This window comes from Xylanibacter ruminicola, assembly GCF_900142525.1.
Classification (GTDB): domain Bacteria; phylum Bacteroidota; class Bacteroidia; order Bacteroidales; family Bacteroidaceae; genus Prevotella; species Prevotella ruminicola_A.
In genome coordinates this window covers 1-57,671 of sequence record NZ_FRBD01000001.1, presented here as the reverse complement: position 1 = coordinate 57,671, position 57,671 = coordinate 1, and the positions used below count along the sequence as shown (strand labels likewise).

Genomic DNA, 57,671 nt, shown 5'->3' with positions numbered 1-57,671 from the left:
ACGATACATATACGATGCTCATGTTGACACAGAGGATAAGTTTATTCAAGACGATGATATTCCTGTTGTAGATTATCATGATGAGGTGAAAGTACATTACAAGAGAATAAACAGCACAAATGATGGTCTTATAAAACAGAAAGAAACGGAAACTTTCAAAATAGACTCCTATTTACTTCCTTCAAGTGTTCAGAAAAGAAATGAGATAAAATTGACGAGCAAAGATGAAACCGTAGATGCTGAAAATGTTGATTTCTCTTTTGTTAGCAGGGCAAAGATAGAAGAAGGCAAGAACATGCTGTGCCTAATATCGAGTGACTTTCTTACAAATCAGGATACAGATTTAAGGGGGAAACTTACACTATATACTAAAAGCCAGTTTCTTAAAGAGAAGAATCTGTTCACACTAGATGAAAGCCATATTTTCATCGATGATGTACAAGAGGAGGTAACTGAGAAAATAACCACCCACTATCCTGCAATTAATAAAATCAAAGAGGAGAGTGAAGAAGATATAGACCAGGTGGTGGAGGATTTCTCCTTGGACAAAGACGTGATAGCTGCTATAGGGGTGAAAACGGGAGAGAAGGTGTCTGATTTTCTTGAAAGATACTATCACTCAGACGCTGACTTTCAGAAGGACAACACTCAAAGATTAAAAGCCGTCTTCGATTCATTAAGGACATTGGACCCGTCAGGAGCCAATTTCAACAGGAAATTTAATGCAAAGGTAAAAGAGATTAATTCTCTTATACCAGTAAAAAACAAATCCAGCCTTTCAAGATATATTGCCAGCCGTAAGTCGGCAATGAACATGCTACGACTAATCTTAAGTAAGAATCTGGAATGCCAGCTTGAAAAGAAAAAAAGGAAAAGTAATGAGAAATTGATTCATGACCTACTTTTCAAACAAGGGACGATTGATACCCTGGAGAGCAACCTTTGGATGTTAAATGAAGACTTTATTCATTTTAAAGGTTTCTCTAATTTTGAACTCCGGAAGCTAAATGATGACGGGGTGGGTGTTTTGCGTAAGCTTGACGATAAAGAAAAAGAACAGCTCACAGCATATAATAAGGACATGTTGGGATATAAACCTGACATTTTGCTATTCCCAGAAGAGCATAAATGCATAATAATTGAACTAAAGAGCGATACGGCAGATCCTACTCATTATCTTGGCCAGGCAATTAATTATGCAGGACTATTACGCGAATTCGCCAAGGACGAGTATGTGATAGATAATTTCTACGTATATCTAATTGCTGAAAGCTTCGATTTTACAAGCGTAGTTAGAACCGACCCTCGTTTCCAACTATCGCAATACATGGACTACGTATTTATGCCTAATGCCAATGTATATGGAGGCGCAAGAGGTTACGGAGCCCTTTATATGGAAGTTCTAAAGTATTCTACATTACTTAAGAGAGCTGAGATGAGGAACAGTATATTCTCGGATAAGATATTTGGGGATGATTTTGATAAAGAGGGAGAAAAAGAGGACTGAAAGGATGACAGCTGCGTTCGAGTAGGGCGTGGCTGTTTGTCGCTAAGTCCAGTAGATGGAATTACGAATCTACAGAGATACGGAGTCACGGAAATAAAACGAAGGTATGACAAATGGTGATTTGAGAGAGACGCGGAAGCAGTTTTTTAGCGAAATGGAGCAGAAGCTGTAGGAAAGGTATCCAAAGGAGGAAGATAGGATGTTTTACTATCATTCCTCTGAGGATCGAATTGTGCTGTCGCATGCTATGTTTTGGACGATGACTCAGCTTCAGTTCTTCAAGAGTAAGATAAGAAAGGAGAAATTTTTCCTGCTGCTTCGACAGTGCGAAGAAGAGATGCTTGATGCCTTTCTACTGGATGAAGATTATTTTCCAGAACTTCTGCACTATTGCAATATACTTTATGAGATGCTGTCCATCATTCTGGGTGCTTCGCATTTAAGAACGAATAAGGATGCTCATAAACTTGCAGCCATCGCCCTCGTCGCCGCTGGATATGGTGGTGACATGGATGAAGAGTTGGCTAATGAATTAACTTCGTTGACTTCTGTCGCGACTCGACAAATTCTGAGTTAACTCACTTTGTGCTCACTGCTCCAAAAGTTGTTTGGACGATATCGACTACCATTTCAATAAGGTGAAGTGTCGGAAGATCGAGGGGCTGATGCCGAGGCTGATGAAGATGGTGGAGAAGGAATCGCTGTAGCGATGGAATTACGGAACCACGGAGTAACGGAACTACGGAAGCAAGCAGCATGGCTGCGGATAAACGGATTCACGAATCAACGGAACTAAGGATCTACGACAATAACTATGGCAGACTATAAGGGTACATATAAGCCTAAGAAGAATACTTTTCCGAAAAAGGACTCACGGAAGGACGGAGAAACGGAACAACGAACTTTTGAGGGGACGTTGAAGCCGTTGATGACGGAGGAGGAAAAGAAGGAGGCACAGATTTTGGAACTGAGCTACGATTTTTCTTGTAGGATTATACGGCTTTACAAGTTCCTGAATGAGGGGAAACTGAGTAAGGCAGATAGGGATATTACTGATGCGTTGGGGAGACAACTGCTGAGGTCTGCTACGAGCATCAATGCTAATATGAATGAGGCGCAGCATCCTCAAAGCGATGCAGACTTTCTGTCGAAAGCGAGCATTGCTTTGAAGGAAGCACGAGAGAGCGAAAACTGGTTGTCGCTTCTCAGGGACAATGGCTATTTGGAAACACGGGCTTCGGAATCCTTGCTTCTTGACTGTGGACGTATCAATAAAATATTAATTACGATAACGTCCAAGGTCAAAAAGCGGATTAACGGAGGCAAGGATTGACGGACGCTAAAGAATTACATTATATGGATTTAATGAAGGATTTAGGAGTAGAAGTATATAAGGATGCAGCGAGACCGGCTGTATCTGAAGTTGGGGCTGTTGCAGGAAGGACAGTAAAAGCATTACTGGCTCCTATACGAGGATTCCTGTGGTGCTGGGAGAAGATAGAGGACTACGTTGAGAAAGAGGTACAAAAGCGATTGGAGAAAGTACCAGAGGAGCGACTGAAGAGTCCAGATCCTGAAATAGCTGTACCTTTATTACAGTCTTTGACCTATACTGCTCAGAATGAGACGTTAAGGGAAATGTACATTGCCTTGCTTGCTAACTCGATGGACAAGGGGAAGGAAAACATTGTGCATCCATCTTATGTGGAAATCATCAAGAAGATGAATAGGCTTGATGCTCTACTGTTTGAGAAACTGTCAGAAGAATCGGGTTATAGAATGATTGTTAATCCGAGAATATCCATTTCTGGTACCAACAAGTTTATAGCCGGTGTTTTACCAGAATGGTATTTAGGATGGACAATAGAAGAGTATGACGAGTTTTCAATATCTGCATCATTGGTACGTCTAAGCAAGTTCGGAATTATTGACTTGATGTATGACAGATCTATTAATGGGGCTGATTATCAAGGATTATGGCATACGCCCTTTACTGAAAAGATGCTGGAAGCGCAGAAATTTTTACGCCCTTACGATTCCCTCGAAATTACAGCAACAAACAGCGTGGTATTCGTTAATGATTATGGCAAGCAGTTCAGACAGGCTTGCAGATAGCTAAATAAAGAATATGACGCAGGACGAGAGGTGGGTGGTAAAATGGAGAGAAGTCATGGACTTCATGACGGTCAATAAAAGACGACCATCTAAGTTTGTGGATGAAGAACGTGGAATGCGGAACTGGTGGAAGCACCAGCAGAAACTTTTTAATGCTGGGGAGTTGAAGGAGGAGAGGGTTGAGATGTTCAACCAACTCCTTGAACTAGGGGAGAGATATAAGCATATTAATCAGTGGATGTAATAAGTATTACAGAACACAATGTTATAGTTTATGTGATAATAAGTGAGATGAATTTGAAATGATATAGAATAATGGCTCGGAAAGACTTTTTTGACAACATCAATTCTGTTATCAATGATTGGAAGAACACATCTTTTACTTTCTTCCCGAAGACCTATGTGCCTGGACTGGATGATAAGGACCTGACATATGGCAATGGTGAGGAAAAGAAAGGTGTTGAGATTAATACATGTGTTCTCTTCGTGGATATACGGAACTCAGTACAACTGACAAAAGACAAGCAAGTAAGGACAATGGGAAAGGTTTATTCAGTCTTTACTCATTGTGTTTTGCTAGCAGCTCAGTATGATGGTGGCTATGTTCGTAATATCATAGGTGACAGGGTGATGGTGGTGTTTCCTCCTGAAGATTGTTTTAAGAAAGCGGTTTTTTGTGCCATAACGATAAACCATATAGCTTCTCTTATCAATAAGAAGTTCGATAACTTTGAGTTTAAGTGCGGTATCGGGATTGACTATGGAAAGTTGAGCGTGATGAAAGTTGGCATACAAAAGAAAGGTGCTGAGAATGATGATAACAAAGGATTAGTATGGGTTGGTTATCCTGCAAACTTTGCTTCACGGCTGACTGATTGCGCCAATAAGGAATTTACGGATGTGGTTTATAAAGTAGACGGCCAGTTTTACGAATACAACTACTTCAACAATCCTTATTTCGGAAGGCAGAGTGGATGGTATAGAAAGACAAAAGAGTTTACAGCAGAAGAATTCGCTTCTAATATTGCCTATTCTGCTTTTGGGCAATGTCTTTCATTCAAGCTTTGCACGCAGATATACTCTATAGATAGAGAAGAAAAGAAATACACATATAATAACATTCTTCTTTCGGACAAGGTTTATCAAGAGTATACGAAAGCGCTTCCTGATGCTAAAGATATAAAGAATGGTTGGTGGAAGAAACAAACGAGGAAAATTAGGGATATAGACTTTGATGTTTGGGGCGCAGATTTAACATGGTCACTGGATTAGAAATAATAAAGCCACCACGGAGGCGGCTTAAAACTGGGATTACAGATGATTGAAAAGATTGCCCCGAAATATAACCGGTACTTCCGTTTATGCTTGTTGCAGTTCCTCTGCTATCGGTTCACTCTTAACTTATAGGTTGAAATTTGGTACTTCCACGTTTCACATCTGTCATGCTTAACTGTCCCAATCAGCGAGTGCAAAGATACAAAAAATGATTTTGTTAAGGAGAAAAAAAATAAAAAACTTGATTTGTCGGGTAGAAATCTTGATGTTTTCCCGGCAAAAGCGTTTGAAGACAAGACCATTACGTGTATAGACTTGTCGAATAATCATATTAAAGAAATTCCAGCAAATATCGGAGAACTGGCCAAGTTGAAGTATTTACATTTGGAGAATAATGATATTACCCAACTGCATAATGGTATCCTCAAAGTTCAGTTTCTAGAGTGTCTATATTTGAAAGGAAATCCGATGAAAAGCCTTCCTAAGTTTATAAAAGAGAATGCTCATTTTGACATTTCAACTGATAGTGAATACTATCACTACTACCCTGATATTGAAGTAAATGGATGCAATCAATTCTTACAGAAAGAAATAGGGCGTGAAGTTGATGGTATTATTGAGAATAATACTAGTTTTATTTCTTGTACTGAAGTTCCGAATGTCACTGATCAAGAGATAACCTATCCGAGGCATAGTGAACGAAGAGGAAAAACAATAAATACGTGCGTACTTTTTGTAGATATAAGAGATTCTGTGCAGAAGAATAACGACCATAGAGTTTTAACGCTGTCAAGAATGTATTCATCGTTTATATACGGAGTACTGAGAATTGCAAAAGAATACAAAGGGCACGTAAGGAATATCATTGGGGATAGGGTTATGGTGGTTTTTGATGAAAAAGACAGTTGTGACATGGCTGTTAAATGTGCGGGCTCTATCTTGTACTTTTGTAGAAAGAAGATGGGGAAGACCATACCCAACGATAGCTTTAATTGTGGTGTGGGAATACACTACGGTTCAATGAATGTTATTAAGGTTGGCCTTACTGATAGAAGTGATGAGCATGATGACTATCAGAACTTGGTGTGGATTGGCGAACCTGCGAATTTGGCATCTCGTTTAACTGATATGGCAGGGAAATATAATATTCCATCTATTGCTATTTCGAACGATGTCTATAAGAGACTTTCAGATAATCCCTTGAAGAGGAACTTTGAGATGGTTGATAAAAAGAAATTCAAGGATATTGATTTTATTGTTTATGGCTGTAATTTGTTGATTAAGTGAAAAATAGGTATATGAAACTTTTTTGGATTGTTTATTTTGCTTCTTGTATGGTGGTTATAGGAGTTAAACTAAGGAACTATGTAAAGAGCAAAAAGAAAATAAATAGGCAGGAGGCAGAACCTGCGACAGAAGAAAGTACTCCACAGAATTTTAATGAAAGAAAAAAAGAAGACCTTCAGTTCACGTTGGAATCTGTGAATTCGTGGCTAAACAATTGTGATCAAAAGGCTGGCATATTGCTTACGGTTGTTGGCGTGGCAATAACGGTCTTAGTCACTAGCGATTTCCTGAAAAATCTCAGAAATTATATCTTTAAACCATTTATGGACTATTGGGAAGAGAATCAGGTCCTGTCTTTCTCCTGGAGCAGATTTACCGTGTTCGTTATGCTGTGTGTTGCGGTTATATTGTTGTTATTGACGTGCTATTACTTGTTCCGTGCCATTACAGCAAACATCAACTACACAAAGATGTATCAAGAAAACCCTGGATTGGTGAAGACATCGAAAATTTTCTATGGTACTATTAGTGAGATGACTTATGATGATTTTAAGAAGGACGATATGAACTATATTGAAGACTTGAAGTCTCAAATATATGTTAATTCGAAAATTGCGATTATTAAATTCAAGAACTACAATGAGGGATTGTATTGGTTCAAATTTCTTTTATTGGTTTCTGTTTTGCTATTTATCGCAATTATGTTTATGAAGTAGAATTATGGAGGCAACTAACATACAGTATGACTTAGAACGCTCGCTAAAACGTATTGATGATATCCTAAACGAAAGTGACAAATCGTTTGAGGAGAGGAATTCAATTCCAAGTCGTTCAGAACTGACTTTTACTAATGGGTTTTATGTAGATTGTACTGCATTGTTTGTCGATATCATTGATAGTAGTTCTCTGCCTGAGAAACAAAACCGTCCGGTTCTAGCCAAGATTTATCGTAGTTTTATATCAGAGATGGTCGCTCTCATGAACGGACATGATACATGCAGGGAAGTTTGTATCAATGGGGATTGTGTATGGTGTGTTTGCAATACCCCCCAAAAGGCAGATGTAGATGGCGTGTTTGATTTGGCTGCTAAAGCATGTAGCTTAGTTGATATTTTAAATTATAAGTTGTCGAAAAAAGGCTACCAAACCTATAAAGTGGGTGTTGGTATAGATGATGGACGTGCATTAATGGTTAAAGCTGGGCATTCTGGATCTTCAATCAATGATGTTGTTTGGATGGGCGATGTTGTCAATCAAGCTTGCCATTTATGTGCAGAAGCAAATAGCCCCGGAAATAAAAGGGTCTTTCTCTCCAATGTTATTTATAACAATCTGAAAGATGATTATAAGAAACTCTGCACTAAAGATAGTAGAAGAGATATTTATCAAGCAGATGTATTCAATATAGGAATGAATAACTGGTTGAAGGAACAAAAGTAGGCGGGCTGGAAAGGCAGGCGGTGCTGACGCTTGCGGCTGCACGGCTTTTCAAAAGCAAATAGATAACAGAATTGAGATAAGAAGATATATGCTATTGATAAAGGATCAAGAGTGCACGACTTTGCCCATCAGTGTAAAAAGGACTCCAGGAACGGGGGGACGGGTACCTGTTTCACGAATAATAGGAGTCAGCAATAATCAATAGTTGAGAATGCCAAGGCGAGCGAGACAAACATCAGGCACTGGTATATATCATGTGATGATGCGTGGAATCAATCATCAAAATATCTTTGAGGATCAAGAGGATTATTACCAGTTTCTTAATACCTTGGATATGATGGCTCAGTCGTATGAGCCTGATGGCACTCCCTTTGGAAGAAACTATATCCTATATGCTTATTGCCTGATGTCGAACCATATTCATCTGCTCATTCGTGAACGTGAGGATAATATTGGTATGGCAATAAAAAGGATAGCTTCCTCCTATGTATACTATTATAATCACAAGTATTCAAGAGACGGGCATCTATTCCGGGAGCGTTTTAAAAGTGAGCCAGTGAACGATATGGCTTATTTCGTGATACTTTTGAGGTATATTCATCAAAACCCTGTTAAGGCTGGGATTGTGAATAAAGTAAATGATTACGAGTTCAGCAGTTGGCATGAATATGAAGACAAGAATAGTACGCTATTCCCTTTATGTGACACTCGCACTGTTTTGAACCGAATATTCTTTGAGGAGTTGAATGAACTTGTAAATGAGCCTTTGTCTGATGATATTGTTTGCCTTGATATAGAGGATGCTTCGAAAGGACGTCCTTCGGATGATCAGGTTATGATGCTGATCAAAGAAAAGACTGGCGCAACGAATAGCAGCGCTTTTCAACAATTGCCTGCAGATATAAAGAAGTCTCTGTTAATAGAATTGAAGGGTAAAAGAGCATCATTGCGACAATTGGAGAGGTTGACGGGAATCAGTAAAAGCATGATTTATCGCATGTGATGAAACAGGAACCCGTCCCGGTGTTCCATGAAAGGACAATGGAGGGGTTGAATGCTGCTCGTAAACGTGGACGCTTGGGAGGTCGCCCAAAAATTCCAAAAGATGATGTCGAGGCAGCTTTGAAGATGTATGACAGCAAGAGCTTTACACTGGCAGAAATAGAAATGCGTACAGGTGTAAAGCGTCCGACTCTTTATCTGTATTTGAATAGGAGAAAAAATGGAGAACTTTGATGCTTGAAAACTCTCATTTTTGAGGAATGGTATTTACAATAAAAACGCTTATATTACTACGGTAACTCGAAAAAAAAGTGGGTTACCGAAGTAATATAACGCAATTTTGGCCAAATTGGTGAATAAAATAGCGTCAAATGGGTGAATGAAAGTCGTCCAACTGTCGCGTCAAAAAACAGCCAACTGTCGCATCAAAATAAGTCCAACTGTTGTGTCAAAAATCGGCCAACTGTCGCATTAAAATTTGTTTAAAACGACTGATTATGGAAAAATTTTCGTAACTTTGCACCCAAAATAGTGTAAGATTATGAAATACAAGAAAAGAATAGCAGACCAGATACTTGCTGATAAACTAGAATCATCAGGTGCCGTTCTTATAGAAGGGCCTAAGTATTGCGGAAAGACAACACTGGCCAAGCAACAGGCAGGGAGCGTCTTGTCAATGGCAGATCCTGACACTTTAGCTCAGAATCTTGCTCTTGCTCGGACGAACATTTCGAGACTTCTTGTTGGAAAGACACCAAGATTAATAGATGAGTGGCAAATTGCACCTCAGTTTTGGGATGCAATTCGAAATGAGGTGGATAATCGTGATGATGATGGACAATTCATGCTTACAGGTTCTGCTGTCCCTCCGAAACCCAAAAAGGATGAAAATGGAAATCTTATAGAGGAAGAACAAATACACCATACAGGAACTGGTAGAATCTCCCGACTAAAACTTCGTACTATGACATTATGGGAGTCAGAGGATTCGACAGGAATGGTTAGTTTGGGTGAGTTGTTTAAGAATTCAGATTATGTCGATGGGGAGAGTCATATAGATTTGGAACGTTTAGCTTATCTGACATGTCGGGGGGGGTGGCCGAAAGCTGTATTGAGAAAAAGTGAGAAAGCTGCGTTGGCACAAGCATTTGACTATTTCGATTCGGTGGTAAGCACCGATATTAAGAGAGTTGATGACGTGGAAAGAGATGAGGAAATGGCCAAACGTATTATGCGTTCTTATGCCCGTAACCAAGCTAGTCAGGCAACAGCGGGAACCATATTGGCTGATATAAAGAATAACGGTGATGAACTTTTATCTGATAGCACCGTGTATAGCTATATTAAGGCATTGAAGGAGATCTTCGTTATAGAAGACTCCGTTGCATGGAACCCAAATTTGAGGAGTAAGACAGCTATTAGAACCTCAGACACCCGTTATTTCACTGACCCGTCTATTGCCACTGCTGCTTTGGGCTTAGGACCGAATGATTTGATTAATGATTTGAACACTTTTGGACTTATTTTTGAAACTCTTGCTGTGAGGGATTTGCGTGTCTATGCGGAATCGCTTAATGGAAAGGTTTACCACTATAGAGACAAAAACAATCTGGAATGTGATGCAGTCGTTCATCTTAGAAACGGTTCTTATGGGTTGATTGAAATTAAAATTGGAGGATCTGAACTCGTAAATGATGGAGCAGAGAGTCTGAAGACTCTTTCGGACAAAATTGACACTACCAAAATGAAAAAGCCTTCTTTCCTGATGGTTTTGACGGGTATCGGTGAATATGCATACAAACGTCCAGAGGATGGTGTGCTAGTAGTTCCAATCGGATGTCTAAAAGAATGAATAACGATTATTGATAAGGAAATATAATTTAATAATGGCTCGATACCGATAGAAAAGTGTCGAGCCATTGTTGTGTTCAAAGATGATGTACGGCTACAGTTTCTTGTTTTCGGCGAACGAATAGTACTGCTCATCCGCGAGGATGATATGGTCGTGCAAGGTCATCCGTACAGACTCTGCAGCCTGTGTGAGCTTAGCAGCAATTGTGCTGTCGAACTTTGTGGGAGAGGGATTCACACTGACATGGTTATGTACCTTCTGAGTAATTCATGCTTCGGATTGAGGAACAATGCCCAGAACTCTTCCACATCCAGGTCTTCAAGTTGTGGCATCATGTAGTCACCTATGGCCAACGCATTCTTCAGAACAGGTTTCTCTTCTGGAGCAGTCTTCCTAAAACGCTTTCCAAATTCACAGGCAGCGACTATAGCAATGGCCCTGTTCTTACCAATGCCACAGTCGCCCGCCACAATAATCACGGTATCCGTCATGGCATATTGTATGCAGCACTTGTAGACAAGTTGCGTGAAGTCGCCATGGATGTCGCCACTTACCACGATGCTTTTAGCGTTGGGTAAATCAAAAACTATTGGTTTCATAATTATTTTTTTTGTTCGACTTTCTCCCCTTATAGTATGAGAAAAATGGAAATGTTACATGTGTGAAGAAGAAAAAATACATTATTTATAGTTTTTTGCTGCAAAATGACTATCTTTGGCGCAAAATACAGAAGGAAAAAATGAAAGATTATCCAGATAATATGACGGCGGAGCAGGCGAGGGTGTTTGGCGAGGATGTGCTGAACATTGTTAGTCAGATTCCTTGTGGGAAGGTGACGACCTATGGGCATATCGCGGCATTGGCAGGATGGCCTAGTCATTCGCGAATGGTGGGGCGGACATTAAGATACTCACCACAGGCGGTGGATTTGCCTTGCCATCGGGTGGTGAATAATGTAGGTCGCACGGCTCCAGGGTGGAGTAGGCAACGCCAGTTGTTAGAGGCCGAGGGTGTTACCTTTAAGGCTAATGGGCATGTGGATATGCAGCGGCATCTTTGGGCGCCAGATTCATAAAATACTATAAATAATTGGCCAATAGTTTGGAGGTGTCGAATTAATAACTATCTTTGCCAACAGTTATTAATTTAAAAATGAAAGGTTTACAGAAAATTATTTTTAATATGGGACAGTTTGAATTGATGGCGCTACCGTATGCGCCTGAGGCTTTGGAGCCAGTGATTAGTAAGGAGACGATTGCATTCCATCACGGAAAGCATCTGGCGGCTTATGTGAATAATCTGAATGGGCTGTTGGAAGGAAGCCCCTTGGTTGGTCTGCCTTTGGAGGAAATCGTGCTGAAGGCTGAGGGCGGTATCTTGAATAATGCTGGGCAGATACTGAATCATGAGTTGTATTTTGGACAGTTTTGTGCTCCAAAGGCTGATAATAAGCCTGTGGGGAAACTCGCTGAGGCGATCGCTCGCGATTTCGGTTCGTTTGAGGCTTTCAAGGAGGAATTCCAGAAGAAGGGCGCTACGCTCTTTGGCTCAGGCTGGGTGTGGCTGTCGGCTGATAAGGATGGTAAGCTGGTCATCACTCAGGAGGCTAATGCCGCCAATCCGATTCAGAAAGGCCTGAAACCGCTGCTGACCTTTGACGTTTGGGAGCATGCCTATTACCTGGACTATCAGAACCGTCGTCCTGATCATCTGGCTGCCCTGTGGCAGATTATCGACTGGACGGTGATAGAGCAGCGTTACGTATAGTTATTTGATGCTCATCCACTCTTTTTGTCTGCAAAAGTACAGATTTCGTTCGAAAATAAAAAGAAAATGCAGTTTTCTTTTGTATTTTCCTTACTTATTCGTACCTTTGTCCCCATGAAGGAGTATCAGTATCATATTTTTAGTCCGTATCGCGTGTGCCCGCTGGGAGCACATGTGGATCATCAGCATGGACTGGTGACGGGCTTTGCCATCGACAAGGGCGTCGACCTTTGGTTTAACATCAATACCGATGGTCATGTTCACCTGGAGTCTAAGACATTCGAGGGCGTGGTCGATTTCGATATCGAATCGCCTACCCAAGTTAAGGAGCGCCACTGGGGCGACTATGCCCGTGGTGCCAAGTTCGCACTCAAGAAGCGCTTTGAGCTCAAACTAGGCATCAACGGTGTTATTCAGGGCTCGCTACCTGTGGGAGGCTTGAGCTCGAGTGCCGCTGTACTCATCGCTTACGTGATGGCGTTTGCCAAGGCGAATGATATCACCCTGCAACCTTTCGAGGTCGTAAAGATTGCCTCGGAGGCTGAGCGCGAGTATATCGGACTGAACAACGGATTGTTGGATCAGGCTTGTATCGCTTTGGGCAAGAAAGATGGATTGTTGTTCCTAGATTGCGACTCTAACGAGTGGCGCATCATCAAGCGAAATCCAGAGATGCCTGAGTTTAAGATTGGCATCTTCTTTAGCGGCCTGACGCGTAGTTTGGTAAACTCAGATTATAATCTGCGTGTGTACGAGTGCAAGACCGCCGCTTGGAACATGCTGGCCTACACGGAGCAGCCGCTGAAGACATTCGATAAAACCTTCCTACGCGATATACCTAAGACTACGTTCGAGAAGACGCGTATCGCCATGCCAGCCCGTTTTGCGCGTAGGGCAGAGCATTTCTATAGCGAGTATCGCAGAGTGCGCCAGGGTGTGACAGCTTGGGAGACGGGTAATTTGAAACTCTTTGGAAAGCTTTCGTTCGATAGCTGTGAGAGTTCGATTCATAACTATGAGTGTGGCTCGCCCGAACTCATTGCCATTTATGAGATTATGCGCTCGTTGCCAGGAGTTTATGGTGGCAGGTTCTCGGGAGCAGGCTTCAAAGGGGCTTGTATTGCAATGGTTGATCCAGCACATACAGCAGAGGTAGAAAAGGTACTCACAGAGCGCTATCTGGAGCAGTTCCCTGAATACGAAAAGACATTCCAGGTATTCTGGGTATCGCCTGACGATGGAGCGAGATTCGTCGATTGACAATCGACCGAGGGATGTTCTTTTCTCGCTCACTCCGAGAAAATGAACCAAAAGAGGGGTGCCGAGATGTTATTATTTTAAAGATATATAGATGAAGAATATTGTTATTGCTGCTGGGTATGCTACCAGACTTGGGGAACTTACTAAGAATTTCCCCAAGCCGTTGTTGAAGATTGGAGAGAATACCATTTTGGGTCGTATGCTCGATGATATCGACCTGATTTCTGAGATTGATGAACATATCATCATTACGAACCACAAGTTTGCAAACATTTTTGAGGATTGGGCTGCGGAGCAGCATTACGCCAAGCCCATCACCATCGTGGATGATGGCACAGAGACCAACGACACCCGTCTGGGAGCCGTTTGCGACCTGCTGTTCGCGATGGACAAGTTGAGCATCGATGACGACTTGCTGGTGGTGGCGGCAGACAATCTACTGTTCTTTAGCTTTAAGGAGTTTGTGGATTTTGCTAAGCAGAAAGATACTTCTTGCATCATGTGTCATGAACAGCCTTCTATCGAGAAACTCCAGCGCACGGGTGTGGTGGAACTCGACTCTGAGATGAAGGTGCTGGGTATGGAGGAGAAACCTCAGGTGCCTAAGAGCCATTGGGCCGTGCCACCATTCTATATATATCTGAAGAAGGACCTTGATTTGGTTCGTCACTCAGTAGAGAATGGTTGTGGCAAGGATGCTCCCGGTAACCTGGCGCATTATATGGTGGAGCATACTACCATGCATGCCTGGCCCATGTCAGCGGGACGATTTGATATCGGTTCGCTGGATACGTATTATGAGGCTGTTAAGCGCTTCGGATAAGCGTTTCAGGGGAGGATGCTGTTATAAAATATAATTCAAAAATAGATTATGGAGAAAATTGAACTTAGTGGTAAAACGATATTAGTGACTGGTGGGGCGGGGTTTATTGGCTCGAACCTGATTAAGAGACTGTTTGCTGATGTGAAAGAGGCGACGATCATTAATATCGATAACGTCAATGACTATTACGACCCTTCCTTGAAGGATTGGCGACTCCAAGAGTTGGAGAAGGCTGCATCAGCCATCAGCCATCATACATCATACATCTTCATCAAGGGCGATATTGCGGATAAGGGGACCATCGATGGTATCTTTGAGCAGTATAAGCCTCAGGTTGTGGTGAATCTCGCTGCTCAGGCAGGTGTGAGATACTCGATCACCAACCCCGATGCTTACATCATGAGCAATATGATGGGCTTCTATAACATCCTCGAGGCCTGCAGAAACCACCCCGTGGAGCATCTGGTTTACGCTTCAAGTTCGAGCGTGTATGGCGGCAACAAGAAGGTGCCTTTCTCTACCGACGATCGTGTGGACAATCCCGTTTCACTCTATGCAGCTACCAAGAAGAGCAACGAACTCTTTGCCCATTGCTATTCGAAACTCTACAATATCCCCACCACGGGCCTGCGTTTCTTCACGGTCTATGGTCCTGCCGGTCGTCCAGATATGGCCTACTTCGGTTTTACCAACAAACTGCTGAAGGGCGAGACCATCCAGATTTTCAACTATGGCAATTGCCGTCGTGACTTTACCTTTGTCGATGATATCGTGGAGGGAATCGTTCGCGTGATGCAGGGCGCTCCTGAGCGCAAGAATGGCGAGGATGGTCTGCCCATCCCCCCATATGCTGTGTATAATATCGGAGGCGGACAGCCCGAGAACCTGCTCGACTTTGTGCAGATTCTGCAGGAGGAACTGACGCGTGCCGGTGTGCTGCCCGCAGACTTCGATTTCGAGGCTCACAAGAAGCTGGTGCCCATGCAGCCAGGCGATGTGCCCACCACCTATGCCGATGCCACTGCCCTTGAGCGCGACTTCGGTTTCACACCGAAGATCACGCTGAGAGAGGGGCTCAGGAAGTTTGCAGAGTGGTATAAGAGCTATTACAACCCTGCGTGAAAGATTGCCTTTGCTGTATTCATTTGCTTTTTTCTTGGAAGCTTTTGAAGTAATCTAGGCAGGTGGTGCGCCAGAGATTTGCGTTATGGAGTTGATGTTGGAGTCGGGCATCAACTTCTTGCCAGCGCTGGTCATCGATATAGGGCTTTGCCTCGTTCCATATGCGGATAAAGTCTTCAACCTCGTTGACACCTCTGGTATAACGATACTCCATCTCTTCGATAACGGTGCGACCACTCTTTAAGCGATAGGTCCAGGGAACACGATGGAACCACAATAGGTAGCGCTCTGGACAGGTGTTGATGTCATCATAGATGGTGCAGTATGGTTCACGATACTGGGCTGTGGCATTAGAGCCAGTGTGGGTGCGATTGAAACCAATAGAATCGTTGTTAGCCTTGTGATAGTATACTGGGCACCACTCAATGGGGTACTGAGCGATGAAGCCATTGGGCTCGGGTCCATAATGTTCGTCGAAGGCAAAGATATGGTGTAAGCCTATAGGCATCATATAGTCGACGCAGGCCTCGCGTGAACGGAGCATCACGCTTAATAATTGACCATCTGGCTTTTCAAATGTCTGGTCAAGCCATTCTTGGGCGATGGCCTCGCTGGTGAGGGTAGGGTTCCAAGCGAGGCGGCCAAAGGCGTACCAGTTGGCCTGAGAGAAGTGATGACCACACCAGTTGGTGTCGAGCCCGATATTGGCTACACCTGCTATGCCGACGAGCTTCTCTGGAGCTACGAACCCAAAGAACTCTCGCCACATGGGGGCCAGATAAACCAGATGGCGTGACTGACCCAGATATTCCTGAGTAATCTGGAGCTCAGCCATCTGCTTGGTGTGTTTGATGTTATCGAAGATAGGAGCGTATGGCTCGCGTGGCTGGAAGTCGAGTGGACCATTCTTTGACTGCAGGATGACATTGTCGCGGAACTTGCCATCGAGACCTACAAACTCACTGACAGCCTGTTTTACACGGTCCTCACCTTTGTGGGCTGCACCATAAACAAAACTGCGCCACATAATGATGCCACCAAACGGCTTAACGGCATCGGCCAGCATATTGGCACCATCGGCATGAGTGCGATGATAATCGAATGGACCAGGCTGGCCCTCAGAGTTAGCCTTTACCAGGAATCCGCCAAAGTCGGGAATCAGAGCGTAAATCTCCTTGGCCTTAGCCTTCCACCAAGCCTTGACTTGTGGGTTCAGTGGATCGGCAGTTTTTAGCACCTTGCCCTTGTTGAATCCCTTAGCAGGGATTGACATAGGCGATGCAAAGTTGATTGAGAGATATACTTTGATGCCATAAGGACGCAGAATGTCGGCATACTGCTTTACCTTATTAATATATACGGCTGATAGCATCTTGGGTGATGCGTTGACATTGTTGAGCACAGTGCCATTGATGCCGATAGAGGCATTAGCGCGAGCATATTCCTTGATGAGGTTTGCATCGATAGGCTGATCGGGATCCTCAACAAAGATTGTGTGACCACGGAACTTGCGCTCGCCTGGTTTGCCCTTCCAGAAAATAGACAGACCGGCATAACCACGCTCAATAGTGCCATTGAGATTATCCCAGTGGTTCAGGATGCGGAGCTTATAAAAGGGTTTGCTACCGGTGGTCTCACCACGCAACAGTGCATAGGCACCATAAAGCAGACCAATCTCGTTCTTGGCTGTAATCACACCATTGTTGATGCGATAAGCATCTTGCTCCATGGTAGGATCGAGCTTTAGAGTAACGTCGTTTTTGCTATAGGTTCGCAGTTCTTGGGCTGCGATACATTCGGGACCAGTAACCACAGCCTTGTTTACTGGTGCTTGGCGAAGCCACAGTTGGTGACCGTCTTCAGCCTTTGCCATTCCAGCAAAGACAATCGCTAAAATAAGTAATGATAGTTTTTTCATAAATGTTTCTATGATTTTTTTGCAAAAATACGAAATAATTATCAATTTTCAATTGTCATTTATCAATTATTTTGTATCTTTGCGCCAAATATTAAAGTAAAAGATACAAAATGAAAAAAGTTAAACTACTAATTACTCTGATTTTTGCCGTTTTACCGTTGATGATGCATGCTGGCGATTTTACTGTTGGCAACAAAACATTCCTGTTGAATGGCGAACCATTTGTGGTAAAAGCGGCTGAGGTGCACTACCCGCGAATACCTCAGGCTTATTGGGATCATCGTATTAAGATGTGTAAGGCGCTGGGCATGAATACCCTGTGCATCTATGTGTTCTGGAATATTCATGAACAGCGTGAGGGACAGTTTGACTTCAGTGACAACAACGATGTGGCTGAGTTCTGCCGACTGGCACAGAAGAACGGAATGTATGTGATTGTTCGTCCTGGACCATACGTTTGTGCAGAGTGGGAGATGGGTGGACTGCCTTGGTGGTTGCTCAAGAAGAAGGATATACGCCTACGCGAGCAGGATCCTTACTTTATGGAACGCGTAAAAATCTTCGAGAAGAAGGTAGGCGAGCAGCTGGCTCCACTGACCATACAGAATGGCGGTCCCATCATTATGGTGCAAGTGGAGAATGAGTATGGATCGTATGGAGAAGATAAACCCTATATCTCGGAAATTCGCGATTGTCTGCGTAGCATCTATGGCGATAAATTAACGCTCTTCCAATGCGACTGGAGTTCGAACTTCGAGAAAAACGGCCTTGATGATCTGGTGTGGACCATGAACTTTGGTACTGGTGCGAATATCGACCATGAGTTTGCACGACTAAAGAAACTACGTCCCAATGCACCACTGATGTGCTCGGAGTTCTGGAGCGGATGGTTTGACAAGTGGGGGGCTAACCACGAGACTCGTCCTGCCAAAGATATGGTAGACGGTATGGATGAGATGCTGCAGAAAGGCATCAGTTTCTCGCTCTATATGACTCACGGAGGAACCAGCTTTGGCCATTGGGCTGGTGCAAACTCACCTGGTTTCGCACCTGATGTGACTAGCTACGACTACGATGCACCTATCAATGAATATGGTGGCACAACCGATAAGTACTTCCAACTGCGCAAGATGATGCAGAAGTACAGCAAGACCAAGTTACCCGCCATACCCAAGATGCCTGCTCCATTTATACAGATAGCGCCATTTGAGCTGACTGAGCATGCCGACATGCTGATGGGAGCAGATAGTGTGGTGATGGACAGTCCGCTGCGCACGATGGAGGAATTGGATCAGGGTTGGGGATCAATCATCTATGTGACCTGTCTGCCTGCGATTTCAACTCCCAGTGTGCTGACACTGAACGATGGGCATGACTTTGCTCAGGTGTTTATAGACGATCAATACATTGGCAAGATTGACCGTGTAAGGAATGAGAACAGCTTGCAGCTGCCTGCCGTCAAGCAGGGACAAGAACTGAAGATATATGTAGAGGCCATGGGACGAATTAACTTTGGTAGAGCTATCAAGGATTATAAGGGCATTACCAATAGCGTGACCATATCGACAGATGTGGAGGGACATGAGTTGATCTGGAATCTGAAGCGATGGACCATATTGACCGTACCTGATGATTATCAGACAGCCAAGAAAGCTCTTGCAGCAGCCCCAGCACCCATCACCTCGAAAATGGGTTACTATCGTGGCAACTTCAACCTGAAGAAGGTGGGCGATACCTTCCTGAATATGGAGCAATTTGGCAAGGGGCAGGTCTATGTGAACGGGCATGCCATAGGCAGATTCTGGAGCATTGGTCCGCAGCAGACGCTCTACGTACCTGGATGCTGGCTGAAGAAGGGCAAGAACGAGGTGATTGTACTGGATGTGGTAGGTCCGAAGAAACCGGTTATCATGGGACAAACCACACCAGAGCTTGATAAACTGAACGTGGAGAAATCGCGTACTCATAACAATCCTGGCGATAAGCCCGATCTGAATTCGGCTATCCCTGTATCTGAAGGAAAACTTCAGGCTGGTAACGGTTGGCAGATGGTGCGTTTCAATGCACCTCAGAAAGGTCGCTATCTAGTAGTGCAGGCGCTTTCTACTCACGATGGTAAGGATGTAGTTTCTATAGCAGAACTTTATGCTGTCAATGCTAAAGGCGGACGATTGAGTCGTGAACAGTGGACTGTGAAGTATGCTGATAGTGAGGAGACCAAGCGTGGGAATAATACTGCCGAGAAGAGTTTCGACCTTCAGGAGTCAACTTATTGGCGCACAGAGAAAGGTATCGCTCTGCCACATCTGGTGGTTATCGACCTTGGTAGCGAGCAGACCATCACAGGTATCGACTATCTTCCACGTATGGAAGAAGGTGCACCAGGAAGTATAAAGGATTACAAAATCTTTGTTTATTAGAGTGGAAAAGAATTCCCCTCCTCATGGGAGGAGGGGATAGGGTGGAGGAGATAAATACTTTTACCTCTTAATAAATAACCAATCCACCATTAGGCTGGATAGTTACTTTTACCTTTCCTGTCTTATCAGTCTTAAGGGCAGTCTGAACAGGCTGTCCTTTTTTATTGTCGATGAGCACTTTTGACAAATTGCTTTCAAAATCGCTCAGATTGATAGAAAGGTTGATAGGCTCTTTTTGAGCGTTGAGGCCTGCTATGTACCAATGACCATTGGTGGCCTTACGAGCCAGAACAACATACTTGCCAGGATAGCCGTCGATGAAACGAGTCTCGCTCCAAGTGGTGGGCAACTGGCGCAGGTAGTCCATCTCAAACTGAGGCAACTCGTTGAGATTGTTGGGCTGCATAGCTACGCACTGAACTGATGTCTGCATAGTGATGCCTGATGCTAACTCGAAGATATCAGTGGTTTTGCGGGTATGGCGACTCTTGTTGTCGCGGCTCATATACTTATTCATAATGATGCCTCCCCAGTCCATCGAGGCTGTGGCGTTACGACAGAATGGATGCAGTGTGAGGTCGAAACCCTCTCGAATGGTTGCGCCTTCGCCAAAGAACAGGTTCTCTGAAGCCAGAACGGCCTCTGAGGCCACAAAGTTAGGATACATGCGCTCCCAACCACGAGGCATGGTGCAACCATGGAACACTACCTGCAGTCCATAGCGGTTGGCATCAGTCAGAATGTCTTCGTAGAGTTGCATAGTCTGCTGTTTGTCGCCTCCAAAGAAGTCGACCTTGATTCCCTTTACGCCAATGCTCTGCAGCCATTTCATCTCGCGTTCGCGAGCAATGGCTGTGTTCATGCAGTTGCGTGGGGTTTGTGGAGCATCGTTCCAGAATCCGTTGCTGTTATACCACAGAAGTAGATTGACGCCTTTAGACTGGGCGTATCTAGATAGTTCTTCTATACGATCGCGACCAATCTGAGTGTCCCACCAGTTGTCGACGAGGCAGTACTCAAATCCCATGGTTGAGGCCAGGTCGATGAATTTTACCTGGTCGTCGTAGTTTACAGAGTTATCCTGCCACAGAAGCCAACTCCATGTGTAGCGGCCTGGCTTGTAATTGGTAGAAGCGTTGTAACGTGGCTCCACTACATCGTACGAAATGGTTGTCTCTACAATGGGCTTCAATGTCTCTCCTAAGGTAATGGTGCGCCAAGGTGTCTCGCCAGGAAGCGGAATAGCTGCAAACTCTGTTCCAAAACCATTGTTCTCGCCCTTGTCAGGGTAGGTTACGGTGAAACCACTACCGACCTGATAATCAGAGAGGTGTGAACCGCAATAGCCTCCGCTTACTCCTGTTTCACTAACCAACGCCCAACCATTAGGCAGGTGGAACAGGGCTGGGAAAATGTATCCATGTCCATACTGCGATGCTTTGTTCATTGGGGCATCGTTAGAGTATTCTTCCTCGTAAGACGGCTTGGTCTGTTCCCAACCTGTTTCAGGACCAATCTGTGGCGAGATAAAAGTTGTTGTGCCATCAGCGAAGTTGAAGCTGCTGAGTTCTGAAAGAATCCGAACACGTTTGTATTCTCTACGCTTGATGGTCTGACGAGTCATCAGATAACGGAAGGCGATATCATTGTTTGATACCTGGAACTGCATTCTGAACTTTACACCATCCTTGTTACGTACTTTCAGCAACAGTGTGTTGGCGTTATATGTGTTCGATGATGCTTTGGTGCCACGCATCTGATATGAACTGTTGATTGTCGATGCCTGACTCTCGTAAATTGTCAGTTCTTTCGTTAAGTCTCCGAGGCTAGTTTGCAGTCCTAAGGCAGAAGGAGCTAACATCTGTTTGTTACCAAGAGTAGCTGAATAAACCAGTCGGCCCCCAGCATCACTTACAGTCACCACCAGATTACCATCGGGTGATGAAACACGAACGTCATCAGCCCAGCAAAGGACTGATGACGCCATGAATATCGATATAAAGAATTTTCTCATTATTACAGCAACTGGTCGCTTTCGATATCCTTGAAATACTTATAGGTTGAAACCTTCAACTCGTCGGCAGCCTCCTCATCGCTTACGATGATGCCATGCTCGTGCATCTGCAGAGCTGAGATAGTCCACATATGGTTAACAGCCCCCTCAACAGCAGCCTGCATAGCGCGTGCCTTACCATGACCGTTTACCAGAATCATCACTTCGCGAGCATCCATCACAGTGCCTACACCAACGGTAAGTGCATGAGCGGGCACATTCTCGGGCTTGCCGCCAAAGAAACGGCTATTGGCAATACGTGTGTCGGTAGTCAGAGTCTTCATACGTGTTCTTGAACGCAGAGAAGAACCTGGCTCGTTGAAGGCAATGTGACCATCAGGGCCGATACCTCCGATAAACAGGTCGATACCACCTGCTTCCTGAATCATCTCCTCGTAGTGCTTGCACTCGGCCTGCAGGTCGGCAGCATTACCATTCAGGATGTGGATGTTCTCCTTTGGGCAGTCGATGTGGTCGAACAGGTTGCGAGCCATGAAAGCGTGGTAGCTCTCAGGGTGAGTCTCTGGCAGACCTACATACTCGTCCATATTAAATGTGATTACATTCTTGAAAGAAACCTTTCCTGCACGATTAGCCTCTACCAGTGCGTTATACATGCCAACTGGCGATGAACCTGTAGGGAGACCCAGCACAAACTTGTGGTCTGGTGTTGGGTTGAACTCGTTGATACGCTCAATAACGTGGTTTGCGGCCCACTGTGACATCTTCTGATAGTCATTCTGAATAATTACTCTCATAATCTATTTGTTTTAAGTTTGGTTCTTAATTTCCGTGCAAAAATACAACGAATTATTTTTTTTAGGCACGGATTAACACGGATTAACACAGATTTTTTCTTCTCACAAAGATATTTGCTTAATTTTGTGCCCAAATATGAAAGAATTTGTAATATCAGAAGCCAAAGCTGAGACTGCTGTGTTGGTAGGATTGATTACCAAAGAGCAGAACGAGGCTAAGACAAAAGAATATCTGGACGAGTTGGAGTTCCTGGCTGATACCGCAGGAGCTGTAACTGTTAAAAGGTTTACCCAAAAGGTAGGTGGCCCCAGTCAAACTACATACGTAGGAAGCGGAAAGCTGCTTGAGATTAAGGAATATATCAAGAAGTGTCAGGATGCCTATGATGAATGGCTGGATGCACAGGATGCATCGCTCTTTGCTGAGGGACTGCTCGATGAGACCAATGCTCCACAGCCTGTGGGTATGGTCATCTTCGATGATGAGTTATCAGCCAAGCAGATGCGTAATATCGAGAAGGAACTGCAGGTGAAGATCTTGGATCGTACCTCGCTGATTCTTGATATCTTTGCCATGCGTGCTCAAACGGCTGAGGCTAAGGCCCAAGTAGAGTTGGCACAGCACAGATATATGCTACCACGACTGCAGAGATTGTGGACGCACCTGGAACGCCAAGGTGGTGGATCAGGTTCTGGCGGTGGTAAAGGCTCAGTAGGTCTTCGTGGTCCAGGTGAAACCCAGTTAGAGATGGACCGTCGAATCATCCTGCAGCGTATCACGCTGTTGAAACAGCGCTTGGCTGAGATTGATAAGCAGAAGACAACTCAGCGTAAGAATCGTGGTCGCTTGATTCGTGTGGCTTTGGTTGGCTACACCAATGTGGGTAAATCAACTATGATGAATCTGCTGGCTAAGAGTGAGGTGTTTGCTGAGAACAAACTCTTTGCCACACTCGATACCACGGTTAGAAAAATGACCATCGACAATCTGCCATTCTTGTTGGCTGATACTGTAGGTTTTATCCGTAAATTGCCATCAGATTTGGTGGAGAGCTTCAAGAGTACTCTTGATGAGGTACGCGAGGCTGACCTGTTGGTACATGTGGTAGATATTAGTCATCCTGACTTTGAGGATCAGATACATGTGGTAGAGGAGACTTTGAAGGAACTGGGATGTGCCGATAAACCTGCCATGTTGGTATTCAATAAGATTGATGCCTATACATGGACCCCACAGGAGGAGGACGATCTCACCGCCCCAACCAAGGAGAATATCTCGCTCGAGGACCTTGAGAAGACTTGGATGGCTCGTACTGGCGAGAACCATCACTATCTCGAGTGTATGTTTATCTCCGCCCGTCAGAAAGAAAACATAGATGAGCTTCGTGAGACACTCTATAAGCGTGTCCGCGAACTTCATGTTCAAAAATATCCCTATAACGATTTTTTATATCAAGATTATGAGTAATTACAGACAACTAACCCAAAACGAGATTGATGTTTTGGAGAACAATGTATGCTGGGCTGAAGACTGGCAGCGTGTATTAGTCGACGAAAACTTTAAACCTTACAATTTCCATCGCGTGATGTTCTATGGAGATATCCGCTTAGGAGCATTCAACAAAATGGTCGAGGTGAGTAAAGGCTTTACTAAGCACTCTGGTATCAATGATGCCACATTGCGCAATGTAACTGTTGGAAACGACTGCTTGATTGAGAAGATTGGTAACTACATCAACAACTATACCATTGGTAACGATTGCTACATCTCGAATATATGTACGTTGGAGACAACTGATGACGCCACTTATGGTGAAGGTTCAGTCATCTCGGTGCTTAATGAGATGGGTGATGGCAATGTAACCATCTTCCGCGAGTTGAACAGTCAGTTGGCTTCGTTTATGGTGAAGCACAATAACGATAAGAGTCTTAAGCAGGCTTTGCAGCAGATGATTGAGGATGAGCTGCGTGTATCGCGTCCTGATCGCGGTTATATCGGTAACAACGTTAAGATTATCAATGCCAAGGACATCACCAACACCATTATCAAGGGTGATTGTGAAATCAGTGGCGCTGCACGTTTGTCAGAATGTACCGTCATGTCGTCAATGGATGCTCCTGTATTTATCGGTACAGGTGTTATCTGTGAGAATTCTATCATCTGCGACGGTTGCTCGATTAATAACAGCGTAAAGATGCAGGATTGCTTCGTGGGTGAGGCTTGTCAGATAACCAACGGATTTACTGCTGAAGCCAGCTTGTTCTTTGCTAACTCATTTATGGCCAATGGTGAGGCTTGTGCTGCATTCTGTGGACCATTCTCAGCATCGCACCATAAGAGCTCGCTGCTGATTGGAGGTGAATTTTCGTTCTATAATGCAGGATCGAACACCAACTTCTCGAATCACGCCTATAAGATGGGACCTCTGCACTATGGCCGGTTGGAGCGTGGCTCTAAGACCGCCTCAGGTGCATATATCCTGATGCCAGCCACTATTGGTGCCTTTTCAGTGTGCTTTGGTAAGCTGATGCACCATCCAGATACAAGAAACCTGCCTTTCAGCTATCTGATGGCCTATGGGGACGATTGCTATCTGGTGCCAGGACGTAATATTACTACCGTTGGACTCTATCGTGATATCAAGAAATGGCCCAAGCGTGACAAGCGTTCTAAGCAGTCGCGTAAGAGTATCATCAACTTCGACTGGCTGAGTCCATTCACTGTAGGCGAGATTGTTGAGGGTATCAAGATCCTAAAGGCTCTGCGTGAGGCATCGGGTGATAATGTTTCTACCTATAATTTCCACGAATATGTGATCAATGCGTCATCACTCCGTAAGGGCTTGAAGTACTATGATATCGCCCTGCGTATCTATATGGGCGCTGTGCTGAAGCGTCAACAGAAGATATCTCCATCCTCGTTACTCGTTCCTCCTTCCTCGAACATCGGCAAGGGTCGCTGGATTGACATGAGCGGATTGCTGTTGCCACAGAGTGAGGAGCAGAGACTAGTTGATGATATCAAGAGTGGTGTCATCGACAATATCCAGCAGGTTCTTGATCGATTTGCTGAGATTAATAATAACTATAGCGACTACCGTTGGGCTTGGAGCTACCAGATGATTCTGGATTACTACCAGCTTGAAGAATTGAATGAGGCTGCATGTGAGCGTATCCGTGAGGATTACGTCAAGGCACGCAGAGCCTGGATTGCAGAGATTCGAAAGGATGCCGAAAAGGAGTTCCAGATGGGCGATGTTGACCAGGATGTATACGATGTCTTCCTATCGAAACTCGACCACGAGATCGACTATGAGAATTGATAATTGACAATTGATAATAAAAATATTACGATGAAAATTAAATTATTCATTACTATTTGCGCTGTGGCATTTGGACTGAGTGCACAGGCAAAGGATTACAAGTATGAGACCGTTCCAGGGGATATGATGAAAACCCGTATTTACACCTTGGATAATGGATTGAAGGTATACCTCTCGGTGAATGCTGAGAAACCACGTATTCAAACCTACATAGCTGTACGCACGGGTTCAAAGAATGACCCTGCAGAAACAACAGGTCTGGCTCACTACTTGGAGCACCTGATGTTTAAGGGTACCAAACAGTTTGGTACTAACAATGCCGCAGCTGAGGCTCCTCTGCTGGCTGAGATAGAGCAGCGTTACGAGGCTTACCGTAAATTGACCGATCCTCAGGCTCGTAAGCAGGCTTATCACGAGATTGATTCGGTTTCTCAGTTGGCCGCTAAGTACTTCATCCCTAATGAGTACGACAAACTGATGGCTGCTATCGGTGCTGATGGTACCAATGCATACACTAGCAACGATGTAACATGCTATACAGAAGATATCCCATCAAACGAGATCGAAAATTGGGCCAAGATTCAGGCAGACCGTTTCCAGAATATGGTGATCCGTGGTTTCCACACTGAGCTCGAGGCTGTTTACGAAGAGTACAATATAAGCTTGACCAAGGACTCACGAAAGCTTTTTGCTGCTATCAGCAAGATGCTCTATCCTAACCATCCTTATGGATTGCAGACTACTCTCGGCTCTCAGGAGCACCTGAAGAATCCTTCGATTACAAATATCAAGAATTACTTCAATAAGTGGTATCGTCCTAACAATGTAGCTATATGTATGGCAGGTGATTTTGATCCTGATAAGACTATCGCTATTATTGATAAGTACTTCTCGGGTTGGAAACCAGGCGCTGATGTCCGTCAGCCAGTGTTCCCTGCATTGCCAGCACTCACACAGCCCAAGGACACCACTGTGGTTGGTCCTGAGGCAGAGCAGATTTGGATTGGTTGGCGCGCTAAAAAGGCCAACGAACTGCAGGCTGATACTTTACAGCTGATGGAGGATGTGCTGAGCAACGGACGTGCAGGACTGTTTGATCTGAACCTGAACCAGACAATGAAGGTGCAGAGAGCCAGCGCAGGTTCACAACTTATGCACGATCATGGTGGCTTTATTCTGTTTGGTACACCTAAGCAGGGGCAAAGCCTTGACGAGGTAAAGAACCTGATGTTTGCTCAGATTGACAAATTGAAGAAAGGAGAATTTCCCGATAACCTGTTGCCAAGTATTGTTAACAACAAGAAACGCAACTACTACCAGAGACTGGAGTATAACGAGGCTCGCGCTGATATGTTTGTTGATGCCTTTATCGATGAGATTGACTGGAAGGACGAAGTAAACTATCTGGACCGTATATCAAAGATTACCAAGCAGCAGTTGGTAGATTTTGCTAACCGTTTCTTTACAGATGGTTATGTAACTATCTACAAGCGTCAGGGTGTTGACTCTACGCAGAAGAAGATAGACAAGCCTGCTATCACCCCGATTCCTGCTAACCGCGACCAGATGAGCCAGTTCGTGAAAGATATACAGAACTCACAGGTGGAGCCTATCCATCCTAAGTTTGTTGACTTCAAGAAGGATATGGCAACCCTGAAAACCAAGAAGCAGCTGCCTCTGTACTATATTAAGAATCAGGATAATGGTCTGTTTGAACTGGTGTTCTATTACGACTTCGGAAAGAGTGCCGACAACCGCTATGATATCGCTTCTGACTATATCGACTATTTAGGCACTGATAAACTTTCTGCAGCAGAGTTGAAGCAGAAATTCTATGAGTTGGCTTGCGATTGGAACGTCAGCGTGAGTGGAGAGACCATGAGCGTGAGTCTGTATGGACTAAGCGAGAATATGTCACAGGCATTGGCTCTGATGGAGAACCTGATTCAGAATGCTAAGGTTGACAAAGAGGCGTACGACAATATGGTAAACCTGATACTGAAGCGTCGTGGCGATTCGAAGAAGCGTCAGGAAAGTGTGTTCAACGCTCTATATAACTATGGTACCTATGGTCCACGTAATGCTATGCGCGACGTGATGAGCGAGCAGCAGTTGAAGGAGACCAATCCTGAGGTGTTCATTGACTTGCTGAAAGGTCTGAACGGTTTGAAGCATCGTGTGGCTTACTACGGTCCGATGAGCGAGAAAGAAATTGTAAGCGTGATTGACAAAAACCACAAAACAACCAAGAAATTGGCTGATGTACCTCAGAATAAGCCTTATCTGCGCGAGATTGCCAATAAGAACGAGGTGATGATTGCACCTTACGATGCCAAGAACATCTATATGCGCCAGTATCACAACGAGGGCCGCAGTTGGAATCCTGAAGAGGCTGCTGTTCTTGATGTGTTCAATGAGTATTTTGGTGGTGGTATGAATGGTATTGTATTCCAGGAGATGCGTGAAGCCCGTGGCTTGGCATATAACGCTTATGCCCGCTACTACATTCCTGCCAACAAGGATCGCAAGGAGAGCTTTATGACTCATATCATTACTCAGAACGATAAGATGGTGGATTGCGTGAATCACTTCCATGAGATTCTGAACGAGATGCCTGCCAGCGAAACTGCATTCCAGATTGCTAAGGATGCTGTTACCAAGCGATTGGCAAGTGAGCGTACCACCAAGTCTAGCATCTTCTACTCATATCTTACTTCAGAGCGTTTAGGTCTCGATATCAGCACTAATGAGTTGGTTTATAAGAATCTTGATAAGGTTCAGCTGAAGGACATTGTGAAATTCGAGAAGGAGACGATGGCTAACAAGCCTTGTCGCTACATCATTCTGGGCGATGAGAAGCAGCTGGACATGAAGTTCCTCGAGAACCTCGGCCCAATCAAACGATTGACAGTTGAAGAAGTGTTTGGATATTAAATAAAATATTAAACATTAAATTAACAAATACAAGTATGGCTAAAGCAGTTGAATTTAAGTATGCCCCTATGTTTCAGGTGGGCGAAGACAAGACGGAGTACCGCTTGTTGACAAAAGAAGGCGTAACAACCGCCGAGTTTGAAGGAAAGCAGATCGTGAAGGTTAGCAAGGAGGCCCTCACTCTCTTGGCCCAGCAGGCTTTCCACGATGTGGAGTTTATGCTGCGTCGCGAACATAATGAGCAGGTGGCTAAAATCTTGACCGATCCTGAGGCCTCTGAGAATGATAAGTATGTAGCCCTTCAGTTCCTGCGCAATGCCGAGGTGGCTTGCAAGGGTATCCTGCCTTTCTGTCAGGATACTGGTACTGCTATCATCCATGGTGAGAAGGGACAGCAGATCTGGACGGGCTTCGAGGACGAAGAGGCTCTCTCTCTTGGTGTATTCAATACCTTCACTCAGGATAACCTGCGCTACTCGCAGAACGCTCCTCTGAATATGTATGATGAGGTGAACACCCGTTGCAACCTGCCTGCACAGATTGACATTGAGGCTACCGAGGGTGCTGAGTATAAGTTTGTGATGGTGGCTAAGGGTGGTGGCTCTGCCAATAAGACCTACTTCTACCCAATGACGAAGGCTACTATCCAGAACGAGGGTACACTCATCCCATTCCTGGTAGAGAAGATGAAGTCATTAGGTACAGCAGCTTGTCCTCCATACCATATCGCATTTGTGATTGGTGGTACTTCTGCTGAGAAGAACCTGTTGACAGTGAAGCTAGCCAGCATCAAGTTCTACGATGGTCTGCCCACAACTGGTGATGAGACTGGTCGCGCCTTCCGCGATATCGATCTGGAGCAGAAGCTGATTAAGGAGGCTCAGAAGATTGGCTTGGGTGCTCAGTTTGGTGGTAAGTATCTGGCTCACGATATCCGCGTGATCCGTCTGCCTCGTCATGGCGCTAGCTGTCCTATCGGTATGGGCGTTAGTTGCTCTGCAGACCGCAATATCAAGGCTAAGATCAATGCCGATGGTATCTGGTTGGAGAAGATGGACGCTAACCCCACCGAGCTGATACCTGAGGAACTTCGCAAGCCTGGTGAGGGTGGCAAGGGTATCGAGATCGACCTGAACGAGGGTATCGATGCCGTTCGTAAGGAGCTCTCTAAGTATCCTGTTTCTACCCGTGTCAACCTGAAGGGTACCATCATCGTGGCTCGTGATATTGCTCACGCTAAGCTGAAGGCTCGTCTGGACGCTGGTGAGGGTATGCCTGAGTACTTCAAGAAGTATCCTGTGCTGTATGCTGGTCCTGCTAAGACACCAGAGGGCTATCCTTGTGGATCGATGGGCCCAACCACCGCTAACCGTATGGACCCATACGTTGATGAGTTCCAGGCTAACGGCGCATCTCTCGTGATGATTGCCAAGGGTAATCGTTCTGACGTAGTCACCGAGGCTTGTAAGAAGCATGGTGGTTTCTATCTAGGAACTATCGGAGGTGTAGCTGCAGTATTGTCAAAGAGTTCTATCAAAAGCATTGAGTGCGTAGAGTATCCTGAGCTGGGTATGGAGGCTGTTTGGAAGATCGACGTTGAGGACTTCCCTGCATTCATCCTTGTCGATGATAAGGGCAATGACTTCTTTAAGACATTGAAGCCTTGGACGCCTTGCGCTAAGTAAATGGTGAGGCGATTCATGATATGTGCTTTTGTGGGTTTGGCGGCATTTGCCGCCAACGCACAAAAGCACATTTCTTGTATTCCTCAACAATCTGAAACAGGCACACGTGCTATTGGAAGGTATAGCTTGCCGGAACCGAGAACTGATTGGAATCCAAACAGGACTTATCGCCAGCCAGTGGTACTTGTAACCTTTAAAGACCGCGAGTTCAGTATGCCTGATCCTGTGACATATTACAATCGACTATTTAACGAATCTGGCTATAACGAGGGACAAGGACTCGGTTGCGTGTCCGACTACTTCCGTGATCAGTCAGGAGGGCTTCTCAATATGCATTTCGATATTTATGGGCCTGTTCGGATTAATACTGCGATGCAACAACCAGACGCAAACGAGGATAGTTTTAGAGCACAGGTCGTAAGAAGTGCGATGGCGGCATTATGCGATACTTGTCAGGCAGATTTCTCAATTTATGACTGGGATGATGATAATCGGGTTGATCAGGTAGTACTCATCACTGCTGGATATTGTGGTAATGGGGCTACAGGATGTATTTGGCCTGGTACTTGTTCCGACAATTTCATGACTCCTGGTGGTAAGCGAATCTATATGTGGTCTGTCAGTGCCGAGCTTTGGAATGATGAGAAAGGCAAGACCGGTATTGGTACAATCGTGCATGAGTTTGCACATTGTCTGGGTATACCTGATTTGTATCCTACAGATTCTGGGGCTATATCGGCTGAGGGATTCTCGGTTGTAGATGACTGGGATTTAATGGATGGTGGAAATTATCTGGATTGGGGATGGTGCCCGCCTAACTTCTCGGCCATGGAAAAGAAGCTGTTGGGCTGGGGCAATCTTGTGGAACTTACCGAAGCTACTAGTATCAGCGGTATGAAACCTGTGAGTGAAGGTGGCACTACCTATCTTATCCGTAACTCAGGTGCTGAGGATGAGTTCTATCTGCTTGAGAATCGTCGACAAGCCGGATGGGATTATGCTGTGCCTGGAAATGGATTGCTTATCAGTCATGTGGATTTTGATCGTGCAACGTGGTTTAATAACCATGTAAATACAAGAAGAAATCATCGCCGTTATGATTTCTTTCATCCTGATGGTAAGGAATATAAAGACTGGGATCCTGATGAAAATTGTCTGGATATGAGTCGCTATACGATGGATCACCGCATGCGCAGTACCTATTTAAGTACTACTACTTATCCTTATACCAATCCTGAAACAAATATTGTGAAGCAGAGTCTGACTGATGATACGGATCCTGCTGCCTGGCTTTTCAATGCTAATGCCCAGTCCAAGTATTTTATGTCGAAGCCTGTTACTAATATCCATCTGAGTACCGATGGTACTATCTCGTTTGACTTTATGAAGGTTGATACAGGCATTGACGCCATTATCAATCATCAAAAAAACGACGACCTATGGTATGATCTCCAAGGTCGTCGTTTATACACAGAGCCTACACGTAAAGGCTTATATATCCATAACGGGCAATTAGTTTCTAAACATTAGTCCTTCTCCATAGCTATCAATGATGATAGGCTTAGTTCTATCCACCTCATCCGATAATAGTTTCTTTGAGAGGTCGTTCAGCACAAACTGCTGGATGGCTCGCTTGACGGGACGGGCTCCAAAGTCTGGGTCGTACCCCTGCTCGGCCAGATAATCGATGGCCTGTGGGGTGCACTCCAGCTGGATGCCCTGTGGGGCCAGCATGTCGGTTACCTTCTTCATCTGCAGACGAACCACATCGGCAATCTGCTCCTTGGTGAGTGGCGTAAAGGTGATAATCTCATCGATACGGTTCAAGAATTCAGGACGCATGGTGGCGCGGAGCTGCTCGCGAGTAGCATTAGATGTCATGATGATGATGGTGTTCTTGAAGTTGGCAGTACGACCCTTGTTGTCAGTGAGTCGACCATCGTCGAGCACCTGCAACAAGATATTGAATACATCAGGATGAGCCTTCTCGATTTCATCGAACAACACCACAGAGTAAGGCTTGCGACGTACTGCTTCTGTGAGTTGGCCGCCCTCATCGTAACCTACATATCCTGGAGGCGCACCAATCAGTCGGCTCACGCTGTACTTCTCCTGATACTCGCTCATGTCAATACGCGTCATCATGGTCTCGTCGTTGAACAGATAGTCGGCAAGGGTCTTAGCGAGCTCTGTTTTACCCACACCAGTGGTACCCAGGAAGATGAACGAGGCGATAGGACGCTTGGGGTCCTGCAGACCAGCACGACTTCTGCGCACTGCATCTGAGACAGCTGTGATGGCTTCCTCCTGACCAATCACACGCTTGTGCAACTCCTGCTCGAGGTGCAACAGCTTCTCGCGCTCGCTTTGCATCATGCGGGTAACAGGGATACCTGTCCAGCGTGATACCACCTCAGCGATATCATCAGCTGTAACCTCTTCGCGAACCAAGCGATCGGTGTTTCCTGTGGATTTTAAATCCGCAGAAACACGAGCGATATCGTCTTCAAGAGCCTTCAATTTCGAGTAGCGAATCTCGGCTACCTTGCCATAGTCGCCCTCGCGCTCTGCACGTTCAGCCTCCAGCTTCAGATTCTCGATCTCCTGTTTGTCCTGCTGGATCTTGTTGATGAGTTGGCGCTCGCCCTCCCACTTGGCGCGGAATTGGGTTTCCTGCTCTCTGAGCTCTGCGATATCTTTATCAAGTTGAGTAAGCTTATCGTTCCTCGTTCCTCGTTCCTCGTTTCTCGCTTCTCTTGAGATTGCTTCACGCTCGATTTCCAACTGAGCCAAACGGCGAGAAATCTCATCAAGCTCTTCAGGCACAGAGTCGCGCTCCATGCGCAGCTTGGCAGCAGCCTCGTCCATCAGGTCGATGGCTTTATCGGGCAGGAAACGCTCGCTGATGTAACGCTCGGACAGTTGAACAGCTGCTATACAGGCATCGTCCTGGATACGAACCTTGTGATGGTTCTCGTAGCGCTCTTTCAATCCACGCAGGATGGAGATAGCCGATAGTTCATCTGGCTCATCGACCATCACCGTCTGGAATCGGCGCTCCAAGGCCTTATCCTTTTCAAAATACTTCTGGTATTCATTAAGCGTAGTAGCACCAATGGCGCGGAGTTCACCACGAGCCAAGGCTGGCTTCAGAATGTTGGCTGCATCCATGGCACCCTCGCCACCGCCAGCACCTACCAGCGTGTGGATCTCATCGATAAACAGAATGATGCGGCCCTCGCTCTTGGTTACCTCGTTGATAACGCTTTTGAGACGCTCCTCGAATTCGCCCTTGTACTTGGCGCCAGCCACCAGCGCACCCATATCGAGCGAGAAGAGCTGCTTGTCCTTCAGGTTCTCAGGTACATCGCCACGAACAATACGTCCTGCCAATCCCTCAACGATAGCGGTCTTACCCGTACCAGGTTCACCTATAAGAATGGGATTGTTCTTGGTGCGGCGAGACAGAATCTGAAGCACACGACGTATCTCATCATCACGACCAATCACTGGGTCGAGTTTGCCCTGACGAGCTAGGTCGACCAGATTCTTGGCGTACTTCTCCAGACTCTGGTAGTTGTCATCGGCCGATTGCGACTGAACCTTCTGACCTTGACGAAGCTCCTGGATGGCCTTGAGCATGGCATCCTTGGTGCAGCCCGCATCCTTCATAATGCGCGATGCTGTTGAGTTGACATTGAGCAGGGCCAACAGAATAGGCTCTACCGATACAAACTCGTCGCCCAACTTCTGAGCCGTCTCTTGCGCGCGCACGAGTACATTATTACTATCACCAGAGAGATAAGGCTGTCCTGCGCCTTGAACTTTGGGCAGATGCTGTATCTCCTGATCGACTAGCATCTCAATTTGCTGGGCGTTGACTCCCAACTTCTGGAAGATGAAGGTGGTTACGTCCTTGGCCTTAGAGATGACACCTTTCAGTATGTGTGCAGGTTCTATGACCTGCTGGCCGTTCATCTGAGCGGTATTTACTGCTTCCTGAACAGCCTCCTGTGCTTTGATTGTAAATTTGTCGAAATTCATATTTTATCCTCCCTTTAATTTAATTGATAATTGATAGTTGATAATTGACAATTCATAATTTATGCCGAAAGAATATTTTGTGTCATTTTGTCAGAAAATCTGTCTTTTTGGCGGAAAATGGTAAAATCCATATAAATGGGGATTGCAAAATTGGCGGAAAGTGTGTACCTTTGCAACCGCAAACATAAGTTGTAAATAAATGAATAAGAAGATTGTTTTCGTGCTTTTGGCACTGGGTGGGCAGCTCTCGGCTGGCGCCACCCCTCTCAAGAGCCTCGATACCGAGGCCCTTTCAGACTCTAGTAAAGTAGTAGACCTTGACGAAGTGGTAGTTGTTTCTCAGCCTAAGGAGCAGGTGCGCCTGCGCCTGCAGCCTGTGAGCAGTAACGTGTTTGGTAGCGAGCAGCTGCAGCAGCTCAACGTGCGCGATCTGAGCCAGCTCTCGCAGTACGTACCATCGTTCGTGATGCCTAGCTATGGCTCGCGCCTCACATCATCTATGTATGTGCGCGGTATAGGTTCGCGTATCAACAACCCTGCCGTTGGTGTTTATTACGACAACATACCATTGATGTCGAAGTCGGCATTTAATAACCACTTCTATATGCTGGATCGTGTGGATGTGCTGCGTGGTCCTCAGGGAACGCTTTATGGACAGAACACGGAGGGTGGACTGGTTCGTATCTACTCAAAGAATCCAATGAACTATCAGGGCACTGATATCCGACTGGGAATTGGTACCGGACTATATAGTAATGTGGAGGTGGCTCACTACCATCGCCCCAGCGAGAAGTTTGCGTTTAGCGTAGCTGGTTTCTACAGCGGACTGAAGGGCTTTATCAACAACCAGAACTTCGATAAGAAGAACGATCTGACCAATGAGGCTGGTGGTAAACTGCGTCTGATGTATGCCCCCACTAAGAAACTGACCTTTGATTGGACGGCTGATTATCAGTACGTGAATCAGAATGGTTTCGGTTATGGCGAGCTGAACCTTGATAATAATAAGGTGACTGATCCATCGACTACCATTATGAACGGTTACAAGCGCAATATGCTGAATACGGGTTTGAACATCAGCTATAATACCGATCAGTTCTTGTTTACCTCAACCACCAGCTATCAGTTCCTGGAGGATCTGATGCAGATGGACCAGGATTATATGGCTGGCGACTACTTGCGCCTGGAGCAGCGCCAGAAGATGAATGCGCTGACTCAGGAGTTTGTGCTGCGTAACCATGGTACTTCGCGCTGGCAGCACACCACAGGACTGTTTGGATCGTACCAGTGGATGCGTACTGATGCGCCCGTTTTCTTTGGCGAGGGTATTACAGCACCTATTGGCAATGCCATTGCAACTGCAATGAAGAACTCTATGATTAAAGGTATGCTGGGTCGCTTTATGGCTCAGGGCATGACTGCCGAGCAGGCTCAGACTGCAGCAGAGGCTGCTGTAGAGAAGATGGGTGTGACTATGACTGCCGAGATGGCTGTGCCTGGATTGTACCGCACACCACAGATGAGTCTGGGACTCTATCACGAGTCGAACATCCTGATCACAGATCGTCTAAAGGCAACTGTTGGTCTGCGTCTGGCTCACGACTGGGCTAAGATAGAATATGATGCACTGGCCTATATGAACATGACTGGTGGAACTGCTTCGGCTACAGCCACTTATCATCTTACATCGCACATTGCCGACAATCGTTCAAAAAGCTTCACCCAGTTGTTGCCTAAGTTTGCACTGACTTATAGCTTCGACGAGAACATCGGTAATATCTATGCGCTGGTGTCAAAAGGCTATCGTGCTGGAGGCTACAACTTCCAGATGTTCAGCGATATTCTGCAGACCGACCTGAATGCGCACCAGCAGGATGCCATGCGTGGCGATTACGATGTGGAGCACACTGCTGCCGACTATGATGCCATAGAGGAGACCACACAGTATAAGCCAGAGGAGAGTTGGAACTACGAGCTGGGTACGCACCTGAATCTGTTTGGTGGTAGCACTCACTTCGATCTCGCCCTTTACTTCATGCAGCTTCGTAATCAGCAGTTGTCTGTGATGATGCCTGGTAGTAACTACGGTCGTATCATGGTGAATGCAGGTAAAAGCCACTCATGCGGTGTGGAAGCAACCTTACGTGGACGTGCATTTGATAATGCACTGGATTGGAGCGTAACTTATGCATTTACTAATGCGAAGTTCGATGACTATAAGCTTTCTTTAGGCATTGATAAGAGTGGCTTGGCAACAGACAACTTTGGTTATAGCTATGATGGAAACTATGTGCCTTTTGTGCCTCAGCATGCCTTCAGCACTATGGCTGACTGGCATATTGGTAAGTTTACCATCGGTGCTAACGTGGCTGGTCAGGGTAAGACCTGGTGGGATGAGGGCAATTCTTTTGCCCAGAAGTTCTATGCCACCGTTGGTGCTCATGCCGATTACGACTTTGGTCCAGTTGTTGTAACTTTGTGGGGCCGCAACCTCACTGATACGAAGTACAATACCTTTGCTATTGCCAGCAGTGCAGTAGGTGGTACGCATTACTTCGCCCAAAAGGCTAATCCAATACAGGTTGGGTTAGATGTAAACATACATCTTTGATCACCTTACTCCCCACCCCTCAGAGGGGAGGGGAGTATTTTTTTGTATTTCAGTTAGGGAACGTTTCATTCCCAGTTAGGGAACATTTCATTCTCCTACGGGGAAAATAATAAACCCTCACCAATTGGTGAGGGTTATCTTTTTGTAAAGTAATCAAATTACTTACGGAGACCGAGGGCCTTGATGATTGCACGATAACGATTGATGTCGTTATTGTACAGGTACTTCAGCAACTTACGACGCTTACCTACCAGCATGGTCAGTGAGCGAGCAGTGTTGTGGTCCTTGTGATTCTTCTTCAGGTGCTCTGTGAGGTGAGAGATACGATAGCTGAAGAGAGCAATCTGTGCCTCAGCTGAACCTGTATCAGTAGTGCTCTTACCGTACTGACCGAAGATCTCCTCCTTCTTTGCCTTGTCTAAATACATAATTAATAATGTGATTAAAATAATGTGCAATAACATTTTTCAAACGCGATTCCTGCCTAATCACCAGCAGGTTTACGTCGTCAAATGCTCCGGATTTTCCGAAATGCGGCTGCAAAGGTAATACAATTTCCCAATTCCACCAAATAATTTTGGCACGAATTACGCGAATTATGTGAAAAAATGATGTGTTTTAGATAAAAAATCGTGAAATTCGTGTAATTCGTGCCTAAAAATGTGTACCTTTGCACCCGAAATTTAAGTATATTAATATGCAGGATATCAGAAACATAGCAATTATTGCACATGTTGACCACGGAAAAACTACTCTTGTGGACAAGATGATGCTGGCTGGACACCTGTTCCGTGAGGGACAGAATCTCAGCGATCAGGTATTGGATGCCAACGACTTGGAGCGCGAGCGTGGTATCACTATTCTTTCTAAAAACGTCAGTATCAATTGGAAGGGCGTTAAAATCAATATCATCGACACTCCAGGACACTCTGATTTTGGTGGTGAGGTAGAGCGAGTGCTCAATATGGCCGATGGCTGTCTGCTGTTGGTGGATGCCTTTGAGGGGCCTATGCCTCAGACTCGTTTCGTGTTGCAGAAGGCGCTTGAGATTGGTCTTAAACCTATCGTAGTGGTAAATAAGGTAGACAAACCTAATTGTCGCCCTGAGGAGGTTTACGAGATGGTATTTGATCTGATGTTCTCGCTCAATGCTACTGAGGAGCAGCTCGATTTCCCTGTAGTATATGGTTCGGCTAAGAACGGCTGGATGGGTGAGGATTATAAGAAGCCAACAGATAATATCACCTATCTGCTCGATAAGATTATTGAGATGATTCCTGCTCCAAAGCCTATTGAGGGTACGCCACAGATGCTTATCACATCGCTCGACTACTCAAGTTATCAGGGACGTATCGCTGTAGGTCGTGTACACCGTGGTACTCTTAAGGATGGCATGTGGGTAACCATTGCCCATCGCGATGGTTCGATGGAGAAAACTAAGATTAAGGAGCTTCACACTTTCGAGGGTATGGGCCATGTACGTACTGATCAAGTAGAGTGTGGCGATATTTGTGCCGTTATCGGACTGGAGAAGTTTGAGATTGGCGATACCATTTGCGATATCGAGAATCCAGAGCCTATGACGCCTATTGCCATCGACGAGCCTACTATGTCGATGCTCTTTATGATTAATGACTCACCTTTCTTTGGTAAGGAGGGTAAGTTTGTTACTTCACGCCACATCAACGATCGTTTGGAGAAAGAGTTGGAGAAGAATCTGGCTCTGCGTGTAGCTCCATTCGAGGATAGTACTGATAAGTGGATTGTATCAGGACGTGGTGTGCTGCACCTCTCAGTGCTGGTAGAGACTATGCGTCGTGAGGGCTACGAGCTTCAGGTAGGTCAGCCACAGGTTATTTATAAGGAGATTGATGGCGTGAAACATGAGCCTGTAGAGGAACTCACCATCAATGTACCTGAGGAGTTTGCCTCGAAGATGATTGATATGGTAACCCGTCGTAAGGGCGAGATGATCTCGATGGAGAGTCAGGGTGAGCGTATCAATATTGAGTTCGATATCCCATCGCGTGGTATTATCGGATTGCGTACCAATGTGCTCACAGCCAGTCAGGGCGAGGCTATCATGGCTCACCGCTTTAAGGAGTATCAGCCATATAAGGGTGAGATTGAGCGCCGTGTAAATGGTTCGATGATATCGATGGATACAGGTAATGCCTTTGCTTATGCCATCGATAAGTTGCAGGATCGCGGTAAGTTCTTTATCGATCCAGGTGAGGATGTGTATGCAGGTCAGGTAGTGGGTGAGCATGTTCACGACAACGACCTCGTTGTTAATGTGTGCAAGGCTAAACAGCTTACCAATGTACGTGCATCAGGTACCGATGATAAGGCTCGTATCATTCCAAAGACAGTTATGAGTCTTGAGGAGTGCCTCGAGTACATCAAACAAGATGAGTTAGTTGAGGTAACACCTAAGTCTATGCGTATGCGCAAGACTATTCTCGACCACGATCAGCGTAAGAAGGCTAATAAGGTTTAAACAATTTAATACAAAAATAAAAAAAGTGGCAAAACGTTTGGAAGTTTGCCACTTTTTTTTTATCTTTGCCCACAGAAACCTAAAATAATTAATGAAACCGAAAGTTCTACATCTATTGCCGAGTTCGCTATCAGCCAAACTTAGTTTGTGGGTGATGCTTTTTGTAGCCATGTTGTTCTTGGCAACATTCTCGCTGATGTTCTACTATGCGCGTCAGGCCGTAAGGACTGAGGCCGAGGGTAAAGCTGAAGATCTGCTGCAGAAGATGGAGATAACGGTGCAGAACACGCTAGGTGAGAAAGAGGTTGTGGCACGACAGACATGTTGGAACGTGGAGCAGAACTTGCACAACCCAGCCCAGTTGAATAAGTATTTACAGGAGATACTTAGAAACGAGCCAGAAATCATTGGTGTAGCAGCAGCATTTGAACCTGACTACTACCCTAACATATCAGGTGATTATATGATCTATTATTATCGCAAAGGTTCTCATCTGATTAAGAGTGAACAGTTTGCTGGCGAATCGTATATACATCAGCCATGGTATGAAGTGACAAAGGAACGCAACGCAGAATATTGGAGTGATCCTGTAGAAAATTACAAGACTAATGGCGAACCCATTATTTCATTTGGTCTGCCACTGCATGATGGCGATAAGACGGTGGGCGTGTTTGCCATTGATATATCGCTTTATTGGTTGTCATCCACTATTGAGGATAAACGTCCGTCGCCCAATATGTATGGCGGTGTGGCTACGCGCAAGGGCGCCTTTATCGTGCATCCAGACACAACTATGCTGAAACCAGGATCTATGTTCAAGTTGATGGAGCAATTTCCTAGCGATAAATATAGTTTTGTGGCTTACAAAATGCTTGGTGGAGAAACAGGGTCGGCATTACTGGACTTTTATGGAACAAAGAGTTTTATTGCCTATAAACCACTTGAGGGTACACAGTGGGTGCTGGATTTGGTATGTCCTGAGGAGGAGGTGATGGGCCCCTACAATCACCTGATATTGCTGATGGTGCTGATAGTAATATTGGCCATCATGGCGATATCAGCCTTCTTCTACTTCTTTATACATCGCGAACTGATACCGTTGCGCTCACTTGAGGCATCGGCTAAACAGATGACGCAAGGAAACTATTACGCTCCTGTTTCTACAAGCGGTAGACAAGACGAAGTGGGAAGTCTGACAAACAGTTTCGTGGCTATGAGGCGCTCCATCAGAAAGCACATTAACGAGATTAATCGCACACGTGAGAAACTGGACGAACAGAATAAGGCTCTGAATGAGGCTCATGAACACGTGAAGGAAGCTGAAAGAGTGAAAACAGCCTTCCTGCAGAATATGACCGACCAGATGAACGAGCCTGTGTTGGAGATCTCAAGCATGGTAAACGAGGTGAGAGAACATCTGGACGAGATGAATCACGAACAGATAGTGAAGATAGCCGATAAGATGGATGGTAATACCCAGACCATTACACGGTTGCTGACACGAATGCTTGAGGTGGCTACCAAACAAGATAATAAGGAGGACTGCGGATGAAAAGACTTCTAAGCTTTATAAATGGAAAGCTATCGCTGAAGCTGAGCCTTGGCATAACGCTGTTCCTGATGATGATATTTACTTTGTCGCTAGGCATCCTGTTTATGCAAACACGACAGATGGTGAAAGAGGAGGCCATCAGTCGTGCTGAGCAAGAATTGGAGAATATGGTGCAACGTGTGGATGGAGCTATGAACGAGGTTGAGGTGGCTACGCGAACGGCAGAATGGCATCTGGACGATGAGCAGCTAAAGCCCGACTCGCTGTTAAACGACGCCCGACGTATAGTGGCCATGAATCCTAACTTTGATGGATGCTCGATATCGATGGAGCCCAACTTCTTCCCACAGATAGGCCGTTACTTCTCAGTCTATGCATATCACATTGGCGATAGTGTGAAGGCGAAGGTTGAAGAGCCATACGATTATTTTGACAAGATCTACTATAAAACTCCGATATCATTGGGTAAACCAAGTTGGGTTGAGGCGTATTCAGAGAATACTGAAGGTGTAGCATCTGAAAGTTATGAAGATTTAATTGTGTCGTATGGTGTTCCAATGTATAATGGTAAAAGAGAGGTTATAGGTGTGATATCTACCGACCTGTCGGTGCCTTGGCTGGCAGAGGTGGTGCAGGAGTTTAAACCCTATGAGAGTTCGTATTGCGTTATGTTGGGTTCCGATGGACAGTACCTGATACATCCTGATACTACCAAGCTGATGCGCCAGACGATATTCACAGATTTGGATCCCAATAAACAGCAGGATTTGATTTCGCTGGGCCACGAAATGTTGTCTGGTAACAAGGGTGTTATGAGTGTTGTCATTAATGGCAAACGCTGTATAGCTCTTTACCAATCGTTGCAGCGTGCGCCATGGAGTGTGACGTTGATATGTCAGGAGTCTGAGATTCTGGCCGGTTACACCAAACTGTTGTATATACTGATACCGTTGCTGGTATTTGGCCTCTTGGTGATACTGGTATTCTGTATGAACGTGGTTGCAAATATGGTGACCCCCATCAACAGCCTGACTGAGCAATTAAGCTACATCACCAACGGACACTATGACGAGACGATTGATACTACTGATAGGCGCGATGTGATAGGAAGGCTGCAGAATAACTTTGCTGAGATGCAGAAAGCATTGTCCTACCAGATTACTAGTCTTCAGGAGGTCAATGCTGCCACCAAGCAGATGAATAAAGAGTTGGCTGAGGCTAACGAACAGGTGAACATGGCTGTAGAGAAGAAAAATGAATTCTTGAAAGACGTTACCCACCAGATACGTACACCGCTGAATATCATCAATGGATTCATCCAAGTGCTTCGCGACGACTATGATTCGATACCAAAAGAAGAGGTTAACAACATTCTGGAAACGATGCTGACCAACGCTATCAGCATCAGCCGAATGGTAAGTATGCTGATGGTGGCTGCCAATAGCGATGTCAAGGTGAATACCACAGAGAAGGTAAACGTGCACAAGTTGGTTGGCTTCTTGGAGCATCTGGCTAATACCAATCCACCATACACTTTCGACTTGACTACTGAGGTGAATGTGTCTAAGGACTTTGTTGTTAAGAGTAACTGGGAGTTCCTGGCTAAGGCCATCTTAGAGCTGATATATAATGCTAAGAAGTTTACAACCGAGGGTTATATTAAACTATCAGTTAGAGCCGAAGGACTTACCGTGGTGTTTGAAGTAGAGGATACAGGACCTGGCATCAGGAAGGAAACGCAGGAAAAGCTGTTTGCGACTTTCGAAAAAGGCGATATCTTTAATGAGGGATTAGGACTTGGATTGCCTTGTTGCAAGCAGATGATAAGACTGCTGGGAGGCGATTTGAGATACGACACAAACTATACTAATGGCTCTAGATTTATAGTGATAATCCCCAATAGTAGCGGTAACGGAAAGGGTTACGTTAACGTTTGAGTAAAAAAAAGGAGATAAACGCACGTTATTTATATAATAATGTGTAACTTTGCACCAAAAATCGACTAAAAACAATGGAACAAGTATTCAGTTACATTATCAGTTTGGGTGCATCGGTCATGATGCCTATCCTGTTTACAATCATAGGTCTTTGCATCGGACTGAAATTTGGAAAGTCTTTGAAGTCTGGACTTTACGTAGGTGTGGGATTCGTAGGTTTGGGTATTGTTACAGCCCTGCTCACCAACAATTTCGGCTCTCCGCTTTCAGAGATTTCAAGGTTATATCATTTACAGCTTGGTGTATTCGACATGGGTTGGCCTGCTGCTGCGGCTGTGGCCTATAATACTGCTGTGGGCGCATTGATTATTCCTATCTGTCTGGGTGTTAACTTCCTGATGCTCATCACTAAGACCACACGTACGGTTAATATCGACCTGTGGAACTATTGGCACTTTGCCTTTATTGGTGCGGTGGCTTATTTCGTGATGGATCAGAGTCTGGCGTGGGGCTACTTTGCCGCCATCGTGTGCTATATCAACACACTGGTGATGGCCGACCTCACAGCGCCTAAGTTCCAAGGCTATTACGAGGGTATGGAGGGTATCTCGATACCACAGCCTTTCGTACAGAGTTTCACTCCGTTCGCCATGCTGGTGAACAAAGGACTGGATATGATTCCAGGATTCTCAAAGCTGGATATTGATGCTGAGGGACTGAAAAAGAAGTTTGGCGTGCTGGGTGAGCCTCTGGTGCTGGGTGTGATTGTTGGAGCGCTGATTGGTGCTTTGGCTCAGCTTGACATTAAGAAAATCCTGTTCTTGGGTGTGACTATGGGTGCAGTGATGGAGTTGATTCCTCGTATCACCAAACTGTTTATCGATGGACTGATGCCTATCTCTGAGAAAACTCAGGAGGTAGTGAAGAATAAATTCAATGGTAAGAAGGTTTATATTGGCATGTCGCCAGCCTTGGTGATTGGTCATCCTACTACTTTGGTCGTATCATTGTTGCTGATACCAGTAACACTTGGTCTGGCTGTCATCCTTCCTGGTAATGAGTTCTTGCCTTTGGCATCTTTGGCTGGCATGTTCTACGTGTTTGTCATGGTGCTGCCTTACACCAAGGGTAATGTGGTAAAGACCTTTATCGTAGGTTTGGTAGCGCTGGCCATTGGTCTGTGGTTTGTTACTGATATGGCTCCTGCCTTCACGCAGGCTGCCCACACCGTATTCGAGCAGACGGGCGATAATGCTGCCAAGATTCCTGAGGGCTTCGAGGCAGGTGCACTCGATTTTGCTTCGAGCCTGTTTGGCTGGACTATCTACAAGTGCGTGAATAACCTGCAGTGGGTTGGCATGGGTGTTCTCACCATCTTCACTGCTGGTATGATGTGGTGGAACCGCAAGCGTATCATCGCTGATGAAAAGAAGGATTAATGGACCTACGGAAAAACAGAAAAATAATAATTAATAAAACAATGAAGAAAACGTTTTTTACTTTGATGCTTATGGGAAATCTGATGACGGCCTTTGGCCAGCAGAACATGACGTTCCAAACGGCTTGTCACCCTGCCGATGTGAAACACTACGACACGCAGACGCTGCGCGATCGCTTTGTAATGGAGAAAGTGATGGCTCCAGATGAGATTAACCTCACTTACTCGTATTACGATCGCTTTATCTACGGAGGTGCTATGCCTGTGAATAAGGATCTGAAGCTGGAGACTCATCCCCAGCTGCGTGCCGACTATTTTATGCGTAATCGCGAATTGGGTATCATCAATACTGGTGGCGATGGCGTAGTGATTGTCGACGGTCAGGAGTATCCTCTGGGCTATAGCGAGGCACTCTACGTGGGTCGCGGATGGCTTGGTAAGGATAAGAAAGGCAACGATATCGACTCGAACAAGGAGGTTATCTTCCGTTCAAAGGATCCCAAGAAGCCAGCAAAGTTCTACCTGAACAGTGCTACTGCTCACCAGCACTACAAGACTCAGTGGGTGACACTCGACGGACGTAAGAATGGTAAGGTGCAGAGCCTGAAGGCTGTAATTGTTGGTACCAAGGAGAAGCCTCTGGGCACTAAGGCCGAGAGCAACCAGCGTACTATCAACCAGCTGATTGTGAATACTGCCCTCGAGGAGGGTCCATGTCAGCTGCAGATGGGACTGACCCAATTGCAGGAGGGTAGTGTATGGAACACCATGCCTCCCCACACCCATGGTCGTCGTATTGAGGCTTATTACTACTTCAATCTGCCTGAGAACCAGCAGATCAGTCACGTGATGGGTGAGCCTCAGGAGACACGTGTGGTTTGGCTGAAGAACGAGCAGGCTATCATGAGCCCAGAGTGGAGCATCCACTGCGCTTCGGCTACCTATTACTATACCTTTATATGGGGTATGGCTGGTGAGAACCTGAACTATAATGATAAAGACAACATCGAGGTCAAGGACCTGCGATAATTGACAATTGACAATTATGACTCCTATTCAGACTACAAAAATGTCCAACTTCCGTTGGGTCATCTGTGCGCTGCTGTTCCTTGCAACCACAGTCAACTATATGGACCGTCAGGTTCTGTCGCTCACTTGGAAAGACTTTATTGCCATCGATTTCCATTGGACTGATGCCGACTATGGTAAGATTACGGGTTTGTTCTCGCTTTTCTATGCCATTGCCAATCTGTTCTCTGGTAAGTTCATCGACTGGATGGGCACCAAGAAGGGTTACCTCATTGCCATCTTCGTTTGGAGCACAGGTGCTGTAATGCATGCTGGCTGTGGATGGGTAGCTATGAACATCGAGGGTTACGATAGCATCGAGGCTCTGCGTATGGTGCAGGCTGGTAGCGATGCTGCTGTAGCCATTGCCACCATCTCTGTATGGTTGTTCCTCTCTTGTCGTTTGATTCTGGCAGTTGGTGAGGCTGGTAACTTCCCTGCAGCCATCAAGGCTACTGCCGAGTACTTCCCCAAGAAGGACCGTGCCTTCTCTACCTCTATCTTTAATAGTGGTGCATCAGTAGGTGCGCTTGCAGCTCCTGCCACTATTCCCCTGTTGGCTCGTGCCTGGGGCTGGGAGATGGCGTTCATCATCATTGGTGTGCTGGGTTATGTATGGATGGGCCTCTGGATGTGGCTCTACGAGAAGCCTCGTGCCAATAAGTTTGTGAATCAGGCAGAGTTGAATTATATTGAGCAGGATAACGATCTCAAAGAGGTGCAGGATCGCGCCAAGGTGAAGGAGGAGAAGGCTATCCCATTCTTCCAGTGCTTTACCTATCGTCAGACATGGGCTTTCCTCGTTGGTAAGCTGATGACTGATGGTGTGTGGTGGTTCTTCCTGTTCTGGGCACCTGCTTACTTCAGCGATCAGTATGGTTATACTTCTGATTCGGCTATGGGTATTGCGCTCATCTTTACGCTCTACCTCATAGTAACAGTGCTGAGTATTGGTGGTGGCTATCTGCCCACATACTTTGTCGATAAGAAGGGCATGAACCCTTATCTGGGTCGTATGCGCGCCATGTTGATTTTTGCTTGCTTCCCTGTATTGGGTCTGTTGGCTCAGCCTCTGGGCGCATATAGCGCATGGTGGCCAGCCATCTTGATTGGATTGCTGGGTGCAGGTCATCAGGCTTGGAGTGCTAACCTCTTCTCTACCATTGGCGATATGTTCCCCAAGTCAACCATTGGTACTATCGTAGGATTGGGAACCATGACTGGTGGTTTTGGCTCTATGGCTATCAACATGGGCTCTGGTGAGTTCTTCACTTGGGCAGCTAATCAGGGTGCCAACTTCCAGTTCTTTGGATTCGAGGGCAAGCCTGCTGCCTACATGGTTGTGTTCTGTATCTGTGCTGTGGCTTATCTCATAGGATGGGTCATCATGAAGGCGCTGGTACCAAAGTACAAGCCAATCGTAGTAGAAGACTAAGAAGTGAATAGTGAATAGTGAAAAGTGAAAAATAAAGGGTTTCTCAATCGAGAAACCCTTGTTTTTTCAATATCTCCATCAATCCTGCTGACATCGCTTCGTTATCTTTACGCGTGTAGCGGATGTCTGTGAATATCTGGGCGAGCGTTTCTTTGTGGTTAATCTTCACAAAGTTCTTGTTCTCTTCCAGATTCTCTTTGGCCTCGTAGTATTTGTCAATGTCCATGCCCAGGTAATCGTGGTAGGTCTCCTGATGTACAAAACTCTCTAATGGCAGTCTGTCTGACAGGGCAGGCTCCTCAGCAGGCCATCCTATGGTGAGTGTAGCCACTGGCATCACCAGCTTTGGCAACTGCAGAATGTCGATAATCTGCTGAGGCTGATAGACTGTGGTGCCCAGATAGCAGTAGCCCAGGCCCTCTTCGTCCATCAGGTTGCAGAGTGTCTGTGTGTAGAGTAGGGCATCAGTAGCGGCATTGATAAACGACAGGAAGTTGTCGTATCCTGGCTCTGCCTTACGGCATTTTGCCCAGAAACTGGTGCGATTAAAGTCGGCACAGATGGTGAGCACCACAGGAGCCTCCTTTACCATGGGCTGGTTGAAGTGGGCAGGCGAGAGTTTCTCCTTCATCTCGGCCTGACGAGTCACCACTACGCTGTAGAGTTGCAGGTTTCCCATAGTCTGGGTGCGTGCAGCCTCTGTCATCAAGCGGTTCAGTAACTCCTCGCTCACATCCTGTTGGGCGTATTTTCTGATGGTTCTACGTGTCAATAAATTCTTCATATCTCTTAATTTTGCTTATAAAAATCTGATATTTAGTAAGTTTTGGATGCAAAAATACAAATAATTCTCAATTTATTATTAACTTTGCACGCAAAAATTAAATGTTATGGAAGAAAACTTGCGTAGTGCGCTAGTTCAACGAATTGCTCACGAACTAACATTAATCGGGCAGAAATCTGACAGTTCGCTTTCTGAAGAGCGTGTTTCTGCTTTGTTGGAGCAGTGCCTGCAGTCAATTAGTCCCAGTGATGCCGACTTGATAGCCAGTCTGTCAGCTCAGGCCATTGATATTTTCCTTCAGGGGCGTAGGCCTGATGTTACTGAGGTGCGTCCTCAGGTGCTGGAGTGCGACGTGGTTAGATTCCAGAACAATCGTGAGAAGTGGGTGGCACTGGTAGGATTGCTTGATGGTTATCCATACGAGATCTTTACTGGACTTGCTGATGATGATGAGGGCATCTATCTGCCCAAGAATCTGACAAAGGGTAAGATTATCAAGCAGGTAAACCCTGACGGTTCCAAGCGTTACGACTTCCAGTTTGAGAATAAGCGTGGTTATAAAACTACTGTCGAAGGCCTTTCTGAGAAGTTCAACCCTGAGTATTGGAACTATGCTAAACTCATATCAGGCGTGCTTCGTTATCGTATGCCTATCGAACATGTCATCAAGCTTGTGGGCTCTCTGTCGCTGAAGGATGAGAGCATCAATACCTGGAAGACTGGTGTTGAGCGAGCTCTGAAGAAGTATGTTCCAGGTAACAACGATGAGACTGAACATGAGGAGGTAGATGAGTAAGGAGTTGAGAAGTTGAAGAGTAAAGGATACATATTTCTGCAGAACGTTTGCTTTTATGCTTTCCATGGGGTGATGCCCCAGGAGCAGAAGGTGGGAGGTGAGTTCTTGGTTGATCTGCGTGTGGGATATCCCCTTGACGCAGCCTTGCAGTCAGACGATGTGGCTGATACATTGAACTATTCTGAGCTATACCAGTTGGTGAAATCAGAGATGGAAATACCCTCGAAATTGCTGGAGCATGTGGCTGGTCGTATCGTAAAGAAGATCAATGAGCAGTTTCCTAAGGTGTCGTCTATCAATCTGAAGATAACAAAAAAGAATCCACCCATGGGTGCCGATTGCGATGGCGCAGGAGTACATGTTATAGTTGATAATTGATAGTTGATAATTGATAATTGATAGTTTTGATTAGGTTAAGATATATATTAGGCGTTTTGATGTTGTGTGGGGCGGCGATGCTTCATGCAGCTAATAAGAATACTTTTACTTTGGTGGTTGATGCTGGTCATGGTGGCCACGATACAGGTGCTGTGGGTTCTATTTCGAAAGAGAAGAACCTGACACTTAAGTTTGCACTTGCCTTCGGACGACTGGTTGAGCAGAACTGCCCAGATGTGAAAGTGGTATATACACGTAAAACTGATAAATTCGTAGAGTTGTATCGTCGTGCTGAGATTGCCAATCAGGCCAAGGCCGATTTGTTTATCTCTATCCACATCAATGCCTTGCCAAAGGGTAGGGTGGCGCGTGGATTCCAAACCTATACGCTGGGCACCAGTAAGCGTACAGGCAAACAGACTGGTGTGCTTCAGAATCTTGAGGTGGCCAAGCGCGAAAACTCTGTTATCTTCCTTGAGAAGGACTATAAGCAGACTTATCAGGGCTATGACCCCAACTCGACTGAGAGCAACATCATGTTCGAGTTTGTTCAGGATAAGAACATGGAGAATAGCGTTGAGCTTGCCAAATATATGCAGAAGTACGTGTGCCAAGCCACTGGCAGACAGGATATGGGTGCGCAGCAGGATAATCTGGCTGTACTCCGCCTTTCGTCTATGCCAGGCGCCCTTCTGGAGCTAGGCTTCATCTCAACTCGCGATGAGGAGGATTTTATGAACTCTGCCAGTGCCGAGAATCTTTATGCTCGCGGCATGTTTAATGCGTTCCTTAATTATCGCAAGCGTCATGGTGGCAACATCACCATACCTTATATGAAGATCGACGATCCTGTGCCTGAGGTTCCTGTTACTGAAACAAAGGTAGAGCCTATCGAGGTTAAGTTAGTATCTGCTCCTGAACCAGAGCCAGCGCCTGAGGTGGTTTCTCCTCAGCCTGAACCAGCTAAGCCTTCAAAGTCTGAGCAGGCTGCGGCTGATGATGCACCTGTGTTCAAGGTTCAGATTTTGTCGAGCTCATCTAAGCTCAAGGCTGGCCATGCACGATTCAAGGGCCTGAGCGATGTAGAATACTATCAGGATGGTGGTATGTACAAGTACACAGTTGGTTCGTCAACAAATTATAATGAAATTTATCGTCTGCGCAAAGAGGTGGCTCAGAAGATTCCTGAGGCCTTTATCATCGCCTTTAAAGGCGGCAAGCGTGTAGACGTGAATGCAGCAATACGTGAGTTTAAATCAAAGAAATAATAGATATGAAGAGGTTCTCGAAAGAAATCCAGATTGCCCTTGTGGCTGTAGTAGGTATTATAGTACTCTACTTTGGTTTGCAGTTCTTAAAGGGAATGACGCTGTTTTCTACCGACAACAGATACTACGTTAAGTTCCAGGATGTAACAGGTCTCTCTGTGGCCAGTCCTATCTTTGCCAATGGCTATCGCGTAGGTGTGGTAGAAGGCATAGATTTCGATTATAGCAACACAGGCGAGATAGTTGCCACTATTGGTGTAGATAAGGATATGCAGGTGCCAAAGGGCAGCCGTGCTGAGATTTCTACCGACCTGATGGGTAATGTCAAGGTGCAGCTTGTTCTTGGAAACGTTACTGATGGCATGGTGGCTCCTGGCGATACCATTTCAGGTGGTCACCAGTTAGGCGCTATGGGCAAGGCTGCCGATATGATTCCAACTATCCAGCAGATGCTGCCTAAGCTCGATTCTATCCTGGCCAGTGTCAACACCTTGCTGGCTGATCCTGCCATTGCCAGTTCGCTGCATAATGTCGACCAGATTACAGCTAACTTGAATCGCACTTCACAGGATCTCAGTCAGCTCACGGCTCAGCTGAATCGTCAGATGCCACAGATGCTGAAGAATGCCGATGGTGTGCTGGCCAATACCAACCAGATTACCAAGAATCTGAATGAGCTCGACCTGGCTGCCACCATGAACAGCGTTAACACCACGCTGAAGAATGTTGAGCAGATGACGGCTACGCTCAATAGCAAGGAGGGTACATTAGGACTGCTGATGCGCGATCCAGGATTGTATAATAACCTGAATTCTACCATGATGCATGCCGACTCGCTGATGATCGATCTGAAGTCGCATCCAAAGCGTTATGTACATTTTTCGGTTTTTGGAAAGAAAGATAAGTAATTTAAATTTTGTCTAAATAAGCAGAAAAAATCCTCGGATAAACTCTGAGGATTCATCTGTTAAAATGTGTTGTTTGGTTGTGTAACAACCTGAAATACAGAGAAAAGTAATTCTGCAATAGCTGTATTTGGGGCATTTTGATGTGAAACGCTGTAACCTGCACACTTATAGTGAGTTACAAAAATCTGACTACACGTAGGTCGATATTCCCCATTTGCAAGTTACCAAAAAATGTATTACCTTTGCACCACATTTATCAACTCTACAAGCCTAAGTCTTGTATCAGTAATTTTAATAAAAAAGTAACATTCGCCAAATGAATAATAATCATCAGGCGCTCTGGGACGACTGCCTTCGTCTGATCCGAGCTAACGTAACAGAGCAGCAGTTTAAAACGTGGTTTGCACCAATTGTCTTCGAGTCGTACTCTGAGGCGCAGCACACTCTTTTGTTGCAGCTTCCCAGTATGTACGTGTTCGAATACCTGGAGCAGCACTACGTTGGATTATTAAGTAAGGTACTCGCGCGAGTGTTTGGAACTAGCGTCAAGCTAAACTACAGAATCGTTGAGGTAAAGGCCCAGCAGGGTCAAGGCCGCGATATAACTACTGATGTAGAGAGCGATGGCCCAAGTATCGAGACTGTTCCTGTTCGCCAGAACATCAACAAGTCGCCAAGCATGCTCGATGCTCCACGCCAGCAGCAGCTCAACCCCCAGCTCGATCCTAAGAAGAGTTTCAACAATTACATCGAGGGTGCTTCTAACAAGCTGCCTCGCACCGTTGGTCTCTCTATCGCTGAGCATCCAGGTAAGACTACCTTCAACCCCTTCTTTGTCTATGGCCCGTCAGGTTGTGGTAAAACCCACCTTATCAATGCCATCGGACTGAAGTGTTGTGAGACCTATCCGCAGAAGCGTGTGCTCTATGTTAGCGCCCGTCTGTTCCAGGTTCAGTTTACTGATTCTGTACGTCAGAATACCACAAACGATTTCATCAACTTCTATCAGAGTATCGATCTGTTGATTGTTGACGATATTCAGGAGTGGGTGAACTCTCCCAAGACACTCGATACCTTCTTCCACATCTTCGATCATCTGTTCCGCATGGGCAAGCAGATTATTCTGGCCAGCGACCGTCCTCCTGTTGATCTTACAGGCGTCAAGGACCGCTTGCTCACTCGTTTTGCCTGTGGACTGATAGCTGAGTTGGAGAAGCCCAACCCCCAGTTGTGTGTCGACATTCTGAGCGCCAAGTGTAAGCGCGACGGACTGAAGATTCCTGCTGATGTCATCGAGTTTATTGCTGAGACTGCTAATGGCAGCGTGCGCGATCTTGAAGGCGTGGTTAACTCGCTCATGGCATATTCTATCGTCTATAATTCTAATATCGATATGCGTTTGGCCGAGCGTGTCATCAAGCGTGCTGTAAAGGTGGATAATCATCCGCTCACCATCGACGATATTGTCGAGAAGGTTTGCAAGCACTATGGTGTCAATCAGCAGAATGTGTTCAGCAAGAGTCGCAAGCGCGATTATGTTCAGGCACGTCAGATTGCCATGTACCTGGCTCAGAAGCACACCAAGATGCCTGCATCACGTATTGGTCAGCTCATTGGTGGTCGCGATCACTCAACAGTTATCCATAGCTGTAACACCATCGAGAAGCGTTTGAAGATTGATAAGGGCTTCATGGCCGAGCTCAGTTCTATTGAGAATTCTTTCAAGTTGAAACAATAAGCAATCCTTTGCTCAGACCCCCTCTATCTCCCCCTACTCAGGGGGAGACTTTTTTGTGGGGTATTATTCTCCCTACTCAGGGGGTGGGGTATTCCCCTCCTCCCAGGAGGAGGGGAGTTCAGGTGGTCTGATCAAGGGCTTATAGCCTAAAGCTAAATCCTGCTATCAGCCATCGTCCTGGTTGCTCTACCAAGCCGAAATCGGCGTAACGTTTATCCAGCAGATTGTTCGCCTCCAGATACAGCTTATAGCTATTCTGTTGCCAGGTTAGGCGTGCATCCACCAGCGCATAAGGCTCGTAATCCAGTATGGCACCGCTAAAGTCGGTGTACTGCCCCACACGATCCTGCCAGCGCAGGTTCAGTCCTAACTGAAGGTGCTCTACAATGGGCACTTGCGCATTGGCTATCAGCTTATGGCGCAGATACTCCAGCGCATACTGCGATACGATGTTAGCCTCTTGCTCCTTGTTCTGGTTGATATAGCTGTAGCTGATAGTGAATAGTGAATAGTGGTTAGTGAATAGTTTGGCTTGCATCTTTGCATTGGCCTCGAATCCGATGCTATTCACCTTGGCGTGGTTCACGCTCTGCCATACGGCATCATCGCCCAGCGATGTGTCCATAATCCAGTCAATCATGTTTCGCCCGTGGTGATACCAGGCTGTGGCGCCTACACTAAGGTTCCCCCTAGTGTAGCTGCCACCAGCTTCGATGGCCGTCATTTCCTCTGGCTTCAGGTGTGGGTCGGCCTTGTAGCCCTGCAGCTTGTAGTACATCTCTGTAAACGATGGCATGCGTAGCGATGTGTTGATGGCTGCATGCAGTTTCCAGCTTGGGGTGGGGCGGTAGCTGATGTCGATGCCTGGATAAACAGTCATGTTCATGTTGCTCCATGTGTTCTTGACTGCTACCAGTCCTGCTGATATGGTGAGATTCTTCAGCAGCAGGTTGTGCTCCAGATAGCCGCTGATGTTGGTGCGATTTACGCCCAGCGTGTAGTCGCGATCAGTACCAGCTATATGGTGCGTCTGACTCAGAGGCTCGCCCAGGTTGCCGCTCACCAGGTCTTCGTTTCTTATCTCTGCTCCAAAGGCTGTGCGGCCTGCTTTCCAGTCGAAGTAGGCATTCATGCTCACCCCGTAGACGTCAGTACGATTGTAGTTGTACTTCATCTTCTCTGGTTCGCCACGATAGCCCTCGTAGCGGTCGCGGTTCTGATTCCAATAGATGCTTGGCGCAAAGTGCAGTCGGCCTCGCTTGGTCTCGCCCTGTATGGCCGAGTAAAGCTTGGTGGTGTGCTCATACTGGTTGTCGGCCTGCCATTTGGGTGTGGCGTAGAAGGTGCCGCTGCCCCAGCCTTTATCGGCTATGCCCAGATGCCAGTTCAGGCGTAGTTGCTCGTCCTCATACTGCCCTTGATAAAAGCCCTTGGCGCCGCTGTAGTCTGTGTTCAGCGTTCCTGCCTTGCATCGCGAGTAGCCATCGCTTCGCGAGTAATTCGCGGAAAGTGATTGGGTGATTTTCGAGGAAGGAGGAAGGGTGATGGCGGTGGTGCGAGCATACCTGAATCCCACATTGCCATATCCATACGATCCAATCTCGGCATGTATCTGTGCACAGTCATTTCTCGTACCCTCGTACTCCCGTACCTCCGTACCACCGAAATTGCCAGATCTTGTCACAATGTTCACTGCTCCCACCAGGCTCGAACTGCCGTAGATGCGGCCTGCAGGGCCCTCAATCACCTCTATGCGAACGATGTCGTTCAGGTCTACAGGCAGATCCATGGCATTGTGGCCCGTCTGTGGGTCGCAGATGTTGATGCCGTTCAGCAGTAGGATAATCTGGTCTTGCGTACCTCCGCGTATCGAGATGTCGGTCTGGGCGCCAATGGGTCCCCTTTGTCGCACATCTACGCCTACAGCGTATTTCAGCAAGTCGTTAACACTTTGTACTGGCGCCTGCGCAATATCCTGGCGATCCAGTACAGTTACCATTCTCGCAGCCTGACTCTTGGTCAGTGGCGCCCTCGATCCAGTCACGCTGACTTCATCGAGCATCATCTCGCGTGCAGTTGTCGTCGAAACGGAGTCGGAAACCACTGGTTTCGTGCTCACGCTTTCGGCCGATGCGTAGGTCAGTGTGGCTACTGATAGCACACTGCACACCACCTCGCGGCCCAGACAGCTGAAGAGCGAGTAGCCCTTGTTTCCGAAATGACGGAACACCAGGCGTTGGCGCTTCATGTTGAATGTTGGTTTGTACATAATAATTTTGTTTCCTAAAAAAAATCGAATGCAAAATTAATGTATTTTTTTCTAATTTACGTAATAAATCAATAAAACTTTGCAGATTTTTCAAGTTTTCTTTGTTTATTCCAATAATTATTCGCATCTTTGCACACTTTTTATTATTTAAGAAATGTACAATCAACTAAGCTAAGTGATGAAACAAAGTAAAGTAGCCCCCGCCCAGGGCAAATTGGGTATCTTGGTGGTTGGCTGTGGAGCCGTATCAACCACGTTTATGACAGGTGTGCTGATGGCGCGTAAGGGATTGGCTAAGCCAGTGGGCTCTATGACCCAGTACGATAAGATGCGCGTAGGCCGTGGTGCCGATGCTAAGTATCTGCATTATGCCGACATCGTTCCCCTGGCTAAACTCGACGACATCGTGTTCGGTTGCTGGGATGTTTATCCCCAGAATGCTTATCAGGCAGCCATGTATGCCGAAGTGCTTAAGGAGAAGGATATCAACCCCGTTCGCGAAGAACTGGAGCAGATTGTTCCCATGCCTGCAGCTTTCGACAAGAACTACGCCAAGCGTCTGGATGGCGACAATGTGAAACAGGGTTTGACCCGTTGGCAGATGGTAGAGGCTCTGCGCCAGGACATTCGCGATTTCAAGGCTCAGAAGGGTTGCGACCGCGTGGTTGTGCTCTGGGCTGCATCTACTGAGATCTACGTGCCCATCAACGAGCAGGTTCACTATCAGCTTACCGACCTCGAAGCCGCTATGAAGGCCGACGATCGCGAGCATATCGCCCCTTCTATGTGCTACGCCTATGCAGCACTCACTGAGGGCGCTCCTTTCATTATGGGTGCTCCTAACACCACAGTCGATATCCCTGCCATGTGGCAGCTGGCCGAGCAGACCAGAATGCCTATCGCTGGTAAGGACTTCAAGACTGGTCAGACCCTCGTTAAGTCTGGTTTCGCCCCCATCATCGGCACCCGTTGCCTGGGCCTGAGCGGATGGTTCTCAACCAATATCCTGGGTAATCGCGACGGACTGGTGCTCGACGAGCCTGCCAACTTCCGCACCAAGGAGGTCAGCAAGCTCTCTACCCTCGAGACTATCCTGAAGCCCGATGTACAGCCCGATCTCTACGGTCATGGCAACGACGAGGACACCCAGTACTACCACAAGGTTCGTATCAACTACTATCCCCCACGCAACGATAACAAGGAGGGTTGGGACAACATCGATATCTTTGGTTGGATGGGCTATCCCATGCAGATCAAGATCAACTTCCTGTGCCGCGACAGTATCCTTGCTGCCCCATTGTGCCTCGACCTCTGTTTGCTCAGCGATCTGGCAGCCCGTGCAGGCCGCTTTGGCACCCAGCGCTTCCTGTCGTTCTTCCTCAAGTCGCCTATGCACGACTATACTCAGGGCGAGGAGGCCGTGAATAACCTCTATCAGCAGTACACCATGCTCAAGAATGCCATCCGCGAGATGGGCGGCTACGAGCCTGATGAGGAGATAGATTAAACTATCATCATATAAAAAAAATGGGGGGGCCTTTTATTTAAAGCTCCCCTTTTTTTTGTTTGTAGGCTTTTCCTACATGCCCATGCACGATGTGGCTCCCAGTGCCGTCAGGATGGCTGATGCTATCGATGCGATAAGCTGAACGATGAATTTTGCGGTTTCTTTCTTGGTCATAGTTGTTTTTTGTTTTAATGGTTAATATTTCGGTAGCGGGGATACCTCCGTACCCCCGATTACTTAATCCCCTGGGTTAGGAGTGAGGCCGCCGGTTGGGCCGTCATCGTCGCCACCAGTGTCCTCGATGTCGCCTGTGTCGCCGCTGGTTACGCGCTTCAGAACCTTGCCGTCCTCATCCAGGCAGGTAATCTGAATCGAGGTATTCTTCAGCTCGTCCTTCACCTCCACGCTTGGAGTAAAGATGATGCGTCGCACGCTGATCAGGTTGGTCTTCACGTCCTCCAGATTCTCAACCGCCTTCGAGCGGACGCCGAAGCGCATGGTTCCCAGACCAGGCAGGGGGATAGAGTGACCCTCGGTAGCCCACGTGCGGAGCACTTCGCCAGCAGCATCCCAAGCCGCCTTGATCACACCTGCAGAGATACCTGAGTGGGTAGCAGCCTCTGCGAATACCTTCTTCTCCTGAATGGGCGAATACAGATCGGGACGCATCACGAACTTCATTCCAGGATTCTTACCAAGTTTTACTTCACGTCGCTGTGCAATTACTTTAATAGCCATAATTTTTAATTTTTAATGGTTTGCTCGGCTTTGCCGCTTGGCTCTGCCAAGAATGTTTAATAATTTCATGGTTCTCTCTTTGTCGCCTGTTTATCACTTCTACGGTCACTATTAATGTTTGCAATTGCTAGATTTAACTTGCGCAATTTCTAGATTTAA

The 57,671-nt window shown here is 46.0% G+C and carries 45 protein-coding genes and 2 pseudogenes (1 of these 47 running past the window's edge); 36 read left to right on the top strand and 11 right to left on the bottom strand.

Features of this window, described 5'->3' with window-relative positions:
• The 12 genes from BUB86_RS00230 to BUB86_RS00175 all read left to right on the top strand — a co-directional run.
• Positions 1 to 1,507 carry the 3' portion of an ATP-binding protein gene (locus BUB86_RS00230; protein WP_081373000.1) on the top strand. Its footprint begins 638 nt before the window's first position, so the window shows 1,507 of its 2,145 coding nt (coding positions 639-2,145); its start codon lies off the left edge, out of view; its stop codon occupies positions 1,505 to 1,507.
• Between the two features lie 259 nt (positions 1,508 to 1,766).
• Positions 1,767 to 2,084 carry a hypothetical protein gene (locus BUB86_RS00225; RefSeq protein WP_073203501.1) on the top strand — a complete coding sequence of 106 codons (318 nt, stop codon included), beginning with the start codon at positions 1,767 to 1,769 and terminating at the stop codon, positions 2,082 to 2,084.
• Positions 2,085 to 2,321: 237 nt separating this feature from the next.
• On the top strand, positions 2,322 to 2,840 hold the full coding sequence (locus tag BUB86_RS00220; protein WP_254795054.1) for a four helix bundle protein: 519 nt from the start codon (positions 2,322 to 2,324) through the stop codon (positions 2,838 to 2,840).
• A gap of 23 nt (positions 2,841 to 2,863) precedes the next feature.
• Positions 2,864 to 3,622 carry a DUF4393 domain-containing protein gene (locus BUB86_RS00215; RefSeq protein ID WP_073203497.1) on the top strand — a complete coding sequence of 253 codons (759 nt, stop codon included), beginning with the start codon at positions 2,864 to 2,866 and terminating at the stop codon, positions 3,620 to 3,622.
• Positions 3,623 to 3,635: 13 nt separating this feature from the next.
• A complete protein-coding gene (locus BUB86_RS00210) occupies positions 3,636 to 3,866 on the top strand; it encodes a hypothetical protein (RefSeq protein WP_073203494.1) in 231 nt (76 codons plus the stop codon).
• Positions 3,867 to 3,937: 71 nt separating this feature from the next.
• Positions 3,938 to 4,894 carry an adenylate/guanylate cyclase domain-containing protein gene (locus tag BUB86_RS00205; protein ID WP_073203491.1) on the top strand — a complete coding sequence of 319 codons (957 nt, stop codon included), beginning with the start codon at positions 3,938 to 3,940 and terminating at the stop codon, positions 4,892 to 4,894.
• 249 nt (positions 4,895 to 5,143) lie between these two features.
• Complete coding sequence (locus tag BUB86_RS00200; protein WP_073203488.1) at positions 5,144 to 6,184, top strand: adenylate/guanylate cyclase domain-containing protein; 1,041 nt, start codon at positions 5,144 to 5,146, stop codon at positions 6,182 to 6,184.
• Positions 6,185 to 6,195: 11 nt separating this feature from the next.
• Positions 6,196 to 6,900, top strand: coding sequence for a hypothetical protein (locus BUB86_RS00195; RefSeq protein ID WP_139261220.1), 705 nt, complete (start codon positions 6,196 to 6,198; stop codon positions 6,898 to 6,900).
• Positions 6,901 to 6,904: 4 nt separating this feature from the next.
• Positions 6,905 to 7,624 carry an adenylate/guanylate cyclase domain-containing protein gene (locus BUB86_RS00190; protein ID WP_073203482.1) on the top strand — a complete coding sequence of 240 codons (720 nt, stop codon included), beginning with the start codon at positions 6,905 to 6,907 and terminating at the stop codon, positions 7,622 to 7,624.
• Positions 7,625 to 7,883: 259 nt separating this feature from the next.
• Positions 7,884 to 8,627 (top strand): transposase, encoded by a 744-nt coding sequence (locus BUB86_RS00185; RefSeq protein WP_217653201.1) that lies wholly within the window; start codon positions 7,884 to 7,886, stop codon positions 8,625 to 8,627.
• Between the two features lie 38 nt (positions 8,628 to 8,665).
• Positions 8,666 to 8,860 (top strand): hypothetical protein, encoded by a 195-nt coding sequence (locus tag BUB86_RS00180; RefSeq protein ID WP_139261217.1) that lies wholly within the window; start codon positions 8,666 to 8,668, stop codon positions 8,858 to 8,860.
• Positions 8,861 to 9,167: 307 nt separating this feature from the next.
• Complete coding sequence (locus tag BUB86_RS00175) at positions 9,168 to 10,478, top strand: ATP-binding protein (RefSeq protein ID WP_073203472.1); 1,311 nt, start codon at positions 9,168 to 9,170, stop codon at positions 10,476 to 10,478.
• A 93-nt stretch (positions 10,479 to 10,571) separates the two neighbouring features.
• On the opposite strand, the gene BUB86_RS00170 is transcribed toward BUB86_RS00175, so the two are convergent.
• Both BUB86_RS00170 and BUB86_RS17105 read right to left on the bottom strand, forming a co-directional pair.
• The gene (locus BUB86_RS00170) at positions 10,572 to 10,715 is read right to left on the bottom strand and encodes a JAB domain-containing protein (RefSeq protein WP_175549356.1); all 144 of its coding nucleotides are present in this window, start codon (positions 10,713 to 10,715) and stop codon (positions 10,572 to 10,574) included.
• Positions 10,716 to 10,924: 209 nt separating this feature from the next.
• Positions 10,925 to 11,077, bottom strand: a pseudogene (locus BUB86_RS17105) (serine/threonine protein phosphatase); the annotation flags it as partial.
• 140 nt (positions 11,078 to 11,217) lie between these two features.
• Between BUB86_RS17105 and BUB86_RS00160 the strand changes: the two are divergent.
• From BUB86_RS00160 to BUB86_RS00140, 5 genes are all read left to right on the top strand, one after another.
• The gene (locus BUB86_RS00160) at positions 11,218 to 11,553 is read left to right on the top strand and encodes an MGMT family protein (protein WP_073204050.1); all 336 of its coding nucleotides are present in this window, start codon (positions 11,218 to 11,220) and stop codon (positions 11,551 to 11,553) included.
• A 107-nt stretch (positions 11,554 to 11,660) separates the two neighbouring features.
• Positions 11,661 to 12,245, top strand: coding sequence for a superoxide dismutase (locus tag BUB86_RS00155; RefSeq protein ID WP_139261214.1), 585 nt, complete (start codon positions 11,661 to 11,663; stop codon positions 12,243 to 12,245).
• A 114-nt stretch (positions 12,246 to 12,359) separates the two neighbouring features.
• Entirely contained in the window at positions 12,360 to 13,505 is a 1,146-nt protein-coding gene (locus BUB86_RS00150; RefSeq protein ID WP_073203464.1) for a galactokinase, read from the top strand.
• Between the two features lie 91 nt (positions 13,506 to 13,596).
• Positions 13,597 to 14,328, top strand: a complete 732-nt coding sequence (locus tag BUB86_RS00145; protein ID WP_073203461.1) for a nucleotidyltransferase family protein — start codon at positions 13,597 to 13,599, stop codon at positions 14,326 to 14,328.
• Between the two features lie 48 nt (positions 14,329 to 14,376).
• Positions 14,377 to 15,450, top strand: coding sequence for an NAD-dependent epimerase/dehydratase family protein (locus BUB86_RS00140; protein WP_073203460.1), 1,074 nt, complete (start codon positions 14,377 to 14,379; stop codon positions 15,448 to 15,450).
• A 19-nt stretch (positions 15,451 to 15,469) separates the two neighbouring features.
• On the opposite strand, the gene BUB86_RS00135 is transcribed toward BUB86_RS00140, so the two are convergent.
• The gene (locus BUB86_RS00135; protein ID WP_073203457.1) at positions 15,470 to 17,368 is read right to left on the bottom strand and encodes an alpha-glucuronidase; all 1,899 of its coding nucleotides are present in this window, start codon (positions 17,366 to 17,368) and stop codon (positions 15,470 to 15,472) included.
• Positions 17,369 to 17,478: 110 nt separating this feature from the next.
• On the opposite strand from BUB86_RS00135, the gene BUB86_RS00130 reads away from it, so the two are divergent.
• On the top strand, positions 17,479 to 19,788 hold the full coding sequence (locus BUB86_RS00130; RefSeq protein ID WP_073203455.1) for a beta-galactosidase: 2,310 nt from the start codon (positions 17,479 to 17,481) through the stop codon (positions 19,786 to 19,788).
• Between the two features lie 67 nt (positions 19,789 to 19,855).
• On the opposite strand, the gene BUB86_RS00125 is transcribed toward BUB86_RS00130, so the two are convergent.
• Together BUB86_RS00125 and nagB are read right to left on the bottom strand one after the other, a co-directional pair.
• Positions 19,856 to 21,802 carry a glycoside hydrolase family 97 protein gene (locus BUB86_RS00125; protein WP_073203454.1) on the bottom strand — a complete coding sequence of 649 codons (1,947 nt, stop codon included), beginning with the start codon at positions 21,800 to 21,802 and terminating at the stop codon, positions 19,856 to 19,858.
• A gap of 2 nt (positions 21,803 to 21,804) precedes the next feature.
• The gene (gene nagB / locus BUB86_RS00120; RefSeq protein ID WP_073203453.1) at positions 21,805 to 22,599 is read right to left on the bottom strand and encodes a glucosamine-6-phosphate deaminase; all 795 of its coding nucleotides are present in this window, start codon (positions 22,597 to 22,599) and stop codon (positions 21,805 to 21,807) included.
• A gap of 136 nt (positions 22,600 to 22,735) precedes the next feature.
• Between nagB and hflX the strand changes: the two genes are divergently transcribed.
• The 5 genes from hflX to BUB86_RS00095 are packed head-to-tail and all read left to right on the top strand — an operon-like array spanning position 22,736 to position 32,071.
• Positions 22,736 to 24,067 (top strand): GTPase HflX, encoded by a 1,332-nt coding sequence (gene hflX, locus BUB86_RS00115; protein ID WP_073203451.1) that lies wholly within the window; start codon positions 22,736 to 22,738, stop codon positions 24,065 to 24,067.
• Complete coding sequence (locus BUB86_RS00110; protein WP_073203450.1) at positions 24,060 to 25,922, top strand: DUF4954 family protein; 1,863 nt, start codon at positions 24,060 to 24,062, stop codon at positions 25,920 to 25,922. The genes hflX and BUB86_RS00110 overlap by 8 nt, the downstream gene beginning before the upstream one ends.
• 30 nt (positions 25,923 to 25,952) lie before the next feature.
• Positions 25,953 to 28,856 carry a M16 family metallopeptidase gene (locus BUB86_RS00105; protein ID WP_073203449.1) on the top strand — a complete coding sequence of 968 codons (2,904 nt, stop codon included), beginning with the start codon at positions 25,953 to 25,955 and terminating at the stop codon, positions 28,854 to 28,856.
• 35 nt (positions 28,857 to 28,891) lie between these two features.
• Positions 28,892 to 30,541, top strand: a complete 1,650-nt coding sequence (locus BUB86_RS00100; RefSeq protein WP_073203448.1) for a fumarate hydratase — start codon at positions 28,892 to 28,894, stop codon at positions 30,539 to 30,541.
• The gene (locus tag BUB86_RS00095; protein WP_081372998.1) at positions 30,542 to 32,071 is read left to right on the top strand and encodes a M6 family metalloprotease domain-containing protein; all 1,530 of its coding nucleotides are present in this window, start codon (positions 30,542 to 30,544) and stop codon (positions 32,069 to 32,071) included. It begins immediately after the preceding gene.
• On the opposite strand, the gene clpB is transcribed toward BUB86_RS00095, so the two are convergent.
• Positions 32,054 to 34,585 carry an ATP-dependent chaperone ClpB gene (gene clpB, locus BUB86_RS00090; protein ID WP_073203439.1) on the bottom strand — a complete coding sequence of 844 codons (2,532 nt, stop codon included), beginning with the start codon at positions 34,583 to 34,585 and terminating at the stop codon, positions 32,054 to 32,056. The genes BUB86_RS00095 and clpB overlap by 18 nt on opposite strands.
• Positions 34,586 to 34,784: 199 nt before the next feature.
• Here clpB and BUB86_RS00085 point away from each other — a divergent pair, with 199 nt between their 5' ends.
• Entirely contained in the window at positions 34,785 to 37,196 is a 2,412-nt protein-coding gene (locus BUB86_RS00085; RefSeq protein ID WP_073203438.1) for a TonB-dependent receptor, read from the top strand.
• 158 nt (positions 37,197 to 37,354) lie between these two features.
• On the opposite strand, the gene rpsO is transcribed toward BUB86_RS00085, so the two are convergent.
• The gene (gene rpsO, locus BUB86_RS00080; protein ID WP_013063513.1) at positions 37,355 to 37,624 is read right to left on the bottom strand and encodes a 30S ribosomal protein S15; all 270 of its coding nucleotides are present in this window, start codon (positions 37,622 to 37,624) and stop codon (positions 37,355 to 37,357) included.
• A gap of 269 nt (positions 37,625 to 37,893) precedes the next feature.
• Here rpsO and typA point away from each other — a divergent pair, with 269 nt between their 5' ends.
• The 6 genes from typA to BUB86_RS00050 all read left to right on the top strand — a co-directional run bounded on the left by typA (position 37,894) and on the right by BUB86_RS00050 (position 47,126).
• Positions 37,894 to 39,696: a translational GTPase TypA gene (typA, locus tag BUB86_RS00075; RefSeq protein WP_073203436.1), complete on the top strand. Its 1,803-nt coding sequence runs from the start codon at positions 37,894 to 37,896 to the stop codon at positions 39,694 to 39,696.
• A 91-nt stretch (positions 39,697 to 39,787) separates the two neighbouring features.
• Entirely contained in the window at positions 39,788 to 41,248 is a 1,461-nt protein-coding gene (locus BUB86_RS00070; protein ID WP_081372997.1) for a methyl-accepting chemotaxis protein, read from the top strand.
• Positions 41,245 to 43,185, top strand: a complete 1,941-nt coding sequence (locus BUB86_RS00065; RefSeq protein ID WP_073203434.1) for a HAMP domain-containing histidine kinase — start codon at positions 41,245 to 41,247, stop codon at positions 43,183 to 43,185. Before BUB86_RS00070 ends, BUB86_RS00065 begins: the two co-directional genes overlap by 4 nt.
• 74 nt (positions 43,186 to 43,259) lie before the next feature.
• Positions 43,260 to 44,624, top strand: coding sequence for a PTS galactitol transporter subunit IIC (locus tag BUB86_RS00060; protein ID WP_073203433.1), 1,365 nt, complete (start codon positions 43,260 to 43,262; stop codon positions 44,622 to 44,624).
• A gap of 41 nt (positions 44,625 to 44,665) precedes the next feature.
• Positions 44,666 to 45,652 (top strand): 5-dehydro-4-deoxy-D-glucuronate isomerase, encoded by a 987-nt coding sequence (kduI, locus tag BUB86_RS00055; RefSeq protein WP_073203432.1) that lies wholly within the window; start codon positions 44,666 to 44,668, stop codon positions 45,650 to 45,652.
• A 16-nt stretch (positions 45,653 to 45,668) separates the two neighbouring features.
• Positions 45,669 to 47,126, top strand: a complete 1,458-nt coding sequence (locus BUB86_RS00050) for an MFS transporter (protein WP_073203430.1) — start codon at positions 45,669 to 45,671, stop codon at positions 47,124 to 47,126.
• A 43-nt stretch (positions 47,127 to 47,169) separates the two neighbouring features.
• Here the strand turns inward: BUB86_RS00050 and BUB86_RS00045 are convergent, their stop codons facing one another.
• Positions 47,170 to 47,910 (bottom strand): nitroreductase family protein, encoded by a 741-nt coding sequence (locus BUB86_RS00045; RefSeq protein WP_073203429.1) that lies wholly within the window; start codon positions 47,908 to 47,910, stop codon positions 47,170 to 47,172.
• Positions 47,911 to 48,220: 310 nt separating this feature from the next.
• Here BUB86_RS00045 and BUB86_RS00040 point away from each other — a divergent pair.
• The 5 genes and pseudogenes from BUB86_RS00040 to dnaA all read left to right on the top strand — a co-directional run.
• Positions 48,221 to 48,661: pseudogene (locus BUB86_RS00040) on the top strand (ribonucleoside-triphosphate reductase); the annotation flags it as partial.
• Positions 48,662 to 48,718: 57 nt separating this feature from the next.
• Positions 48,719 to 49,084: a dihydroneopterin aldolase gene (gene folB, locus BUB86_RS00035; RefSeq protein ID WP_073203428.1), complete on the top strand. Its 366-nt coding sequence runs from the start codon at positions 48,719 to 48,721 to the stop codon at positions 49,082 to 49,084.
• A 59-nt stretch (positions 49,085 to 49,143) separates the two neighbouring features.
• Complete coding sequence (locus BUB86_RS00030) at positions 49,144 to 50,352, top strand: N-acetylmuramoyl-L-alanine amidase (RefSeq protein WP_073203424.1); 1,209 nt, start codon at positions 49,144 to 49,146, stop codon at positions 50,350 to 50,352.
• A gap of 5 nt (positions 50,353 to 50,357) precedes the next feature.
• Positions 50,358 to 51,260 (top strand): MlaD family protein, encoded by a 903-nt coding sequence (locus BUB86_RS00025; protein ID WP_073203423.1) that lies wholly within the window; start codon positions 50,358 to 50,360, stop codon positions 51,258 to 51,260.
• Positions 51,261 to 51,576: 316 nt separating this feature from the next.
• Positions 51,577 to 52,998, top strand: coding sequence for a chromosomal replication initiator protein DnaA (gene dnaA, locus BUB86_RS00020; RefSeq protein WP_073203421.1), 1,422 nt, complete (start codon positions 51,577 to 51,579; stop codon positions 52,996 to 52,998).
• A gap of 139 nt (positions 52,999 to 53,137) precedes the next feature.
• On the opposite strand, the gene BUB86_RS00015 is transcribed toward dnaA, so the two are convergent.
• The gene (locus BUB86_RS00015; RefSeq protein WP_073203419.1) at positions 53,138 to 55,267 is read right to left on the bottom strand and encodes a TonB-dependent receptor plug domain-containing protein; all 2,130 of its coding nucleotides are present in this window, start codon (positions 55,265 to 55,267) and stop codon (positions 53,138 to 53,140) included.
• Between the two features lie 178 nt (positions 55,268 to 55,445).
• Here BUB86_RS00015 and BUB86_RS00010 point away from each other — a divergent pair, with 178 nt between their 5' ends.
• Entirely contained in the window at positions 55,446 to 56,774 is a 1,329-nt protein-coding gene (locus BUB86_RS00010; protein ID WP_073203418.1) for an inositol-3-phosphate synthase, read from the top strand.
• A 72-nt stretch (positions 56,775 to 56,846) separates the two neighbouring features.
• Here BUB86_RS00010 and BUB86_RS17395 read toward each other — a convergent pair whose 3' ends face one another.
• Positions 56,847 to 56,948, bottom strand: a complete 102-nt coding sequence (locus tag BUB86_RS17395) for a smalltalk protein (RefSeq protein ID WP_175549355.1) — start codon at positions 56,946 to 56,948, stop codon at positions 56,847 to 56,849.
• A gap of 63 nt (positions 56,949 to 57,011) precedes the next feature.
• Entirely contained in the window at positions 57,012 to 57,512 is a 501-nt protein-coding gene (locus tag BUB86_RS00005; protein ID WP_073203417.1) for a DNA-binding protein, read from the bottom strand.
• Positions 57,513 to 57,671 lie beyond the last annotated feature (159 nt).

Excerpts from the sequence above, each read along its gene's own strand:
- nagB (WP_073203453.1), bottom strand. The coding sequence starts at position 22,599 with ATGAGAGTAATTATTCAGAATGACTATCAGAAGATGTCACAGTGGGCC.
- BUB86_RS00010 (WP_073203418.1), top strand. The coding sequence starts at position 55,446 with ATGAAACAAAGTAAAGTAGCCCCCGCCCAGGGCAAATTGGGTATCTTG.
- hflX (WP_073203451.1), top strand. The coding sequence starts at position 22,736 with ATGAAAGAATTTGTAATATCAGAAGCCAAAGCTGAGACTGCTGTGTTG.
- BUB86_RS00125 (WP_073203454.1), bottom strand. The coding sequence starts at position 21,802 with ATGAGAAAATTCTTTATATCGATATTCATGGCGTCATCAGTCCTTTGC.
- clpB (WP_073203439.1), bottom strand. The coding sequence starts at position 34,585 with ATGAATTTCGACAAATTTACAATCAAAGCACAGGAGGCTGTTCAGGAA.
- BUB86_RS00220 (WP_254795054.1), top strand. The coding sequence starts at position 2,322 with ATGGCAGACTATAAGGGTACATATAAGCCTAAGAAGAATACTTTTCCG.
- BUB86_RS00105 (WP_073203449.1), top strand. The coding sequence starts at position 25,953 with ATGAAAATTAAATTATTCATTACTATTTGCGCTGTGGCATTTGGACTG.
- BUB86_RS00130 (WP_073203455.1), top strand. The coding sequence starts at position 17,479 with ATGAAAAAAGTTAAACTACTAATTACTCTGATTTTTGCCGTTTTACCG.
- BUB86_RS00190 (WP_073203482.1), top strand. The coding sequence starts at position 6,905 with ATGGAGGCAACTAACATACAGTATGACTTAGAACGCTCGCTAAAACGT.
- BUB86_RS00110 (WP_073203450.1), top strand. The coding sequence starts at position 24,060 with ATGAGTAATTACAGACAACTAACCCAAAACGAGATTGATGTTTTGGAG.
- BUB86_RS00225 (WP_073203501.1), top strand. The coding sequence starts at position 1,767 with ATGACTCAGCTTCAGTTCTTCAAGAGTAAGATAAGAAAGGAGAAATTT.
- BUB86_RS00175 (WP_073203472.1), top strand. The coding sequence starts at position 9,168 with ATGAAATACAAGAAAAGAATAGCAGACCAGATACTTGCTGATAAACTA.
- rpsO (WP_013063513.1), bottom strand. The coding sequence starts at position 37,624 with ATGTATTTAGACAAGGCAAAGAAGGAGGAGATCTTCGGTCAGTACGGT.
- typA (WP_073203436.1), top strand. The coding sequence starts at position 37,894 with ATGCAGGATATCAGAAACATAGCAATTATTGCACATGTTGACCACGGA.
- kduI (WP_073203432.1), top strand. The coding sequence starts at position 44,666 with ATGAAGAAAACGTTTTTTACTTTGATGCTTATGGGAAATCTGATGACG.
- BUB86_RS00065 (WP_073203434.1), top strand. The coding sequence starts at position 41,245 with ATGAAAAGACTTCTAAGCTTTATAAATGGAAAGCTATCGCTGAAGCTG.
- BUB86_RS00095 (WP_081372998.1), top strand. The coding sequence starts at position 30,542 with ATGGTGAGGCGATTCATGATATGTGCTTTTGTGGGTTTGGCGGCATTT.
- BUB86_RS17395 (WP_175549355.1), bottom strand. The coding sequence starts at position 56,948 with ATGACCAAGAAAGAAACCGCAAAATTCATCGTTCAGCTTATCGCATCG.
- BUB86_RS00015 (WP_073203419.1), bottom strand. The coding sequence starts at position 55,267 with ATGTACAAACCAACATTCAACATGAAGCGCCAACGCCTGGTGTTCCGT.
- BUB86_RS00140 (WP_073203460.1), top strand. The coding sequence starts at position 14,377 with ATGGAGAAAATTGAACTTAGTGGTAAAACGATATTAGTGACTGGTGGG.
- dnaA (WP_073203421.1), top strand. The coding sequence starts at position 51,577 with ATGAATAATAATCATCAGGCGCTCTGGGACGACTGCCTTCGTCTGATC.
- BUB86_RS00005 (WP_073203417.1), bottom strand. The coding sequence starts at position 57,512 with ATGGCTATTAAAGTAATTGCACAGCGACGTGAAGTAAAACTTGGTAAG.
- BUB86_RS00160 (WP_073204050.1), top strand. The coding sequence starts at position 11,218 with ATGAAAGATTATCCAGATAATATGACGGCGGAGCAGGCGAGGGTGTTT.
- BUB86_RS00060 (WP_073203433.1), top strand. The coding sequence starts at position 43,260 with ATGGAACAAGTATTCAGTTACATTATCAGTTTGGGTGCATCGGTCATG.
- BUB86_RS00045 (WP_073203429.1), bottom strand. The coding sequence starts at position 47,910 with ATGAAGAATTTATTGACACGTAGAACCATCAGAAAATACGCCCAACAG.
- BUB86_RS00085 (WP_073203438.1), top strand. The coding sequence starts at position 34,785 with ATGAATAAGAAGATTGTTTTCGTGCTTTTGGCACTGGGTGGGCAGCTC.
- BUB86_RS00195 (WP_139261220.1), top strand. The coding sequence starts at position 6,196 with ATGAAACTTTTTTGGATTGTTTATTTTGCTTCTTGTATGGTGGTTATA.
- BUB86_RS00210 (WP_073203494.1), top strand. The coding sequence starts at position 3,636 with ATGACGCAGGACGAGAGGTGGGTGGTAAAATGGAGAGAAGTCATGGAC.
- BUB86_RS00030 (WP_073203424.1), top strand. The coding sequence starts at position 49,144 with ATGTTGTGTGGGGCGGCGATGCTTCATGCAGCTAATAAGAATACTTTT.
- BUB86_RS00155 (WP_139261214.1), top strand. The coding sequence starts at position 11,661 with ATGGGACAGTTTGAATTGATGGCGCTACCGTATGCGCCTGAGGCTTTG.
- BUB86_RS00145 (WP_073203461.1), top strand. The coding sequence starts at position 13,597 with ATGAAGAATATTGTTATTGCTGCTGGGTATGCTACCAGACTTGGGGAA.
- BUB86_RS00180 (WP_139261217.1), top strand. The coding sequence starts at position 8,666 with ATGGAGGGGTTGAATGCTGCTCGTAAACGTGGACGCTTGGGAGGTCGC.
- BUB86_RS00205 (WP_073203491.1), top strand. The coding sequence starts at position 3,938 with ATGGCTCGGAAAGACTTTTTTGACAACATCAATTCTGTTATCAATGAT.
- BUB86_RS00135 (WP_073203457.1), bottom strand. The coding sequence starts at position 17,368 with ATGAAAAAACTATCATTACTTATTTTAGCGATTGTCTTTGCTGGAATG.
- BUB86_RS00025 (WP_073203423.1), top strand. The coding sequence starts at position 50,358 with ATGAAGAGGTTCTCGAAAGAAATCCAGATTGCCCTTGTGGCTGTAGTA.
- BUB86_RS00050 (WP_073203430.1), top strand. The coding sequence starts at position 45,669 with ATGACTCCTATTCAGACTACAAAAATGTCCAACTTCCGTTGGGTCATC.
- BUB86_RS00070 (WP_081372997.1), top strand. The coding sequence starts at position 39,788 with ATGAAACCGAAAGTTCTACATCTATTGCCGAGTTCGCTATCAGCCAAA.
- BUB86_RS00150 (WP_073203464.1), top strand. The coding sequence starts at position 12,360 with ATGAAGGAGTATCAGTATCATATTTTTAGTCCGTATCGCGTGTGCCCG.
- BUB86_RS00185 (WP_217653201.1), top strand. The coding sequence starts at position 7,884 with ATGATGCGTGGAATCAATCATCAAAATATCTTTGAGGATCAAGAGGAT.
- BUB86_RS00100 (WP_073203448.1), top strand. The coding sequence starts at position 28,892 with ATGGCTAAAGCAGTTGAATTTAAGTATGCCCCTATGTTTCAGGTGGGC.
- BUB86_RS00215 (WP_073203497.1), top strand. The coding sequence starts at position 2,864 with ATGGATTTAATGAAGGATTTAGGAGTAGAAGTATATAAGGATGCAGCG.